38 protein-coding genes and 4 pseudogenes (1 of these 42 running past the window's edge) are annotated in these 57,671 nt (G+C 42.6%); 7 read left to right on the top strand and 35 right to left on the bottom strand.

Annotated elements, in window-relative coordinates:
• The 7 genes and pseudogenes from RSX24_RS30560 to RSX24_RS30530 form a co-directional block, all read right to left on the bottom strand.
• On the bottom strand, positions 1–488 hold the 5' portion of the coding sequence (locus RSX24_RS30560; protein ID WP_343262740.1) for a hypothetical protein. It extends 151 nt beyond the left edge of the window; 488 of the gene's 639 nt are visible here — the first part of the coding sequence; the start codon lies at positions 486–488; its stop codon lies off the left edge, out of view.
• A gap of 19 nt (positions 489–507) precedes the next feature.
• Positions 508–774, bottom strand: a complete 267-nt coding sequence (locus RSX24_RS30555; protein ID WP_343262739.1) for a hypothetical protein — start codon at positions 772–774, stop codon at positions 508–510.
• Positions 775–987: 213 nt separating this feature from the next.
• Positions 988–1,908 (bottom strand): annotated as a pseudogene (locus RSX24_RS30550) (3'-5' exoribonuclease YhaM family protein).
• 39 nt (positions 1,909–1,947) lie between these two features.
• Positions 1,948–3,789, bottom strand: a complete 1,842-nt coding sequence (locus RSX24_RS30545; RefSeq protein WP_343262738.1) for a UvrD-helicase domain-containing protein — start codon at positions 3,787–3,789, stop codon at positions 1,948–1,950.
• Between the two features lie 15 nt (positions 3,790–3,804).
• A complete protein-coding gene (locus RSX24_RS30540; RefSeq protein ID WP_343262737.1) occupies positions 3,805–5,865 on the bottom strand; it encodes an ATP-dependent nuclease in 2,061 nt (686 codons plus the stop codon).
• Positions 5,866–6,041: 176 nt separating this feature from the next.
• Positions 6,042–6,317 (bottom strand): TetR family transcriptional regulator C-terminal domain-containing protein, encoded by a 276-nt coding sequence (locus tag RSX24_RS30535; protein WP_343262747.1) that lies wholly within the window; start codon positions 6,315–6,317, stop codon positions 6,042–6,044.
• Positions 6,278–6,463 carry a hypothetical protein gene (locus RSX24_RS30530; protein WP_343262746.1) on the bottom strand — a complete coding sequence of 62 codons (186 nt, stop codon included), beginning with the start codon at positions 6,461–6,463 and terminating at the stop codon, positions 6,278–6,280. The genes RSX24_RS30535 and RSX24_RS30530 overlap by 40 nt, the downstream gene beginning before the upstream one ends.
• 337 nt (positions 6,464–6,800) lie before the next feature.
• Here RSX24_RS30530 and RSX24_RS32405 point away from each other — a divergent pair.
• Both RSX24_RS32405 and RSX24_RS32400 read left to right on the top strand, forming a co-directional pair.
• A pseudogene (locus tag RSX24_RS32405) lies at positions 6,801–6,893 on the top strand (hypothetical protein); the annotation flags it as partial.
• Between the two features lie 15 nt (positions 6,894–6,908).
• Positions 6,909–7,109 (top strand): annotated as a pseudogene (locus tag RSX24_RS32400) (helix-turn-helix domain-containing protein); the annotation flags it as partial.
• 39 nt (positions 7,110–7,148) lie between these two features.
• Here the strand turns inward: RSX24_RS32400 and RSX24_RS30520 are convergent.
• From RSX24_RS30520 to RSX24_RS30485, 8 genes and pseudogenes are all read right to left on the bottom strand, one after another.
• Positions 7,149–9,395: pseudogene (locus RSX24_RS30520) on the bottom strand (glycoside hydrolase family 3 C-terminal domain-containing protein).
• 503 nt (positions 9,396–9,898) lie between these two features.
• Positions 9,899–12,304, bottom strand: a complete 2,406-nt coding sequence (locus tag RSX24_RS30515; protein ID WP_343262735.1) for an alpha-L-rhamnosidase-related protein — start codon at positions 12,302–12,304, stop codon at positions 9,899–9,901.
• 27 nt (positions 12,305–12,331) lie between these two features.
• Positions 12,332–13,153, bottom strand: a complete 822-nt coding sequence (locus RSX24_RS30510) for a carbohydrate ABC transporter permease (RefSeq protein WP_343262734.1) — start codon at positions 13,151–13,153, stop codon at positions 12,332–12,334.
• Positions 13,154–13,155: 2 nt separating this feature from the next.
• Positions 13,156–14,076, bottom strand: a complete 921-nt coding sequence (locus RSX24_RS30505) for a carbohydrate ABC transporter permease (RefSeq protein ID WP_343262733.1) — start codon at positions 14,074–14,076, stop codon at positions 13,156–13,158.
• A gap of 66 nt (positions 14,077–14,142) precedes the next feature.
• Positions 14,143–15,378 (bottom strand): ABC transporter substrate-binding protein, encoded by a 1,236-nt coding sequence (locus RSX24_RS30500; protein WP_343262732.1) that lies wholly within the window; start codon positions 15,376–15,378, stop codon positions 14,143–14,145.
• A gap of 245 nt (positions 15,379–15,623) precedes the next feature.
• Positions 15,624–17,219, bottom strand: a complete 1,596-nt coding sequence (locus RSX24_RS30495; RefSeq protein ID WP_343262731.1) for a response regulator transcription factor — start codon at positions 17,217–17,219, stop codon at positions 15,624–15,626.
• On the bottom strand, positions 17,212–18,876 hold the full coding sequence (locus RSX24_RS30490; protein WP_343262730.1) for a sensor histidine kinase: 1,665 nt from the start codon (positions 18,874–18,876) through the stop codon (positions 17,212–17,214). The genes RSX24_RS30495 and RSX24_RS30490 overlap by 8 nt, the downstream gene beginning before the upstream one ends.
• Before the next feature lie 355 nt (positions 18,877–19,231).
• Positions 19,232–20,587 carry a glycosyl hydrolase 53 family protein gene (locus tag RSX24_RS30485; protein WP_343262729.1) on the bottom strand — a complete coding sequence of 452 codons (1,356 nt, stop codon included), beginning with the start codon at positions 20,585–20,587 and terminating at the stop codon, positions 19,232–19,234.
• A gap of 116 nt (positions 20,588–20,703) precedes the next feature.
• On the opposite strand from RSX24_RS30485, the gene RSX24_RS30480 reads away from it, so the two are divergent.
• On the top strand, positions 20,704–21,384 hold the full coding sequence (locus RSX24_RS30480) for a TetR/AcrR family transcriptional regulator (RefSeq protein WP_343262745.1): 681 nt from the start codon (positions 20,704–20,706) through the stop codon (positions 21,382–21,384).
• A gap of 16 nt (positions 21,385–21,400) precedes the next feature.
• Here RSX24_RS30480 and RSX24_RS30475 read toward each other — a convergent pair whose 3' ends face one another.
• The 8 genes from RSX24_RS30475 to RSX24_RS30440 all read right to left on the bottom strand — a co-directional run bounded on the left by RSX24_RS30475 (position 21,401) and on the right by RSX24_RS30440 (position 34,870).
• Positions 21,401–22,252 carry a DegV family protein gene (locus RSX24_RS30475; protein ID WP_343262728.1) on the bottom strand — a complete coding sequence of 284 codons (852 nt, stop codon included), beginning with the start codon at positions 22,250–22,252 and terminating at the stop codon, positions 21,401–21,403.
• A complete protein-coding gene (locus tag RSX24_RS30470; protein ID WP_343262727.1) occupies positions 22,245–24,470 on the bottom strand; it encodes an MMPL family transporter in 2,226 nt (741 codons plus the stop codon). Before RSX24_RS30470 ends, RSX24_RS30475 begins: the two co-directional genes overlap by 8 nt.
• A 190-nt stretch (positions 24,471–24,660) precedes the next feature.
• Positions 24,661–25,332: a response regulator gene (locus RSX24_RS30465; protein WP_343262726.1), complete on the bottom strand. Its 672-nt coding sequence runs from the start codon at positions 25,330–25,332 to the stop codon at positions 24,661–24,663.
• The gene (locus tag RSX24_RS30460) at positions 25,329–26,546 is read right to left on the bottom strand and encodes a sensor histidine kinase (protein ID WP_343262725.1); all 1,218 of its coding nucleotides are present in this window, start codon (positions 26,544–26,546) and stop codon (positions 25,329–25,331) included. The genes RSX24_RS30465 and RSX24_RS30460 overlap by 4 nt, the downstream gene beginning before the upstream one ends.
• A 224-nt stretch (positions 26,547–26,770) precedes the next feature.
• Positions 26,771–29,323, bottom strand: coding sequence for an alpha-L-rhamnosidase (locus tag RSX24_RS30455; RefSeq protein ID WP_343262724.1), 2,553 nt, complete (start codon positions 29,321–29,323; stop codon positions 26,771–26,773).
• Positions 29,320–30,768, bottom strand: a complete 1,449-nt coding sequence (locus RSX24_RS30450) for an MFS transporter (protein WP_343262723.1) — start codon at positions 30,766–30,768, stop codon at positions 29,320–29,322. The genes RSX24_RS30455 and RSX24_RS30450 overlap by 4 nt, the downstream gene beginning before the upstream one ends.
• Before the next feature lie 74 nt (positions 30,769–30,842).
• Positions 30,843–32,360 carry an NAD-dependent epimerase/dehydratase family protein gene (locus RSX24_RS30445; protein WP_343262722.1) on the bottom strand — a complete coding sequence of 506 codons (1,518 nt, stop codon included), beginning with the start codon at positions 32,358–32,360 and terminating at the stop codon, positions 30,843–30,845.
• Positions 32,361–32,410: 50 nt separating this feature from the next.
• A complete protein-coding gene (locus RSX24_RS30440; RefSeq protein ID WP_343262721.1) occupies positions 32,411–34,870 on the bottom strand; it encodes a glycoside hydrolase family 3 C-terminal domain-containing protein in 2,460 nt (819 codons plus the stop codon).
• A 185-nt stretch (positions 34,871–35,055) separates the two neighbouring features.
• On the opposite strand from RSX24_RS30440, the gene RSX24_RS30435 reads away from it, so the two are divergent.
• The 3 genes from RSX24_RS30435 to RSX24_RS30425 all read left to right on the top strand — a co-directional run bounded on the left by RSX24_RS30435 (position 35,056) and on the right by RSX24_RS30425 (position 38,081).
• A complete protein-coding gene (locus RSX24_RS30435; RefSeq protein WP_343262720.1) occupies positions 35,056–36,261 on the top strand; it encodes a helix-turn-helix domain-containing protein in 1,206 nt (401 codons plus the stop codon).
• A 57-nt stretch (positions 36,262–36,318) separates the two neighbouring features.
• A complete protein-coding gene (locus RSX24_RS30430) occupies positions 36,319–37,185 on the top strand; it encodes an AraC family transcriptional regulator (RefSeq protein ID WP_343262719.1) in 867 nt (288 codons plus the stop codon).
• 107 nt (positions 37,186–37,292) lie between these two features.
• Positions 37,293–38,081 carry a nucleotidyltransferase domain-containing protein gene (locus tag RSX24_RS30425; protein ID WP_343262718.1) on the top strand — a complete coding sequence of 263 codons (789 nt, stop codon included), beginning with the start codon at positions 37,293–37,295 and terminating at the stop codon, positions 38,079–38,081.
• 124 nt (positions 38,082–38,205) lie between these two features.
• On the opposite strand, the gene RSX24_RS30420 is transcribed toward RSX24_RS30425, so the two are convergent.
• The 7 genes from RSX24_RS30420 to RSX24_RS30390 form a co-directional block, all read right to left on the bottom strand.
• Positions 38,206–38,964, bottom strand: coding sequence for an SDR family NAD(P)-dependent oxidoreductase (locus RSX24_RS30420; RefSeq protein ID WP_343262744.1), 759 nt, complete (start codon positions 38,962–38,964; stop codon positions 38,206–38,208).
• A 343-nt stretch (positions 38,965–39,307) separates the two neighbouring features.
• Complete coding sequence (locus tag RSX24_RS30415) at positions 39,308–40,078, bottom strand: SDR family NAD(P)-dependent oxidoreductase (protein WP_343262717.1); 771 nt, start codon at positions 40,076–40,078, stop codon at positions 39,308–39,310.
• Positions 40,079–40,198: 120 nt separating this feature from the next.
• On the bottom strand, positions 40,199–41,125 hold the full coding sequence (locus tag RSX24_RS30410) for an alpha/beta hydrolase (protein ID WP_343262716.1): 927 nt from the start codon (positions 41,123–41,125) through the stop codon (positions 40,199–40,201).
• 72 nt (positions 41,126–41,197) lie between these two features.
• Entirely contained in the window at positions 41,198–42,430 is a 1,233-nt protein-coding gene (locus tag RSX24_RS30405; RefSeq protein ID WP_343262715.1) for a cytochrome P450 family protein, read from the bottom strand.
• Positions 42,431–42,562: 132 nt separating this feature from the next.
• Positions 42,563–44,179, bottom strand: coding sequence for a methyl-accepting chemotaxis protein (locus RSX24_RS30400; RefSeq protein ID WP_343262714.1), 1,617 nt, complete (start codon positions 44,177–44,179; stop codon positions 42,563–42,565).
• A 187-nt stretch (positions 44,180–44,366) separates the two neighbouring features.
• A complete protein-coding gene (locus tag RSX24_RS30395) occupies positions 44,367–45,794 on the bottom strand; it encodes an MFS transporter (protein WP_343262713.1) in 1,428 nt (475 codons plus the stop codon).
• Between the two features lie 231 nt (positions 45,795–46,025).
• Positions 46,026–48,761, bottom strand: coding sequence for a glycoside hydrolase family 78 protein (locus RSX24_RS30390; RefSeq protein ID WP_343262712.1), 2,736 nt, complete (start codon positions 48,759–48,761; stop codon positions 46,026–46,028).
• A gap of 151 nt (positions 48,762–48,912) precedes the next feature.
• Between RSX24_RS30390 and RSX24_RS30385 the strand changes: the two genes are divergently transcribed.
• Positions 48,913–50,124, top strand: a complete 1,212-nt coding sequence (locus RSX24_RS30385; protein WP_343262711.1) for a helix-turn-helix domain-containing protein — start codon at positions 48,913–48,915, stop codon at positions 50,122–50,124.
• Positions 50,125–50,172: 48 nt separating this feature from the next.
• Here RSX24_RS30385 and RSX24_RS30380 read toward each other — a convergent pair whose 3' ends face one another.
• The 5 genes from RSX24_RS30380 to RSX24_RS30360 all read right to left on the bottom strand — a co-directional run bounded on the left by RSX24_RS30380 (position 50,173) and on the right by RSX24_RS30360 (position 57,048).
• A complete protein-coding gene (locus tag RSX24_RS30380; protein ID WP_343262710.1) occupies positions 50,173–52,419 on the bottom strand; it encodes a glycoside hydrolase family 3 C-terminal domain-containing protein in 2,247 nt (748 codons plus the stop codon).
• A 643-nt stretch (positions 52,420–53,062) separates the two neighbouring features.
• Complete coding sequence (locus tag RSX24_RS30375) at positions 53,063–54,097, bottom strand: hypothetical protein (RefSeq protein ID WP_343262709.1); 1,035 nt, start codon at positions 54,095–54,097, stop codon at positions 53,063–53,065.
• Between the two features lie 124 nt (positions 54,098–54,221).
• Positions 54,222–54,506, bottom strand: a complete 285-nt coding sequence (locus RSX24_RS30370) for a helix-turn-helix domain-containing protein (protein ID WP_343262708.1) — start codon at positions 54,504–54,506, stop codon at positions 54,222–54,224.
• The gene (locus RSX24_RS30365) at positions 54,487–55,272 is read right to left on the bottom strand and encodes an XRE family transcriptional regulator (protein WP_343262707.1); all 786 of its coding nucleotides are present in this window, start codon (positions 55,270–55,272) and stop codon (positions 54,487–54,489) included. The genes RSX24_RS30370 and RSX24_RS30365 overlap by 20 nt, the downstream gene beginning before the upstream one ends.
• Positions 55,273–55,695: 423 nt before the next feature.
• Positions 55,696–57,048: an IS4 family transposase gene (locus RSX24_RS30360; protein ID WP_343262706.1), complete on the bottom strand. Its 1,353-nt coding sequence runs from the start codon at positions 57,046–57,048 to the stop codon at positions 55,696–55,698.
• Positions 57,049–57,671 lie beyond the last annotated feature (623 nt).

Below are 57,671 nucleotides of genomic sequence, written 5' to 3'. Positions count from 1 at the left end.
GGACATTCGCATTTATTAAGTATCGATTCATTTTTACTTAAATGATAATACTCAATGATGCTGGAAGAACTGCTCTCATCAAAATTGTATTTAAAAGCAACACTGGGAAAAGATTGATCCCTCATTTTCTCAATTTCCTTCCAAGATGGTACGCTAATTTCTTTACTCCTCTTCTCTGCAATCTCTAACCAACTACAGAAGAAATTCTCACTGAACTGCGTGACTAGTTTTTCAAGAAACCAGGAAAGAATTCCTATATCGAGCCTTTGGATGATCTTCATTTGATAACTGACGACCTGATCAGAGAAATACTCCAAAATATCCCTGATTATTAGTGGTGCGGTATCAGAAATTAAATTTATTCTTAAAGAATTAAAACCATAGAAACGTTCCTCCTTTAAAATAGATTTTCTCCAGAAAACATAAGCATATGCATAGGGACATATTTCAGGAAATTCAATTGCTTCATCCGATTTTCTAAGCTCCATTAATTGAGTGATGCAATGTTCATGGTTTTGGAGTGAATCCTGGCTCTACAACTCGTTGAACAGCTTCAGAAGTAACTTGCAATAATTCTTTTTGGAAACGATTAGAGAAATAATCCAGCCTGTGTAAGGATTCGCCTGAATAAAATACTTTTATTTCTTCAGGCGAATCCTTAACTAATCGCTTTAGATTACAATGATCTGCATGAATGATCCATTTAGACTGCATATTTGATGTCTTCGTGCTTGCCTGGTTTGCTTGAAGCCAACGAAGGACATCGGGATTCATTTGATCTGGCGCTCTCCATTCGTTCCAACTGGACACATGAAAATTAGCAAAAGCATGTCCACACTTACATTGAAATGCATGTTCTAACTGTCTATTCGACAACAAGAATGGTATACGGATGATGGTTAATATATAGTTTTTTGAGGACTCCAAATAATAAGACAAAGTGTAGAGAAAATTAATTCCTCTACACTTTGTCTTATTTGTTTTTAGCTATAATCTCAATCTATGGATAGCCTTGTTTTCCAAACCACGAATCTGAGGTGTCCATTCTTCACTCTCTAAAGTTGTTTGGAGCATTTTGCATCAATTGCATCGATATAATGGAGTGCAACTGCTTCAGGTAATTGAGGCTGGACAGGACTTCCCCACTCACCCAAATTATGATGTGATAGCACTAAATGTTGTAAACCGATAACAACATTAGAATCCAAATCAATTCCGGATTTAATTGCTGCTTCAGTGATCAAATTAGAAGATATGCTAATGTGCCCAATTAATTTCCCTTGATTACTATAATCAGTTACAATGCCTAATTCAGAAATCATCTCTACTGGCTTAGTAATGTCATGTAAGATTACTCCTGCTTTTAGTAAATCAGAATTTAGAAAAGGTCTTTGCTTACATAGAAATTCACTTAGCTCAAGCATTCGTACAATATGGTATGCTAAACCACCATAATATGCATGATGGTGCGATTTAGCTGCTGGTGAAGTTATCATCTTATCTTTTACTTTGTCATAACAAAAAGTAACAATTGACTTTATTTCACTATTGGATAGATTATTAATAGCATTCTCAATAATTAAGACTAATTCCTTAGAATCTCTGGGGGCCGAACGAACAAACTGAGTAACGGAAACGCCATCTTCTTCCGTTGTTTTTCGGATTTTAACAATTTTCACTTGTAGTTTTTCACGAAAAGTTTGTACAATTCCTTGTACCTTTACAAGGGACATAGGGAGGATATTTTCAATATCACTTTTGCTCGCTTCCCAATACTTTGCTGGGATTTGAGCCACTTGAATCGGCTAGTATAAGATCCAAATAATCTTTAGGTATCGAGTTATTTGTTTGTTTTGCTTCTATATACTTAATCGAATAGTATCCAATAAACTCTTCTCCGTTATTCATTTCCCTAATTAATTTGCTCACAAATTCACCTCTACTCCTCTAATCATAAACCATAGATTCAACTACTCCAGAATCGTCCAATGCTTTATAAAAATCTTCAATGACTTCCCTATTTTGATGGCCCATCTGTCTAATCTTGCTGAAGGTAAAATGAAGAGTATTCTTTGCCCTTGAAAGAGCAACAAAAAAAGCTGCTGTATCCTCTTCTTTTTGAGATTTAAAGCTAAAAAATGCCGCATCCTCAAGAGCCAAAAAAATTATTGTCTTATATTCTAACCCTTTGCTTTTATGGATTGTCATAATTGGAACTGAATTATGACCAAGTAAGTTATAAATTGCTGCCTTTAAAGAACCTGCTTTGTTGTATTCATCCCATAAATAGTTTGACAATTGCGTACTCAATCTGTCTATGTAGTTTGATCTTGAATATTGTGGAAAGTACGCTCTTATCGCGTCGATGGAATAGAAAGTTTTTATTTTTTCAATAAGAAAGTGGATATCCTCTTTACTGCTTATCAATTTGATCTCTGACTTAAGATCTTTGATAAAGTAGCTTAACTCTGTTTGTGTTTCATGAATATTTGAGGATGTCTCATCAATACTCTTCATGTCCAAAAATAATTCACGACAATAACTCCATGAAGTAGCGTCCCTTTTTATTGCAAGTATTAAGGTATGGATGCACAATGAAACATAATCTTCACGTAAGAAATCCTGATATACGCCTTCATTACGAGCTTGGATATTACGCTTTTGAAGTTCGCTTATTAAATCAGAACAATATTTGTCAACTGATTGTTTTACAAGGATGCAGATTTCATTTGGTTTATGACTACCATCGCTTAAATATTTCTGTATTAAATCGGCAATCGTTATTGATTCTTGCCTTTGATTTTCAAATAAGTGGAGATAGGCTTGCCCATCTGTGTTTCCCCATCTTGGGTTTGTTTGTATTGGTAAAGGAGCTTCATTAAATCTTGAGAAAAACACCTTTTGTATTTCAACCAACCTAGGAGCTGATCGATGGTTCATAATTAAGCGAAATGTGGATGCATTAAAATCAGAAGTAAATGCCGGAAATATATTCCTCATTGCTCCAGCCCAGACCATGATACGCTGTTTATTGTCCCCTACCGCGGTAATAATGGTACTGGAATTATGAAAACATGTTTTTACAAGGTCATACTGAAGGTTCGTTGTATCCTGAAACTCATCTAAAAATATATGACTATATGTTAACTGTAAATACTTTATAAGAAGAGGGTTACTACTTAACAAATACGTTGCCAACCGAGTGAGCATCGAAAACGATAACCTGGAAGTAACATTATTATATAACAAATACGACCACGCTGCTTTAGTAGGATAATCACCATCTGGTGGCAATGGTAAGGCATATTTCACAATTTCTTTATCTAGAATTTTTTTTATATCTGAAGGACGGCTTCTAACCGGGGGGTTATACCCGGTATACTCATATGCAGTTTTTATATCATTTTGGTCGGCAATTTCATAAATCGAAGTAGGCCTATACTCTGCAGGGATTCCAAGAAAGAAACGATCTACCAGGCTCTTAGCAAAAGCATCATACGTCATAGACTTAAATCTTTTTGAAAGTTCCTTCCCACAACGCTTCTCTACTCGTTCTGCAAGATTCTTTGCAGCATCTTTTTTGAAACTTATAGCCAATATTCGCCTAGGAGCTTTGCATGTGTTTGTTTCTAGTAGATAACATGCTCTCTGAGCAAGAAGCTCAGTTTTTCCCGCTCCTGGTCCAGCAACAACAAGACTATTACTTTGACTTTTTACTACTTGAAGAGCTGCGGGCTCCAGAGTTAGTCCATCCGAAGGCTCCCACTTATGAATATCAGTAAATTTCATAACTTTGCCCTCTCTTTATTCACCATTGAGTATTTGTTTCACTCTTGCAAGCAGTCTTTTTAGTGGATCCGGGAAACGATCACTGAATGTTTCATCGCTAATGTTTAAGAGCGCCAAACGATGAGTAACAGGTTTGCCTCGCTGTAGAAAGAAATAATCATACCATATCATTAATTTTTTCTGCTCATAAGTATATGTTTTGCCTGTGCCACCTGCTTTTTTTAAAGTATGCCTCGTTGCCAATTCGACTCGTTCCTTATACTCATGAATCAATGGATCATGGTTTTCAATCTCTATAATTTTACCAATTTTATCAATACGGGGACCTTCTTGCTCTTTTATCGTGCTTTTATATGCTTCTGGGAATGCCTCCAACATCATGAAATCTAAATCTAGTGGATATGAGAAAAAAACATTATACCTTTGGAGATAATTTATCCAGCTTCTTTGTATATCAGCTCCTTCGTCCATCTTATGCATCTTCTCAAGATTTTCATCGCTTAATATACTTCCATCTTTGAGTTTGAGTAAGTCTTCCTTTTTATAACCGAGATCCATCAGCTGCTCCAATACATATTTTATTCTTCCCCATCCTCCGCCTTCACGTTCTTTATCCAAATCGAGTAAAGTAACATAAGGGATGTCTAACTCATTTAAGAGTCTCCAAAAATGATTGACGTGCCTACCACCAAGAGGCACAACTGATACTGAAATGGTATCTAAATGATCGTCTGTCTCCAATTCGATTGCTTTAGGCAAAATAATTTCTTCACTATCTCCTTCACCCAAGATAACTAATTTTGAGAAATAGATTTCTGGGTACGCTCTAACAGCCTCTTTAACATATTTATATGCTTCCTCATTTTCAATTGATCCATTTTTTTGAGGGAGCACTATTCTTTTTACCTTTGTAACAAGTTCTTCTATAGATATAGTGAAATACCGAATTGATTCAGGAGAAACTCTTTTTACAATTGCTGGTGTATGAGACGTGAGAATCACTTGAGAATTCTTCTTTAAAGCAATTCTGTTTAAATTCACGATAATATTACCCAGCAAATGAGGTGAAACATGATTTTCTGGTTCCTCAATTGCAAGAATCGTTAATGCAGGGATCTGGATATTAAAAAGTGGTTGTTCGCTTTTACCTTCAATGTTACTCATTGCTTGTTGTTCAATTTCCAGGAATGAATCTACGAGTGATAAATAAAATAATGAACGTAAACCATCTCCTAGTGAATCTATCGAATATGCTTTTTGAGTTATAGATGGCATAAAGTCTACTTCAAATTTTTTGATTAGTTGATCAAGATCAGTACTATTAAATCTGATATTTGCTTCGGAATATCGTGCATCCTTATGGTATTTTTTCCAATGTCCTTTCAAAGAGTCCCTGACCCTTTCGAGGCCAGCCTCCTCAAACAAAGATTCTTCTGCATGTTTCAATTGAATCTTAATATTTTCTTTTGTTTCTGATGACCAGTTAATACTCTTCAATACACGCCATAACAATGTACCAGTGGCATTTCTTAACAAGGTAGATGGATTTCGTATAGCTGGAACATATATAATCTTAATCTGTGAAAGTTCACTTGGAGGTACTTTCGTGGCTACTTCTTCTGCATCTTCTGACATAGACATATAACAAATTTTACTTTCTATTATCCCATCTGGAGTATTACTTTGCTCCCAAGATGCCTGTAATCTTATCCGTAAGTACGGAGGTTCTCCTGGTTTTTCAACAACAAAGTTGTCGAAGTAGGTAGGAACAGCATATTCTGTATGTTCTGAATCACCATCTTCATTCTTAATAATCGGAAATGTGAAAATTACTTCTATGTATAGCTCTCTTCTTTGAAGATCTTCAAGCACTTCATTATGCGCTACGTAAAAATCAGATTTCTCTAAGGTTCTATCTGCTGCAGTCTCCCCGAACATTTTAGATAATGCTTGTAGTGCTGAGCTTTTCCCACTACTATTAGCTCCAATGAACGTTGTAATATCTTCAAAATCAATTACTGTTTCTTTTGGTCCATAACAACGAAAATTACTTATAATTAACTTGCTAAGCCTCATACGTTTTCATCTCCATTCTACATCATTCTAGCAACCTTAAGTTTGTCGACAGTGGAAATTACTCCATTCAACGATTACATTTACTTAGCATACCGATTACGACTATTTTGCTAAAAGAATAATCATTATGAACTATATCCTATATCCTATTATTACAATCATTCTTGAAAATGTCATCAGCTTAAATTAAATAATTCCACTATCTTATAACGACTAAAATTAAAAAATATAGAAACAAATCCGGAGCCAGTGGCTACCGGGCTCAAGTCTCTCTTAATTTCACCTGTTTGTTGTCCTGCTTCTATAAGTGTTGTCAAAAATTCCTCTGTTCGAATGTAACTCGCATTTACTAAAGAAGAGATTTCAGGATCTAAAACACCTAGTTCTACACCTGAATTTACCATGAAACAACCTATGGGTTCGCCTTCTTTTCTGATCGTAGATTCAAACATCGTAGCACCAGTTTAATTGATTTTTGACTTTGAGTCAGGAACTTTATGTTGCTGGTCTGTTTCGCTTCATATCGCTCTAGCGCTTTCACATATAGGGCATGCTTGTCCCCAAACGTATCATAAATGCTTCTTCGATGAATGCCCATATAATCCACTAAGTCTTGCATGGAGGTTTTCTCATACCCTTGTCTCTGTTCCTGTGATAACTCATGGGAGGCTAATGAGCATCACGATCTTGGTTAATCAAATGTTTAATCATGAATTGATCGAAGCTGAGGATGTAGTCCAAGACCATTTGCGCGGCATGTATATCGAGGAAATAAAAATACAAGGTTCCATAAATTCTTCAAAAGGCTATGATGAGACGCTCCATCACAACCCGTTGGATGAAAAGAAATTGTTAACCTTCGTTAAGGAAGGTAAATTGGATAGACTTAAACACTTTACGCAACTTGGTCATGAAAATACAGGAGTCCTGTCCAAATCAAGTCATATCCAAACCACCGTTATTTCAAAATTACACACGAAGAAATTGCCGAACACGCCGGTATTAGCCCAAACTATCTTTCTGTATTATTTAAAAAAGAAGTTGGTGTTCCCGTTAATGAATATATTCAACAGATCAAAATTGAGGAAGCTAAACATATGATTCGATTTACGAGTACTCCACTTTCTGAAATCGGTTCTCTTTTGAGTTTTACGGATCAGAGTTATTTCACCAAAATTTTCAAAAAACATTCAGGTAGGACCCCTAAGCAGTATCAACAAACGCATCATATGATAGAAGAATAAGCCCGGGCTACGCCGGGCTTATTTTAACGATGTATTCAATCAACGGTTAACAGCGGATAAGATGCTCTGAAGTGTTTCTTCTGTGAACTGACCGTTGCTCATAATTGCCGCATTGTGCAATGTGGCACCCATAATTAATTCCTGCATTCCCTCACCCAGTCCTGCTTCATTCCCGTCATATTGCCCCATCGCAGCCAAAATTTCAGCACCAACGGGATGCTGCAGTAATTCACCGAATGTGGAATGCCTAGTAATTGGTTTGGTAACAATTACGCTCGATTCTACCTCTATCGTTTCAGCGAGTTCAATCTCTCTTGAAGATTTTCCGACCATAATGTCAAATTTACCCGTCTCCACATGCCAGTCTTTCAGTTAACATCGTAGTAAGCAAAGGCTCTTTTGTCCAGTTCGAAATGTACGGTGGTCTCTGCACCAGGCTGAAGTGAAACTTTTGCGTACCCCTTCAATTCCTGAAGTGGACGTGGGATCGTTGATTCCACATCACGTACATATAGCTGAACGGCCTCTTTGCCCGCTCTTTCACCCGTGTTTTTAACTTTTGCAGTAACCGTTACACTATCGGTATCTTTGATATGCTTATGACTGACCTGTAGATCACTATATTCAAATTGGGTGTAGCTCAGACCGAAGCCAAGTGGAAACAAAGGCTCGACATCTCTTGTATCGTAATGACGGTAGCCCATAAAAATACCTTCTCGATATTCGGCAGTCTCGCCATCTCCAGGGAAATTGAGGTAAGACGGATTGTGGATCAGTTTTTTAGGAAATGTCTCAGCCAGTTTGCCGCTTGGATTTACGCTCCCAAAGAGAATATCAACGATCGCTCCGCCCAAAGCCTGTCCTCCAAGGTATGCCTCCAATACAGCTTTAACTTCACCCAGCCAAGGCATTTCAATGGGACCTCCGTTGCTCAATACAACAACAATATTCTCTTGAACCTCCGCGACCGCTTCAATTAAAGTTCTGTGACTTTCTGGCAATTGAAGGTGTTTCCGGTCGAAACCTTCAGACTCATAACGTTCAGGCAGTCCGGCAAAAATCACAGCAACTTGTGCATTCTTTGCGGCAGCAACTGCTTCTTGAATCAGTTCTTCGTTTACAACATCTTCGTCTACTGCATAACCGGCAGCATAAGAGATACTTGCACTGTCAGTGGCTGTTTTAAGGATTTCTTCATAGATGTTATCCAGCTTCGTCGGCATAATGTGTGAACTACCGCCGCCCTGATAGCGTGGTTGCTGCGCGAATGCTCCGATAACCGCAATGGAATCTTCGGTGTTTAGAGGTAGAATGCTCTCCTCATTCTTCAGCAGGACCATGCTTTCACTAGCAATTTTTCTGGCCAACCGGTGCTGTGCCTCTACATCAACCGATACTGACTTCCGCTGGCCATCTACAGCTTTGAATACAAGTGACAACAGTCTCTCAACAGACAGATCCAGCACTTCTTCGCTCAGTTTTCCCGATTGAACAGCTTCGATAATTTTCTTGTATCCCGCACCGTTGCTGGAAGGCATCTCCAGATCCAGACCGGCAGCTAGTCCTTCATCTCGTTCATTCACCGCTCCCCAATCCGACACCACTACGCCTGTAAATCCCCATTCTTCCCGGAGTATTTCAGTCAGTAACCGACTGTTCTCGGAACAATAAGCACCATTTACTTTGTTATAAGCTGCCATGACGGTCCATGGCTCTCCCTCTTTCACTGCATATTCAAAGCTCGCAAGATAAATTTCACGTAGAGTCCGCTCATCCACCACCGCATCGACAGACATTCGCTTATATTCCTGGTTGTTTACAGCAAAATGTTTGATGGAAGTACCGACGCCTTGGCTTTGTACGCCTTGAATATAGCTGGCTGCCAAAGTTCCCGATAAATAAGGGTCTTCAGAAAAATATTCAAAATTTCGGCCGCACAGCGGAGAACGCTTGATATTCACACCAGTTCCCAAAACCAATGGAAATATCCGCTGACGCTGCTTCTTGTCCGATTGCTTTCCCCATCGTATGGGCAAGTTCACGATTCCACGATGAGGCAACTCCACTTCCGGAGGGGAAGCAGGTAGCGGGTATGCTTTTGTTTAAACCTAAGTGGTCTGCGCTTCCCTCTTGTTTTCTAAGTCCGTGAGGGCCGTCTGTCATCATAATAGAAGGAATCCCAAGGCGGTCAATGGATTCGGTGTTCCAAAAATCTTTACCCGAGCAGAGTGCCGCTTTTTCTTCCAATGTCATTTGCCTGATTATTTCTTGTAAATTTCGTTCCATTTGTATTCCTCCAACCTTAATGATATCGCTTTCTTATATAAGAATAGATGAATCTGCTTATGGAATATGGTAATATAATTGTTTTTTAGAATTAATCAATTGGATTTTATCGAATAAGATCACTTTCTTCAAAATCATCACTGATGTACTCCATGCGTTCATGTTTAAACGTTGACTATTTACGCTGGCATAAACAGGATCCCCCTTTCAATTTTTTAAGATTTAAGGTACTCGGTTCATTCCATATCTCCTTCCATCCAGGCTTGGTGCCTTCACACCAAGCAAGGCATGCTTAAATTCATATAGAGGAAGTGCGCTCCAGACGTGACAATCACTACTTGTTTCCTATGGAGTTTCGGGAAGTGGTTGCGAGATCGGCAATCGGGTCGCCAGCTTCCGTTTAGGCATATTCCGCTTACTGCGAGCCTAGTACCGATCGGCAGTGAAGCGGCTGATTGGAATAATCCAATACGAACCCTTCAGTTTGCTTTTCTCTGATGTCGTCATAAGCTCTCCTTCATCTCAGATTCCGATGGATTCTGCCAATCCATTACGATGCTGAATTCGCCGTTCTCTTCTCCTCTTACCATTTGACCATTCGGCAAAACAATCATGCAAGAGATTTCCTCTGGCCAAGTGGCATGCATGCGAAATGTAGAATCGACAAGCTGCCATTGTACGGAAACCATTCCTTTAGATGTCATTGCACACCCTTCAGCACGGGAAAGGCGGCCGATTCGCGGACTTATTCTTATCTTCTCGCAGCCTGGGGCGGAGGGCTGAATCCCTAGCGTTTCGGTTGAATATTCATAAATAGGTACAGAGCCCCAAGCGTGAGCATCGCTACGTTTGCTGACAGTGTCTTCCATCCAGGTTGTTAGTCCTTCACACGCCATTTGCCGCCATGGAGCCAGCAAATCATATACTTTATCATACAAACCAACGAAAGAAAGCGCACGGAACTGATAGGTGGACATAGCGAATGAACATGGTACGAAGTCCGGGCATTCGATCGACTGTAGGATCGCATGTCTGGCCTCTCTTCCTGTCAAAGTTCCACTTAGAACAGCCCAAATTTGGGCATGTTGGCTGAAAAGCTCCAGTCCGGGGCCGTCGGTAAGGCAGCCAGGCCGGCTGATCGACATACAGTTTTCCTTTACAGCTAGCTGCATACGTTCGGCTCGATCAAGATACTCCTTCGCAACGCTCCTTCTATCAGTAAAAGCAGCAAGCTCAGCAGCTCTTTGCAGTGCGTAAGTATACATTAGACAGTAAACCGTCAGCGGACCTTGACGGGCTGCGTCCGGGACGCCATATTCTTCTTTCCATTCGTCAGCCCAGTCTACAAAGGACCAATACCGAGGGTTCATCTTACCAATCAGACCACTTGCTTCAATCCTCCGGTGGAAATAACCAAGTATGGTGTCTACACCCGGCAGGTATTGCTCAACAAGTTCCCGGTCTCCCGCAAACATCATGTGGTCATGGAGCATGTAAATCCAATATAATGAAAAGCCTGGTATGACTTGGGTTGATACACTAGGATATCGGGACTGTGTTAATCCCTCTGGAAGCAAGGAACTGTAAAAATCAAACAAAGTTCTGCGGGCAAGCCTGTCATCGCCAGATAGAATATATGTGAACTGGATTTGGGAGCGGGTATCCATCACATATTGAAGCTGCTCATAATACGGACAATCTTCGTATGTTTCATGCATGCATCGTTTAAGCGTTCTAACACTAATATCCCATAAAGCAGTTTCCTGAGGATCTGAAGAACGATATTGGGCGACGACATCAAGCGGGTAACCTGTTTCTCTGTAAGAAAATTTACGAAGCGTTAATGGTGCTTCTCCTGTCCTGATTTCAATTCTGACATAGCGGAATGTCCGAAACCAGAAAGGTTCATATTTCTCTATAAATTCTCCGCTTTCCTGTTCCATGCCACTAGGTCTATAAATATCCAAATCACCATATAAATCTCCATTTGTACTGTCCGTCCGATCCCCTTTGTCACGTATCCAAGGGACTGATATGGGCGGATTCTCATAACATTCGGCGCACAACAGCCTGATTTCACTTCCTTGTCCGCCGGACAAATCCATTTCCAGGTAACCGGTAGTCAGCTCCCCGGCGTCAAGGTCTACCGTTATTACTGAATCAGGTGCGATCGTTAACGAGCGGTCGTACGTCACCAGTTCCAACCAATCAGACTTGCTTCCTTTTGCCGAGAGCTGGGAAATACCAACAAATCGGCGTTCAGTTTCATAGAGAAGAGGAATGGGACGTTTTCTTAACTCCCACGGTTTCAGTTCTCCATGAACGATATCGAATACATATCGGGAGGCCTTCTCCCACTTTTCCGGAACATAGCCTTCTTCTGTCCATCCAAAAGGACGCTTAAATCCGTCAACGGCTTCCGAAATTCCGAGAAATTGTGTATAGACGCCTTGAGATAATGTAATGGCCTCATCCTTCATACATTCCCAAGATTCATTGGTATGTGCAGCTGCAGCCTGAGTATTATGCTCATCTCTGATAACTGCATGCACATACAGCCCGGCAAGCCGCGTACGCCATACAGACTGATTTCCCCCGCCGGCATAAGGATAACGCAGCACCTGAGCAGCAAAAACGTTAGTGCCCTCTTTCAGGTATTCTCCAATCTCAACTTCCTCATAATGCCATGTGAACCGGTCACCTTTGCAAGGTCCCCGGCTTACGGGTATACCATTGACATAAAGCAGGTAACGGGTGTCAGCTGAAATGCGAAGCGCACAGTAATGCCTGCCTTTTCGAAGATCAATTGTTTTTCTAAAATAGACAAACCCGCCTCCTTTTGCCTCATCTTCTTCCTTCCAATGAGGGTGCCATATCCAGCTTGCCTCTTCTTCCCAATCAGGACGCATAAGTGCCCTCCTTTTTTTGCAGATTGATTACTCTTTTACACTACCTGAAGCGACTCCTGAAATAATTCGTTCCGAAAAGATGAAAAATAATATCAGAACCGGAATGGTTGCAATGACGGACGTTGCCAAAGCTTTATCCATATTCAGCAGAATATTTGATGTATACTTCATAACTGCCAGCGGTATTGTTTTGACTGCGTCGTCTTGAAGCATAATTAACGGCAGGAAAAATTGGTTCCATATATTAACGGACAATATAATACACAGACTGACGATTACTGGTGAAGCAAGCGGAAACATAATTCGGTAAAAAATTCTCCATTCCCCGGCGCCGTCTATTCGTGCGGATTCGGCCAGAGCATCCGGCAAGCCGGCGAAGAAGTTCGTGAGCATCAGTACAGCCATTGATAATCCCGCTGATAACACCAGAATTACACTCCATGGAGAATTAATCAGTCCAAGATTCTTGATAATCAAAAATACGGGAACCACACCGAGCTGGACAGGAAACATGAGACCGATTAAAAAATACAGCATTACACCTTGCTTAAACTTAAAGGAGTAACGACCTAAACCATAAGCAACCATGGAGGCTAAAGCTACTATGATGATGATGGTCATCATGAGGATAAATACGCTGTTCCAGATATTGATGCCGAAATGTTCGTTGCGAAAAACTTTGACATAGGATTCCAATGTAAAGGACTTGGGCCAGCCCAATGTATTTGACAGTACATCCTGCTTTGTCCGAAATGAGTTCCATGTAAGATACCCAAGGATAAGTAAGGTGAAGGAAGAGTACACCCAGAGGATCAGCTTTGTTACATACAGCTTTTTGATATCAGCCATGATCATTTCTCCTCCTTATAAGTGAATCTTAGCTGAATCAATGCAACTACAAAGATGATGGCAAACATTACGACGGCAATGGTAGTCCCCATACCTACGGAGTTTGTGCTTACCGTTCCTCCCATTGCGCCGTTTGTTCCGAAAGTAATTCTGTAGAAAAACAGTGTCATCACATCCATCGAATTGTTAATACCGCCGCTTACCCCTCCCAGCAAATAGCTGAAATCAAATAAGGTCATGGCAGCGATATAACTAATCATAGCAATATTTACAATACTGGAACGGATCTGCGGTATAATGACGAAGAAAAACCGTCTCCAGTAGCCGGCTCCGTCCAGATAAGAAGCTTCCATCACTTCGTCGGACAGCATCTTCATGGCTGCCACGAAGTAGATCATACTAAAGCCCACACCGGCCCAAGCATTCATAATGAACAAGGTAAGGACCTCGTAGCCCGGTACCCCTAACCAATTTCGAGCATGCTCCCCTAACCCGATTAGCTGGAGAAACTCATTGAAAATACCGATATTCTGGTCAAAAACTAGCGTAGCCAGAAATACGATAACGCTAGTGGTAATAAACTGCGGAGCAAAGATCATTGTTTGAAAAAAACGGTAGCCTTTTACACGTGTATAAATTACATAGGCAAAATAAAGCTGTATAGGAATCAGCAGCCCGACGTTAAGCACGACTAATATAACATTGTTCTTAAGCGCATTTAAGAACTGCCGTTTTAATTCCGAATTAGTGAACAATTCAATATAATTATTAAAGCCTACAAACACCTTCTCACTAAAACCGTTTGACTGAAACAGACTGAGCTGGGCAGCTGAGAAAATGGGATAGATCACGAAAATAGAATACAGAATAAAACCGGGCAATATGAACCACAAATAAGGTTTCTTTCCAAGCCACTGCAACATCTAGATCGCCTCCAAATGATTTGGACGGTTAAGCAGCTCGGCCTAACCGTCCAAAAATCGTTCTGATTATTTTGTACGGAGCAGCGCTTCTTCCAGCATTTCTGCAGCTTGCTGACCATCAATATGAGAGGTTAACAGTTGCGGCATTACTTGCTGAAGGAAGATATCATTCAACTTGATCTCTTCTGTTGATATGTTAGTTAATACGGAATAAATATTATGACCCAGGGAATCAAACGCACTCAATTCTTTGACCCCCTCATCTCTAGGCGTGATATCCTGCAGGGCCGGCACCATACCTGTTTCATCCTCAAAAAGCTGTTGGGCTTTTTGACTGGACAGAAACTTTACATATTCGACCGCTTCTTCCGGATGCTTGGTTCCAGCAGATACGGCAAAAGTGGTCGCATTACTGAAGCTTTGCGGAGCAATGCGTTCACCAGATACTGTCGGGATATAAAATCTGCCGAGGTTTATTCCAGCGCCTACGAAGGTTGGATCATTCCAGGTACCATCTGCCATCATTGCTGTCTTGCCGTTAGTAAATGCCAGCTGGGCACCAGCATTGTCTACAGAGGCCAAATCCTTGGTGAAATAACCTTTATCGGCGAACTCTCTGATCGTTTGGAATACTTTAATTATGCTTGGGTCTTTGAAAGAACCAGTTCCCTGATTAATCTTGCTTAATGCTTTCTCAGCGGTAGCAGGCATTAGCGCAAAGGCAAGCCAAGCCCGCTCGAATTCAGATTTACCGGGAACGCTGAAGGGTGTTATTCCCTTATCCTTTATAGCTGCGACCAACGATACAAATTCATCTAAGGTTGCCGGGGCCTGCAATCCTTCCTTTTCAAAAATGTCCTTGTTATAATAAATCAACTGAGAGTCCATAAAGGCCGGAGGCGAGGAATATAGTTTTCCGTCCACCTTCGCGTATTCCATGAGGTCTTCCCCGAAACGGCTGGTATCGAGCCCGTAATCATCCAGATTAAGCAATGCACCGCTCTGCACATACAGCTTCATTTTAGGTGTCTTGTTTCCTTGAACATAGAACACATCCGGCAGCGAGTTGCTCTTAACAGCCGTGTCGATCGCTGTCTCTGACCCTGAGAATTGAAAGTTTAATTTGATATTCGGATGTTCTTCTTCAAATGCTTGATTGATTGCGGTAAATCCCGACTCAAACGATGATTGGTTAGACTGGTCTCCCCACACGGTTAATTCCACTTGTTTTTCAGTTCCGGCTTTGCTGCCTTGATCAGGTGAAGAACTGTTTGTGTTGTCGCCACATGCTGCCAACAGCAAGACGGAGACACCTGTCACTGCAAGAAGTGCTTTTCTGAATAACCCTTTTTCATTTTTATTTCTCCCTTCGTGTCTAACGGTTTGTAAGCATGTAATAATCATAGTTCACAAAATAAAGCGTTTCCATGAACAAGTTTTTGTTTTTGATTCCACATTATTTGATAGTTTCATTTGATTAGAGCAAAAAACCGGAACAGTGATGTCCCGGTTGATCGTCATTCCAAATTATTAGATGAACATTCCATTTATTTCGTTGAGAAGCCAGTCGAATTTCTGAATTCAGAAACGGTCATTCCGGTAACTTTTTTAAACACCTTCACGAAATAATTCGAGTTTGGATATCCCACACGGGAAGCTACCTCTTCAGCGGAAAGGGAGTATCGCTTCATGAGATCTATAGATTTACGGATACGAACCTGGGTCAGGTATTCAAGAAACGTCATCCCCGTTTCCTGACTAAATCGATGACTGAAATAATGAATGTTTAAATTCACTAAGCTTGCGGCATCCTCAAGCCGAATGGTTTGGGCGAAATGTGCTTCTACATAACGAAAAACCGGCTCTAGCCATGTTTGCGATTTCATCCTGGCGGTGGCGGATAAGTCATTGAACCGTTTAATCGTCTGTAAAAAGCAGGACTTTAATTCGTCCCATGTTCGGATGGAATCCACTGAATAAAAGGGGAGGGTCATAAAATCGGACTTCTCTGTATCAATCAGCATATTCATGTTCAATGGATTATTTTGATGAATTTTAAGCATCCACTGGACCAAACGGAATGCAGTATCGGGAGAATAACGTGTCTCTAGTTCGCTGCCTACGGCGTCCAGCCACTTCGCCAACTCTTCCTCTGAAGCTGATTTCAATATGCTTATAAATTGCTGCTGCCATTGTTGAAACTTTATGTCTAGCTGCTCCTGAACAACATTTAGACTCGCATCATAGCGGTACAAGCCTGGCCCGCTGAAAAAGGATCGGTCAATCATTTGCTCTGCTTGGTTTCTTATCACTTTACACTTCTGAAAGATCAGATGATCAGATATTCCGGCTGATACTATAATGGCAAGATTTTGCTTCACTGTGTCCATCCATTCTTTTACCAGACCGGCCATCATCGCTGTTTCTTCCGGCTTTGTTTCTCGACTAAAGAGTAAGCCGTGAAAAAAGCCTTGATCAAAGCCTAGAGGAATTGCATGTGTCGTTTTATTCATAAGATCTTGCAGGAGAAAGCCCAAGGCAGTCTGGTCATCATCGTTGCCTGAGTTATCCGTTGACCAAATACGAACAGCAACCCAACAAACGAAAGCAGCTTCTTTCAAAAGGTCTGTAAGCAAAGGGTACTCTTTGTGAGAGAAATCCGCCGTAAAAGCAACAATACCCGGAAGTATTCTGGATTGTGTCATCAATCGCTGCCGTTCTTCATTCATGGCATTGGCCCGGCTCTGTATAGCACGCTCCTTTGAGGGTAGTCTCCCGGATAATCGGGTCAGTGTTGAAATCAATTCATCTGGGTCGAACAGATGCTTTGGAATGTAGTCCTGAACACCCAATTGGATTGATCTTCTTGTATATTCAAACTCTTCATAGCTGCTCAGGACTAAAATGATCATCTCTTTATCCGTCTCTCTAATCCGTCTTATCAATTCAAGACCATCCATTTCAGGCATTCGTATATCGGTCAGGAGCACTTCGGGGTAACCATCTATAGAAAAGGCCTCCCATGCCTCCTTGCCGTTCCGATAAACACCTTGTATCTCATAGCCATTTTCATGCCAGTCAATGATAGTCTGAAATCCAACCCGAACCAGGGATTCATCATCTACAATCGCAATTTTAATCATTAGCGTTTGGCCATCCTTCTTTCAAGATAGGAAGCTTTAATTCCACAGTAGTGCCTGCTCCCTGTTCACTCGTAATGTTCATTCCGTAGGCAGGGCCATAGAACATTTCAATCCTCTCTTTTACACTCAATAACCCGATGCGGCTTCCAGTTCCATTGCTCATAAGCTGCTGGATTTCAAATAAGCGCTCTTGACCTATTCCGCTGCCATTGTCCCATACTCGAATACTAAGCATCCCTTTCTCTGTTTTTGCCTCCAGACGAATCTGTCCTGAATGATCAATAGACGACAAACCATGAACTATAGCATTTTCTAAGAGCGGCTGAATCAAAAATTTAAGCAGCCGATACGGCTTTACCTCATCCTCCAGTTCGACCTGAAATATAAAGTTTTGGTGACGTACTTGCTGAATCTTGACAAATTCACGCATGACGTTAATTTCGTTTTCAAGCGAAACCAGTTCATTGGTGTCTCTGATCGAGTATCTCAACAGATTGCTCAAAGCATCAACAATCTCTTTAATATGATCCTGTTTTCGTATCATGGCCATCCACCGGATGGTATTTAACGTATTGTAGATGAAGTGAGGAGAAAGCTGATTTTGGAGCACCTTTAACTGCACCTGTCGTTTGCGTTCTTCACTGGCCTTCACTTCACCTAACAAATTGTAGATTTCATACATAACAGAAATAAAGGTATCATTCAGCTGCGTAATTTCTCTGGCCCCCCTGAATTTGGCAAGGGAGTTAGGCTTCTCCCCGCGCAAACCTCTCCGCATATTGGCAAGAAGCCTGGCTATCGGCAATGTAATGTCGGCACGAATCAGGTAGGAGGCAACCAAACCAAGGACCAGACATACCCCGGCCAGCCAAGCTGCAAAAACACTCATTCGGTAGACGGTGGCATACACGGTATTTAGAGCATACTCTGCTGTAAGCGTCCATTCATTGTAATCAAGACTTTGTTCAAGACGTAAAACTTCAGAAAATGTATCTTCCTGTATTACGTGTTCCTGAAGCAGCACTCTATCCGGACCGTTAAGGAAGAAAGCAGTATTGGAACCTGCCATAGCAGAGCTAAGAACGTCTCTGAATACATTAGAAGAAACAATAAGATAAAAATATCCTATAGGTCGGAAGTTCTCATCTTTAATGACACGTCCTAACCTGAAAGCACTTACATAATCTTCTGTGGCAGAACTTGACCTTACAGAATCCCAATAAGGTGCTCCGTTGGCTGTAACCGTATTTGACTTTCCTTTCTCACTTAAAGGCTCTTGTTCATCTTGGCCGATGACAAAGGTACTGTTGTCAGTAACAAATACACATCCTTTGATACGGTTGCTGTCTAGCCCACCAATGATAGGCAGTACACTTCGCTCCAGCTGCTGCTGCAGTTCGATTTTTTCAAATTCGTTATGGACCGGTTCAGATATAATTGCTCCTATTTCATCTGAGGTTAAAATATGCAGACTCACATTATTATAGGTCTGAATGGTTGCTTCCAGTTTGTCTACGGTCAGGCTCGTAATCGAATCGGAATATGACTCGGCGTTGATACGGATCGCAGCATTATAGTTCTGGGCTAAGAGGCTTAGTCCAACGATAGAGGGGAGAACAAATAAGGGCAAATAAAACAGGACCAGTTTCTTGGTCAAACTCCATCTATTCCATCGGCGATTTAACCATTTGTATCCAGGTAGATAGGAATGGGATCTTCTCATGCCAGATTCTTCTATACCTCCTATGCCGCTCTTAAAGAGAGTAACAGCCGTTACCTGATTAATTTAAACAACCAAGCAGTTCTTTAAAGGTAGCATAGCCGAAAAGGTGCAGCGCGGCAACAAGGTATCTATGTCAGGATGACAGTTAGCTAAGCAGAATCTTAGTTACTGTGGGACTGAAGCGCACAACCTCCAAAAATGATCCTGATACCAGTAAAAATAAAATCACTAGAAAAAACAAAAAGCCGCTATAAGCGACTTTTCTATATTGACCTGATTAAATTATACGTTATTTTAATTTGTTTTCTTCGGAAATAGCATCCATTAAAATTTTCTTGGCTTTAGCGCCATGATCCGAGTAATCAAACATTGACATACTTCCCCACCCACTGTAATCTGGAGCCCAATAACGGATACCTATAAGCCCATGTGTTTTACCCCACTGAACCACATCATGATAGATTGCAGCTTGTCCTTCTTCATTATGGGGATATCCCTTGATCGTGTTTGACCATCCCGCATATGCGCCCTGCACTTCACCTGAAGGATAAGAAAACTCTGCGATAAATACAGGTATACCCACCTCTTTGTTAATCGCAGTAACTATTTTTTTATACATAACCATTTTGTCGATGTATACTCCTGGCGCGCTAGGATAAAAACTAATTCCAGCCGTGTCAATAGGGAATCCATTTTCCTTTAATGTCTTGAAATACGTGACTGCTGTATGCACTGTTGTTACTACAGTGGCGATGTGAGTAGAAAACTTAACATTGCTTGAATCAAGTCCTAAATTAGTGTAGGCCTCTTTTATCCCTTTAGCTACTGCTGTCATCTGCACCGCATTGTATTTCCATATATTATTTTTCAACCAATTGGTTCCCATCACAGAATAGACATGTCTCATGAAGCCCGGAACTTTTTCCAACTTTTCGTTTACTGCGGTTTTCAACCCAATGCTTACCCCTGCAAAACCATAGTTTGCTTCGTTACCAATGTTCCAATTCTCTACTTTAACGCCTGTTTTCAAAATTTCTGTTGCCACAAATTTTCCGTATGCTTCCAAGACAACGTTCATTTCATCCAAAGTCAATTCTTCCCAAGGCTTTCCATTTTGCAAAGCATATATCTCGGGATATTCTTCGAAATTAGGTGCTTGTTGCCGATCCATATCCATGTATGTGTAAGCCAGCATAATTTCAGGGTTCAACGGTATATTTAATTTGGCTGCCATGCGAGCCAACTCTAATCCCTGCTCCAATGTATGGTAATTTGCATTTGAGTCTTCCTCACCATTAACGATATTATCTTCAGTAGGAGATCGTTTAGTCGCAATTCTTGCGTACATTTCCGTAGCGCCTGATGAAATATACATCTTCTCTAATTCCTCACGACTTTTCGCAGTAACGTCTCCTGCTGTATACGTAGTATTCCCCGTTTTAAATGCATTTCCCGAAAACGGGCTTACCGAAAGCGCTACACGGAACTTCTCTGTATTGACAGCAGGTACATAATCTTTATCTTCCACATATACTGATAAATTTCTTACGATAATCCCTGCTATGATTAAAATAATGATAAGTAAAGAGATCATGATCTTTGTTCTTGTTTTCATGCGTTGTAAAAAGTACTTTACTTTGTTCATTTTAAAAGAAGTCTCCCTTTATAGCTAAGCTAAGTAGTATTTTAATTAAGTTTATCTGAAATAAATCGTTTAACATGTGCTTCGTTGACAAAAAGAATTGCAATTGTTAGCATAACCTGAGTTACAGAGACGAGGGGGTTATCCATATTCAACCTAAACAACGCCTGGAGCATGAGCGAAGCGAACTGCGAGAGAAGCGTCGTTTATGCATTATTGAAGCTGCCACATCTGTTTTTACGCAACAAGGGTTCGAAAAGGCAACCATGCAGGAAATTGCCAAGGCTGCAAGCCTTGGCGTCGCTACTGTATTCCGCTATTTTCCCAAGAAAGAGCATTTAATCGTTGCAGTCGCATCACAGATTGTCCAGTCCGAAGTAGTCATATTTGAAAAGATTGTGCATGGTGACGGAACATGTTACGAGAAATTAAACCAGATTTTCGACACCTTGATCTTCTTTCAGCAGGCAGAGCATCAGCAAAAGTCCAAATTAATTGAAGCTTTTGAATGTTACGTGGCACTTTCCACGGAGCCCGTAGAGCATATTGAACTGTATCAAACGGAATATAGCAAGATCATTGGACTGTTTACCGAATTGGCAGCGCTGGGAGAGCAGGATCGTTCTGTCCGCACCGGATCACATTCCGTTACCATGCTAATTACAATGATGAATGTATTCGGGACGTTCTCCAAGAAAATGTCCATGCTGGAAGGAATCGATGCTTTCAATACTCATGTAGATCCATCCGAGCAATTCAGCATACTGAAATGTCTATTCCTGGAGTCTATGAAGCCTTGATTTCTTTTAAATATGATTAATGCTTCAAAACAAAGCTGATAGCCAAACTTTGAGGGCCGCTGTGAGAGCAAATTGCGCATCCGCCTTCTATGATGTGCACTTCGCGCACCTCAGTCTCCTCCAGGATCATGCTGCGCAACCAGTTCGCAGTATCCTCCTCCATGGTCTGAGCAATAATAAACTGCGCCGGCTCAATTTGATGCATATGTTCCAAGATGCTATTCACAAGATTTCTGATAATCTTCCGTTGAGATCCTCTATATTTAGCACCTGAAAGGACGATACCATTGGTGACGTAGAGTACGGGACGAACACGCAGCATACTTCCAAGCATATGTTGAAGGTTTCCGACTCGGCCGCCTTTATGAAGATAATCCAGACTATTGACCAATACGTTCATCTGAACTTGATTGCGGATCAACTCAAGCTCTTGTACAATTGCCAATACACTTTCTCCTTTTGCTGCCATACGAGCTGCAATCAGGACATGCATGGCCATGCCTGCGGAAATGTTCATCGAATCGAAAATCCTTACTCGACCGGGCGGGTACTCCTTCGCGGCAAGCGTCGCATTCTGGTACGTGGAGGAAAGTTTGGAAGACATACTGATGTAAAGAACGTCATCTCCATTTGCGATCGCTGCTGCAAACTGATTCATGAAATCCAAAGGAGAAGGCGCTGCAGTTTTGGGCAAACGTCCTTCCTCCTCTACCCGTTTATACATTTGGTGAGTATCGATATCAACACGATCCCGATAAGACATACTACCAAACACGATGTATAGCGGAATGATCCCGATATTGTACGTATCGATCCACTCCTGAGGGATGTCCGAGATACTATCCGTGAATAGCTGTACCTTAGCCATGTCGCTCACCCGAGACTGTCTTTCCAGTTATGACTGGATTAGAAGCACTGGCGGATTTATGGTTTTCTCTCATCACCGATTCGCCTTCTACATCGATGTTAGGCAACAAGCGATCTAGCCATGCAGGTATATACCAGGCGCTTTTCCCAAGAATCGTCATCACAGCTGGCACAAGTGTCATTCGCACGATAAATGCATCGACCAGTATGCCAAATGCCAGAGCTAACCCCATGGATTTGATGATCGTATCTTCGGCAAAAATAAAGCTGGCGAATACCGCAATCATAATCAATCCTGCTGCAGTAACCACTGGCCCGCTATGGTTCATCCCGCTTTTTACCGATTGACGTGCATCTCCGCTATGAGTGAAGTCTTCGCGCATTCGGCTGACAAGGAACACCTCGTAGTCCATGGCAAGCCCAAACAGAATTCCTGTAACGAGAATTGGAAGGAAACTCAGCACCGGTCCGGGCTCCGGAATACCGAACAAATTTGCAAGATATCCGTCTTGAATAACCCACACAATAAATCCGAGTGTTGAACCCAGTGTAAACAGGAAACCAAGTACAGCTTTGATCGGAACAAGTAGAGATCGGAAGACGAGCATGAGCAGTACAAAAGCAAGACCAACAATCAACAATGCAAATTTCGGTAAAGCTTCCTGCAGTTTCTCGGAAATATCAATGTTGACCGCCGTTCCGCCGGTAACCATAATTTCGACGTTATTATTCTTCGTTGTCTGATCGGCCTGTTCTCGAATAGTCTCCACTAATTCGGTTGTACGAATGTCGTGCGGTCCAGTCTTCGGCAACACTGTGATGATCGCTGCATTACCCGAAGGGCTCGGAATTGCCGGTGTTACGCTGGAAACGTTCGGAAGATCACTGATGTAAGCCGTTGCTTGAGAGATTGCTGCTTGAGGGTCCTTGCCGCCACTAACTTTAGCTACAATAACCAGTGGGCCATTGATCCCTTCGCCAAATCCCTCGGCCATCAAGTCATATCCGCGCCGTTCTGTCGTTTCTGTGGATTTAAGTCCATTGTCCGGCAAACCCAATTGCATATGCAGAAAGGGGAGCGTACACATGATCAGGACAACAATAGATAGGATACTGGTCAACCAGGGCTTTCTAGTCACAATCCGGCTCCAGCCATTTTCGTTTTGTTTTCCTTTCTTGCTGCCCGACCATTTACGCAGCCAACGATTTTCGCGTGCAGGACTAATGCGATCTCCTGTTGCAGCCAATATGGCAGGTACGAGAATGACAGCAATGAGAACTGCTACAAACACGCTAATGGCAGCCGCCAATCCCATCATCGTAATAAAGGGAATTTGTACTACGGACAAACCTACAAGCGCGATGATGACTGTTAGACCTGCAAATACAACGGATCCACCCGCTGTTGCATTAGCCTGAGCAATCGCTGTTTCTCTATCATACCCTTCAGCCAATTGTTGACGGTAACGAGACATGATAAACAATGCGTAATCAATACCGACTGCTAATGCAAGCATGACGGCTAACGTAATGGAGAACGAAGACATGGATACGACATTTGAACCAATGATTACGGTCATCAGTCCAATCCCGAGTCCAATGACTGCCGTTAGAATCGGAAGTCCTGCCGCAAGAAACGAAGTAAACGTAAAAGCGAGGATCATGAAAGCGATCAGAATACCAATCACTTCAGAAATGCCTCCTACCTCTATCTCAGAAAAAGCAACACTGCCACCGATCTCCGTTTGGATTCCTTCTTTACCCAGCGTTTCTGCAATGTTCAATACATGTTCCTTCGAGTGTTCATCCACTTCACTAGCGGGCTCAGTATAAGTAATGTCCGCATAACCGATCGTTTTATCCGCGCTTAGTGTCATAGCCGCAAATGGACTTGACACGGACTTGACAGACAAATCCGTCTGTACATCTTTCAACGCTTGCCGAATGTAATTTTTGTTTGCCTCAGAAGTCAACGTGCCATTTTCCGCTTTGAAAATAAGTCTGATCTGTCCACCGTCATCGGTGGAAGGAAATTCTGAATTCAACACTTTTGCGGCCTGATCCGACTTCGTTCCAGGTATGGTCATTTCTCCCGTAAACGAAGTACCCATGCCAAGTCCTACAGATGCAAGCAAGATAAGGAGTGCTAGTCCCATCGCAATTACCATTTTTCGTTTTCTCGCCGACCAGGCGCCAAGACGATATAACCATTTCGCCATATTTTATTTCTTCCCCTTTCATTTCACTGAAATCCTGGAGCTGCCAACTGAACAACTCTGTACCCTATGATAACGAAAAAAAAACAAAAAAAAATCGTACGAAAGGGCAAGCCCTTCATGCACGATGGGGCAACGAGCGAATAGGTAATAACGGGCAATACTGTTTTCCATTTTGGATTAAAGGGGAAGCTTACAAGTGTAAGATCCCCTTTTCAACAGCGACTGCAACCGCTTCAGAACGCGAATTAACTCCTAGCTTGTTGTAAATGTTGGTTAGATACGATTTTACTGTTCTTTCGGCAATGCCCATATCAAAAGCAATATCCCTGCTGCGCAAACCACGAGCCACTGCGTGTAGAATCATTAACTCTTTCTCGCTGATCAAAATGGATTCTTTGTCAATTAGTAGTTGAGGCTCTACTTTCGTTTCATCGGAAGGCCTAGCATGAAATGCAAAAACCCGAGACGATATTTCAGGTTGAAGCAATGTTTCTCCACGAATGGCAGAATCCAGCGTTCGAAATAAATGTTCTCGCCCCGTATCTTTGAGCAAGTACCCTTTGGCTCCAAGGGAAAGCCCCTCTATCATCAAATCATCTTCGTTGTAAGTCGTAAGAATAATGACGGGTATACGAATTTGTTGCTCATTCATTTGTTTCAATGTATCCAAGCCACTGAGTCCTCCTGGCATATTTAAGTCTAGGAGAATGACATCCGGTTGTTTGTCCAACATCATTTCAATAGCCTCTTTACCTTCTTCGGCCTCCCCTACAATTTGATAACTATCACTTGTCTCTAATATTAACTTCAGTCCTTCACGCACGACCCAATGATCATCCACAATAAGGATGTTATGTTTCATTCTGTGTTCTCCTTTCTTAATGGAACGCGCAACACAATCGTCGTGCCTTCTTTCCCACTTGCAATTTCAATGCTGCCGCCTATTAACCTGGCACGTTCATTTATACCGATTATGCCATAATGCCCGGATTGTTTTCCGATTCTGTCCACACTGAAGCCCACTCCATTATCAATAATGATGAGATGGAAAACTCCTTTTTCTTCAGCCATACGAACACTCGCAATCGTTGCTTGGGCATGCCTGGCTATATTCATTAGCGATTCACTTAAAATATGCAGCACATGCTCCATCTGTACTTTAGAGATATCAGGAGGGGATTTCCCATCCAATTCCACCTTGATTCCGGTGGCTTGCTGAAATCGTTGAATCTGCTCCAGAACTGCCTCTCCAAAGCTAATAGCTGGCGTTGCTTTGGTTCGCAGATCATCAATGGCCTTGCGAGCATCAGCCAGTGTTTTGCGTGCTTGCCCCATTGAACTACGGACAATCTCGTGAGCACGCGGAAAACTTCCTCTGTTCATATGTTCATCGACAGCCTCAAGTTGCATGATAATACCCGCAAGCCCTTGGGCTAACGTATCATGCAGATCTCGTGCCATGCGTTGTCTCTCACTGGTCAGCGTCAATTCCTCTACCTTCTGATGAGCTTTCTCCAACTCATGCAGAAACGTTAATGTCCGAACACGGGCGTTGACCTGACGATAGAAAAGCACTGCATATGATACTACGACAACGATCATCATTAAGAGTAAAAGAATTAGTAAGGCCACATCCGTTCCAGAGCGTGTAAACAGCGTTACTGTGCAGAATAATAAATACAATGTAAACGCAACAAGCACCACTTTTACTGTCTCGTAAAATATAGCAAAGGTTTGCCCGATCAATACAGGGATTAAACCAATCAATACAGCCGGCATCCCGTCCGGCATTAACATCGCACTGCCATAGATTAATCCTGCTTGAAGAAGGATATACAGCAATTTGGAACGTATGATGAGTTTGTTTACTTCCCAATAGACAAGCGTATGAGCCAACATTGCAGCTACAAAGAAAATACTGGGCACCAACAGGGGCGCTGACATGGTTTGGAGTATCAGAGTAGCTATAGCCACTAGCCAAAGCCAAATGATAATGGGGATACGCGAAGACGCAATGGGATCCGTTTCTTCTTCATTTATTCCGGATGGATTCATCTTCTTCGGTATTATTTTCATGGGATCACCTCTTTTATCAGTAATTATAGCCCATGTAAAATCCATGAAGTTGTACGATCGTGCATGCCCTTTCGTACATGCCCTAATGCCCTTTCAAATGAAAATCGTCCACAAGTTCAACTCATGGACGAAAAAGTTAACGTACTATTCAACATGAATTTTACAAAACACCAAACTCTATCCATCATTCGTCTTCCCATCCATAGCGTTTAATTATTCAGAAATTAATGTAGCTTGCACTCTAAATCATGGGTACCGCTAAGTAAGGTGTGTTTTTCTCCATTTGGCAATTCCAGCGTACATGTTGTGGACACCGGGACAATGGCTTTAATCTGAAATTGGTCATTGTCCCATTTCCAATGTACGCACGCCTTGCCATATGGCGTTTCCGTGGATGCCTTTGCCCAAGTTATGCCACCACCAAGCTTTGGTGCAATCCGGAATGTTTTGTATCCCCCGCTGGTAGGTTCAATGCCTGCCATTCGTTTATATAACCAATCGCCGACGGCTCCATTCGCATAGTGGTTAAAAGATACCATGCCGCCATTGGATTCCTCATCGGATTTTTTTCCGTTCAAGTCGCCTATATTTACCGTCCCATCCGGTCTCAAGGAATCCCATCTTTCCCAAATGGTCGTTCCGCCAGCCTTTACCTCATATAGCCAGGATGGGCACTCTTCCTGCAACAAAAGATCATACGCTGCTTCTAAGTGACCATAGTCAGACAGTGCAAATAAAAGATAAGGAGTTCCCGTAAATCCTGTGGTCAGATGATTTCCCGCTTGCTTAATCAAGCGAACCAAGTTTTGAACCATATTGTTGGTTTCTTGACCTTCGGTCATTCCAAAATGCAGAGGCAACACATATCCCGTCTGAAATTCCTTCTTTAATGTTCCCTTCTGATCGGTGAACACTTTTCGATAGGCTTCAATAATTTTTCTCCTTAAACTCTGGTAATATGTCACATCCTCGGAATATCCTAATATTTCGGCGATTTGCGACATGATGTGGCAAGAATTTGCGAAATAAGCAGTTCCGACCCATTTCCCTTTTTTCAGCCACATTTTTACCGTCTCATCTGGTGCCGCCCAGTCGCCAAAGTGAAACGGGAAGCGCCAGATATAACGATCTGTCGGTGATACTGCCAGGAATGAGGACCACCACTTGGCTGCCTTCATAAATTTTTTCATAGCAGGATATTGCTGCTCCAGGACTTGCTTTTTGCCACGAGCCAAATATTCAGCCCAGGGTACCAGTATACTGCTGTCTCCCCAGCAAGAGTTGGCCATAGCAGGCCAATGATCTCCGGCTTTTGGAATAACCATCGGAAATCCCCCGCCCTTGCTCTGTTCTGCTCGCATATCAAGCAGCCATTTATCAAAGAAACGACTCATGTCAAAGTTAAAACAGGCAGTGGATGCAAATACAGCAATGTCTCCCGTCCATCCTTGACGCTCATCTCGTTGCGGACAATCGGTTGGTATGTCAACAAAATTGGAACGCCCACCCCAGCGTATATTGCTCTGCAGCTTATTAATCAATGCATTCGAACAAGAAAATTGACCGATTTCCTTGAAATCGGAATGCAGGACGTAAGCAGCAAGCTCGATCTGTTCCGGATCAATGCCTCTCATGCCCACGTAGCGAAATCCCATATAAGTCAGTTTTGGCGAGTAGGTCTGTTCACCATCCTGACAGATGTATGTTGCGGTTGCTTTTGCCGTTCTCAGTGATTTAACAAAGAGTTCTCCGTTTACCAGCACCTCCGCATGACGGAAGATGATTTCCTGCTTTCGTTTGCCTTTGATTTTAGCCGTTATTACTCCAGAGAAATTTTGCCCGAAATCATAGATGATTTCACCGCTTGGCGCTACTGTCCATGAAATCGGCTTCATCATTTCCTGCACACGAACCGGCACGCCGTATTGTGCCAGAAGAACCGGCTTTTTTCGGGGGGAAGTTAGTTCAACGGACTTCCACGGAACCTGATTCAGGTCGATGGTTGCGTCATACATTTCTCCATCATACCATTCGGCCATGCGGTAGTTTCCTTCCAACGATACGTCCCAAGTTCGATCCGTTGCGATAATATCCGAGGTGCCATCGGTATAAATAATATGAATCTCGCACAGCAATGCCTGCCTGTCAGCACTAATCTTGTTTTTTCGAATGTAATTGAAGGAGCCTACTGCCCAGCCACCGGCGACAAAGGCCGTCACCGTATTGGAAGCTTGCAGTTGGGCACTGATATCATATGTCTGATACTGGATCTGATGATCATATGAGGTAAAGCCTGGAGCGAAATAATCCTGCCCTACCTTTTCTCCGTTCAGCAGCAATTCGTATACGCCAAGAGCTGTTGCGTTGACCCATGCTTTTTTGACCACTTTCGTTATATTGAAAGTCCGGCGAAATGTCATCGGTACAGGTGAAACCTTTTTAGGGAAATCATAGGACATATCGGTGATCCATTGCGCCTTCCATGGGGTATCTAGTCGACCTGTCTGAAACGAAGCTGTCCCTTCCGCGCGATCTCCGCTCGTACCAACGGCTTTGACTCGAATTTCATAGTTGGTGTTTGGCTTCAACAGACCTGTGTAAAGATTATTGATTTGATCCGTCGTTTTGATTTTCCATGCTCCTACTTCAATGATCGCTTCCTTAAGCTCTTCTCCAGCACGGTCCGATTCCAGGGAAAAAGAAATAGTCGGTGCTTTATCCGTAATGCAATGGCCCTCCATACCATCTATTTTTATTGAAGATATCTTTAAATTCATATCAATTTCTCCTGTCTTGTTCTAATTTGCTCCTGCTTTTTAGCAATTCCCTTCTCTACATTCATCAGCAGAAGCAATCCGAAAAGGATTATACCCGTAACCGTTTCCAAACCGACAAAACCAAATGTGATCGCTTCCCGGACTGGTTCCGACTGAACCGCGACCAGCTTTCCGGTTTGATCATAATAAGGGGCTACGTAACCTGAAGAGGCTAAAAGGGCATTAAAGATTCCCGTGCATATGCCACTCATCGTCACCGCAATGATGTTGTAAATGGATATCGCAACTCCATCACAGCGGAATTTGTGCTTCCATTCGATATGATCCAGCATGTCTGCGAACAAGGCCATAAACACATAACTAATGGGCAGTGCACCAATATTTTTAATGAATTGTCCTGTGAGAAATATAGGAACGTTTGTGGGGAACCACCAGCAGACGATGCCTCCTGCAATAAAAAGGAAGGCTCCGGCTAACATAGCATTTCGTTTCCCTATTCTTTTGGCGATCGGCCAAACTGCAATAATACCGATCCCCATTGGAATACCCCCGATAACGGATATCATCATCTGTGTAACTCCATCATTATATGTGCCTAATACATAGTTGCTATAATAAACCAAACTCATATTTTTAATTAAGCTACCCACCGTAAAAAACAGAAAAAAAATAAAAGTTACCAACATAAAGCGATCAGTCACGATCGCAGTGAGCTGTTTCTTATACGGAATCTTTTCAACAGATTGCAACGTCTCCTCTTCCGTGACCCTTTCCTTCGTATAGTAATACTCCAGTAGTGTCAACGGCAAAGCAAGAATGGATATGCCACAAATCAGCGTAATCCAGAGATGCTTGTCAAGACCGATGATGGGCATGATAAGCATTGGAAACACCAAGGCTACCAGAATGCCTGTCATCATTACGGTCGTAATCTGGTTATATACGGACAGTTTTCCTCTCTGTGCCGATTCCCGGGTGGAAAGGGGGACCATAAGGTTATGACTCATGTTAAACATGGTAAATGACAACGCATAGTATAGATTGTAAGAAAAAATAACCCATACCACCTGTACCGCAGTGCTTGCCTGCGGTACGACGACTAACAAAACACCCGAAATAACCAGCATTGGCGCGGATATGAATAGCCAGGGGCGAGCTTTTCCTTGTCGTGTCTTGGTACGATCAATCAAATAACCCATTGCAATGTTAATAACGACATCCAGCAATTTGGATACAATCGGAAATATAACCAAAAAAGAGCCGTTCCAGACGGATGTTAGACCGAGTACATCGGTGTAGTAAACATTTAAATACGTTGCCAGGACTGCATTCAACAGCAGAGCACCCGCCGGACCGAGTAAATATCCTAAAATCTGCTCTTTTTTTGAAATTTCAGAAGAATCCACTTTGGAATCGAACCGTCTGGATTGAAATAGAGTCAGCATTGCAGAAATAACCTTCCTTCGATTTGCTTATAATTGAGGATTAAATCTCTTCGTTTGATATAGCCAAAGAAAAGTTATTTTACATCCAGTTCAGATACGATTTTTTTATATGTTCTGGTTTCTTGCGGCGAATGCAACGGTGTCCATACCTGTGCAAAGAATGGATCAACCTTCGCTCGCTCCGAATAGTTCCAGCTTTCACGTTCACATTCAGGACACCAATGACCCGCCTCGAGTACCAGTTTTGGACTTGCTTTAAACGTATGGCCGAAGGCACATTTAAAGGTAAGCTTGTTTCTCCAGTTCCCGGTCTCCATTTCTCCGGATACATACTGTCCTCCTCTGAACTCGGCGGCCTTTTTTAAATCATACAACTCGAGTTCTTCTGCCGGTTTGGTGTCATCATATCCATGGTCGATCGGAACGACCGTGTTCCAATCGATGAAATGCTTGAAGTCACTCAACTTGTCAGGAAGCTTCGCCCATTGCTCCTTGCTGCCCCAATATGCATCAATATGGTCCTCCACGTTCTCTTCAATGAATCGCAACGTGCCATGTTCGCTCCGGGCAGGCTTTGAGAACATTTTTTTCATGATGCTCCCCATGATGCGTTCACCGAACGGCAGCTTACAAAGCAGTTTGGCTGCAGTACCTTGCGAACCTAGATTCTCTAGATAGCAACGATAGAAATAGTTCATGCCGTCCTGACGGAAATTCAGATAATCGTTCAAGCGATCAGAATCGAGATAATACTGACCGTGGAAGTTGCGAGTAGCATACCACTTTGGATTAATGACATGATCGAGATTTTTGAATCCGATGGCACCATATAATACCTGATACATTTCATAGGTGCTCACACGGCAAGTCTCACCACCGCCAATATTGTACACATGACACCAGAAATCTTCCGGTAGATTTCCTGTAAATTCGTAATTGCACAAGTTCTCCATCATTCTGCCCGAGTCGCGGTCGGACACATATTCGAGCACATTATCCAGACAATTGTGGAACATGATAGCATCCATAATTTTACTCATGGCAGGCCCCATAATTCCGGTTTGACGCAAACTGACCCAATATTTCAGCCCGGATTCGATCACAAGGCGTTCAGCGGCAATTTTGGAAACGGCATAATAGTCGAACATGCTTGGTTTGATGGGATCCCCCACACGGCCCCAGTGTATTGGAGGCATTCGGTCGCCGGTCTCGGCAATGGTTCCGATAAAGACAAGTTTGGTATGCTCTTCCTGCCCGTGTTCGAAAATAGCATGAATCAAATTTTTAGCCGCACCATAGTTGATTTCCATCGCTTTCTTTGGAAAATAGTCTGCAGCAGGAGAAACAAACGCTGCAATATGAAGAATCAGATCCGCGTCCTTCACACACTCCGATACGGTTTTGTAATCCAGAATATCGCCATATTTAATGGTCACTTGTCCCTTGTACGGCTCAAGGGCATTACGATCCTTCTCGGTATCCAGACATAATGTAACAATGTCATATAAGTGGCTATCCTTGATCATTCTCTTCAGGCTTTCTTGGCCCATTCCTCCGGATGCACCAGTAATAAACACACGTTTTTTGCTCATTCGAGTTCTCCTCCTTGGTTATCTAAGATGCTTGGATGTTACCTCTAATACTATTTTCGACTTCCAGGTAAAGGCGGCAAGTTGTCTTTTGTTCTCATACGTTTAATCCCCTTAACCACCCTGCCATTTAATAGTTCGATTAATCCTGCAGCCATGTGATAATTAAAGCGTCCCGTACTGGACACCGACATGGAACGTATGCTGTTGTTCGGCATCATTTTCATTAAAAACATCCCATTTTTGCGCTCCATATCCTTTTCGGGACCTTCAGGCAATCTCTGAGACCGTTTGAATTGCTTCTTTCCTACTCCTACGACTACGTTGTAGAATATTTTTCCAATAAATGACGTTTTAAGTTCATCCAATCTGGAATCCATCGTATAACGAGGTTGATTCTCAGAGTTTTTTTGATTATGGGTGCTTCTTCCAAGCAATGCCTCGAACTCCTCCAAAGTGGCTGATGTCAGTCGTTCAGGAGAAAAATAGTGCTGCAATCGATCACGATGATACGGCCCTGGGATGACAGGCTGATCCGTAATGGAGAAACCTGCCGTCAAACGAATGTCCTCCACTGAGGCAGCAATCAGTATGGAGTAATCTCCGTTTTCGAGAATCCATTCATTTTTCGTGACATGGAAATAGGCGAGATCCTTTTTGTCGAAACTCAGTTCAACTTTTTTTCTTTCTCCTGGATTCAAGAACACTTTAGTAAAAGCACGAAGCTCTTTGATCGGTTTGAACACTTCTGATCGCAGATTCGAAACGTAAACTTGTACGACTTCACTCCCTGCCATGCTTCCTGTGTTTGTGATCTGACATCGCACAGTCACCTTTTCGGGCCCCATTTCCATTTCTGGCGAGGAATACTCGAACGTTGTATAGCTCAATCCGTGTCCGAAAGGATACTTGACTCCCCTACCTTTGAGACTATCGAAATAACGATATCCGACAAATATGGATTCCTTATAAAGTTCAGTTTTATGGCGAACAAACTCTTCGCCAAATGGTACGTCTGAATATGTTTCCACCCAAGTCTCAGCGAGTTTGCCCGAAGGATTTTTTTCACCGAACAATAGTTGAGCTGCAGCCTCGCCACCAGCTTGTCCTGGAAGGTACATGTTTAAAATCGCGTTAACCGTCGATTCAAAAGGCAGTTCTACAGGCGAGCCACCAAACATAACAAAAATGATCTTTTTATTCAGTTTGCTTAAGCGGTTCAACAGGGATAATTGATTTTCAGGAAGCGTCATCTTCTCGCGGTCATAACCTTCGCTCTCGGTATAGTCTGTTTGTCCACCAAAAAACAGAATGCACTCTGCACTTTCAGCCAGTCTGAGTGCCTCGTTCTCATAGTCCGTTTCGGGTAGAATTTCTGATTCGCGATATCCTCTGACAAAATCATAATCAATGTTTCTCGAATCAAATGCTGCTTTTGGCGTAGTGAGTCGTGCAGGATTAATCAGTGAACTGCCTGCGCCTTGGAAACGCATTTTTTCGAACAGATCACCCACCACCAAAAATTTCCCTGTTTTTTGAAGCGGCAAGCTACCATCGTTTTTCATCAAAACCGCACTGTCCGCAGCTATTTCTCCAGAAAGGCTGTGATGAGCATCTTTATCGAACGACATGCCATAATTAATGTTGCTTGTACGTTGTATAAGCGATAACACATTTTTTACCGCCTGATCCAGGTCAGCCATCGGCAATGCACCACTGTAGGCGGCATCAATGATATTCTTTCTGAAAAATTCACAGTCGCCCGGCATCTCCAAATCCATACCGGCCTTAATTCCTTCAACGCGATCCGAAACAGCCCCCCAGTCGCTGACAACGAGGCCGTCAAATCCCCATTCGTTTCTAAGAACTTCTGTCAGTAGATGATGGTTCTCTGCACAATACACTCCGTTCACTTTGTTGTATGCACACATAACCGTTACCGGACGGGTTTGTTTAACAATCATTTCAAAAGCCTTCAAATAGATTTCGCGCAGGGCTCGTTCATCAACAACGGAGTCCCCCATAAAGCGGTAATTCTCGTTATTGTTCACAGCAAAGTGTTTCAAAGATACGCCAATTCCCTCGTTTTGGACACCTTCTACAAAAGCGCTACCAAAAACGCCCGAAACCAATGGATCTTCCGAGAAATACTCGAAGTTGCGCCCGCATCTTGGATTTCGTTTAATATTGACCGCAGGCCCAAGCAAAACATTTACTCCAAAATGATGACACTCCTTAGCAATAGCGGCTCCCATTTTTCGAACGTTTTCTGGATTCCAGCTTGCGGCAATCGTAGCTCCGGTTGGAAATGAAGTCGTTTCCTCGCTTTTGTTCAATCCCAAATGATCTGCCTGATCCCCTTGCTTTCGGAGACCGCAAGGCCCATCGGTCATATATATGGATGGTATGGACAACCTCGGAATCGGGTTTGTTTTCCAAAAGTCTACCCCTGCCATAAGTGCAGCTTTTTCTTCAATGGTCATTTCTTGAATGATTTGATCTAGTGACTGCATAGACTTCTCCCTTCATCGCTTTCCTACTCATTGTATCGAAAACACAACATGCATTATTTCAAATATGTTCGGTTTATTTCTAATTTGTATCCAAATTAGATTGACCCTGTGGATGTATTTTGTTACTTTGAAAGAGAATTGGTAAGTACGGATTTCATTAAAATTAATATGGAGGTTGTCTGCACATGTCGGCTAAATTGGGGGATTTTACAAAAACACTGAAATTTTTATATCAATCCACGCTAATTCCTACGTATTTATATGTTGATAATCAATGTGTAAGCAGCCATCCAGTGCAGGATGTATTAACCCTTCCCCCACTTGACTATATGACTCAGCTCGTTGCTTCCAAAGAACACGTGTCCTATTTGACTACTTCGTTTTTTGCCTATTACGGTGCAATTAAAGTTACCCGTTCCCCTGGTACGATCATTGTTGTTGGTCCAGTCAGCCAGATTCCCTATTTAAAGGATACGCTCCGGTTTGTAAAGAAAGAGTTCGTCATTTCTACGTCGGATGAAGCGCGTTTTGAAGCTTTTTTGAAATGGATCCCACCTATGCAGCTGCAGCAGTTTCTCAACCATTTGCTCAGCATTCATTATTTTGTCAATGGCGAAGAAATGGAATATTTCGACCTGCTTAAGCTAGAGTCCATGGAGCGGATCAATTATGCGCAGACGGAACGGAATTACGAGAATAAAGAAAGCCTGTATTTTAACAATTCTTATGAAATCGAGAACCAGATGTGTTCTTATGTGGAATGCGGAAACGAGGTAGGTTTGCGGCGTTTTCTGGAGCAACCGTTCATGACACATGAAGGCATTACCGCAAGCGACAGCCTGCGCCAAGCCAAGAACATTTATATTGTAACGATTACACTGGCTACAAGAGCAGCCATTCGTGGCGGCCTGGACACCGAGATCGCCTATCAATTATCGGATCTCTATATCCAGCAGATAGAACAATTACTTTCTCTGGAATCGATTCAGAATTTTGCTAAAGAAGCTATTTTCAACTTTGCCCGAAGAGTGCAGGAAGCCAAATACAACATTCCCGAAGACGGTAGCATGAGCAAAATCATTCAATATGTATTCAAAAGTGTAAATCAGCCTTTGACGGCTACTCATGTGGCTCGACAATTTGGATTTAGCCGAACCTATCTTTCCACTGTCTTCAAAAAAAACGTCGGCACATCGCTTCATCAATTCATCGTTGAATGTAAACTGAAAGAAGCTCAACATTTGCTTGTTTTCACGAACAAACCCATTAGCGAGATTAGCAGTTATCTGTGCTTCTCCAGTCAAAGCCATTTTCAGACGGTCTTCAAAAAGATGTTTTTCCTCTCCCCGCTGCAATACAGGAAGCACAATCAGGGGAAAAGCTCTAGCTGAGGCTTGCTATAGCCGAGTCTATATTATGACAATACTCATGGAATGAGGGGATTGGGTGTGGATGACGTATTAGTACTCGAAGGAAAATATTTCTTTGAACAAAATTTCCCGATTCATCTTGCTATGTGTACAGAAGCTTCATACAATGCCCGGCACTGCCACGATTTCATTGAACTTTCCTATGTTTGCAACGGAAAAGGCATTCATCATATCGGACTAGAGCAATATGATGTGTCAGAAGGCGACCTCTATATTATCCCGCCCGGAATCACACATGTATTTCACCCGGTTGATCTGACCGGACGCTCTCCACTAGTGGTTTTGAATTGCTTGTACGACCCGTCACTATTCTCACTTTCATCCGGCTTGTCCCCACCAAACGGAGCGAACTGGTCTTTTCACCGCGAAAAAGGGAGTACATACGGTGAGATATTACATCGAATGTTATACCTTCAGCACAAACATGAGTGCTTCAGGCATCAAATTATTGAACTGCTGTCTGTCCTCATTTCAGCCCTTCGAAATTCTGGTCTACAGCAGCCTGTGTTGACGGAGCTTATTCGAATAAACGTTTCTCCAATCTATTCAGCCCTTGAATTCATGGGATCACGTTATCAAAATGCGCTGTCTTTGGAGGATATTTGTCGTAGAGCCTGTATGAGCGTTCGCCATTTCCAGCGAATGTTCAAACAAATGACAGGAAGAAGCTGTATCCAGATGTTGCAGGATATTCGTATTCAATATGCGTGCGTCCTGTTAAAGCACACAACCTGGAGTGTGCAAACGATTGCCGAATGCATGGGCATTCACGATATGAAGTATTTCTATCGTCTGTTTCACGATCGGTTGGAACAGACACCGGCTTTGTACCGCAAAAGCTCTATACAACCGATCCATTCTTCCTCGTACCATGCTCCGCTTTAACAACGGAGCCAGGGAGATTCATTTGATTTTTGTCGCAATCAACCATATATCTTCGAATATCCGCTTTGTTATATTGTTTTCATCCCGAAATGAGGAGGAGTGGTATTGTGTACAAACATCACAGAGAATCTCTAGACCAATTGGTCGAAGTCATTAAAAGTGACCCGGAATTTTTGGCGATTATTACTTCCGGCTCCATCGCTCAAGGCAAAGCAAAGGAGGGATCGGATATCGATGTTTACCTCGTGTTGACCGACGAAGCCTATGAACGTCGAAAAAAGGTCCATTCCCTCGCGTATAACAACCGTGATGTATGCAACTATCCCGACGGTTATATTGACGGGAAGATGATTAACCGTCAATTTTTGGAGCTTGCCGCCATTCAAGGAAGTGAACCAACACGCTACTCGTTCGTCGGTTCACAGGTCGTTTGGTCCCGTCTTCCCGACCTTGAGCAGCTGATACAACGTATTCCCGAATATCCTGAACAACACCGAGAAGGCAACATTCAAGATTTTTATGCTCAGCTTTTGTTGTATGCATTTTACTTCTCGGGAGAGGCCGCCCAAAAGAACAACCCGTACCTGATGCTTCATTCAGCCTCCAACACAGCCCTCTTTGGAGCACGCATCGTCCTTGCGTACAACCGCACATTGTTCCCTTGCCATAAAGGTTTGAGGGAAGCCGTTGCTTCTGTGCCGGATCAGCCGGAAGCATTCATGCAACACTGGGATTCTTTACTTGATCACCCCAGTGCTCAGAAGTGTATGGAATTGGCCAAATTGCTTCTTGGGCATTATAAGCCTGAGCTTGCATTTGATCAGGCCGTTAGCATGTTTGTATCCAATAACGAATGGAATTGGCTTGATCATGAGCCGCCCATTGCCGATCGTTAAAAATAAAACATAAAAGATTAGCGTGCTTGCATCCTGGTCACAAGCACGCTAATCTTTTGATTGATGGAGGCATCTTCCCAACTGCTCGCTAAAGACTCAGCGCGTGATGTGAGGCCACCTATTGCTAGAGTGTGATGCCACCATCTGCAAGGATGATAGACCCTGTCATATAACTGGAATAATCGGATGCAAGAAACGCAACAATTTGAGCGAGTTCCTCAGGCTCTGCATAACGCCCGATCCTCATATTCGGGAACTCTTCAGGCACGTAACCACTCTCCTGCAGCGATTGCGGAACAGCAGCCGTCAATGTTGTAGCTACACCGCCTGGACAGATGGCATTGATACGAATCCCTTTCCGTACATATTCAATGGCTGCCGCTTTGGTCAAACCTGCAACCCCATGCTTGCTTGCGGTGTACGCGGCCAAACTGTGTTCAGCACGAATCGCCGTAGTGGACGCAGTATTGATGATATTCCCATACCCCTGCTCATCCATAACCTGCAAAGCATATTTCATGCCTAAAAAGATCCCTTTCAAATTTACATCCACGATCCGTGTAAATTCTTCTTCAGAGATATCCTGAAAACGTTGGAATTTTTGGAGTATGCCTGCGTTATTGAATGCCACGTCAATTTTCCCATAGACATCGATAGCTTTTTGAATATAGTTTTGAACATCGCTCGCTTTGGATACGTCAGCTTGTACAAAAGTACCTTCGCCGCCATTTTGGCGAACCAGTTCTAACGTTTCTTCCCCTGTCTGCGAATTGAAATCAACCAGCACAAGCTTCGCTCCTCGTGATCCCATAATTACCGCGCTCACTCTTCCAATTCCGCTGCCAGCTCCCGTAACAACGATTACCTTACCTTCCAGGGAAATACCTCCCTTGATTCCTACCGTTGTACTGGTTTCTTGCGTGTGAGCTTCTGCTCCGAAGTCTATGGCAGCCAATTCTTGCTTCAAAATCTGAAGTGTAGAAGAAGGAATATTTATCTGAGGCAATGCAGCTAATTGATCCAACGTAAAGTTCGAGGCCATCTTGAAGGTCGGTTCCTTCACGAATTCCGGCAAGTGCTTTTCCAATACAGCAAACGATTTTGCGTTGTTCAACAATTCACCAATCCGAACGTTCTCATCATAACTCATCAGGTTCATCTCCCGAATATATAGATCATTTCGATATAAATACATAATTACCGTTCATCAAAGATGGTTTCTGTTTCTATGCGTCAATAATTGAGCCCCCATCGACAAAAAAGGTTTGACCTGTTATATGTCTGGCATCCTCACTTGCCAGAAAAGCAACGACCGGAGCGATATCTTTATAAGCCTCCCCATAACGGCCAATTGCAGTTGGCTTGAACCCCAGTAACTGCGGATCACGCTGATCTTCAGGCAGCGCATCCAGATGTGCACGAATTCCATCCGTGAGTGCACCAGGGTTTACGACATTTACGTTGATGTTTTCCTTGCCCCATTCTCGGGCAACAACACGCGACAATGCTCGTATTCCTTCTTTAATGGCAGCATATGCGGCATACCCCCCAAGCCCGCAATACCCTGCTCCTGAGCCGAAATTGATGATCTTGCCTCCACCTTGCTTTAAATAGGGGAAACTTTCCTTCATCATGAGCCAAGTGGATACAAGTCCTGTCCGATAGCTCTCATCAAGCGTGTCCAGTTCATGTTCCAAAAAGGAATGCGGTGTCCGAATGGCAATTGCCAAATTGACCAGAATGTCGATGGTATCAAATTCCTCAATCGTATCTTCAACCAGCGACTTGATTTGCTTTGGGTCAGACAAATCAGCAGTCTTAGCAGCAACGGAAAACCCAGCACGTTCACAACGTGCAACGGCTTCCTTTAACGACTCACCATTGATATCAGTAAGCATTAATGATGCACCCTCTTCGGCCAGGCGCAAAGCGATATAACTGCCCAATCCGCCTCCTGCACCTGTTACAATAGCAACCTTGCCCTCCAGTTTTCCCATGATTCAATCCCTCCACCGTTTTTTTTGGATGCATGCTGACCTTTAAGCTGCTCGGTATCTCCTAGAAGTTCAACGGAATACGCCTTAATTCATGGTCCAATGTCATCGTCGCTTCGTCTGTCAACAGATCCGGGCGTATTCCAGAATAAGTTTCAGCGGAATTCCCAAGGCATCTTTAGGAGGAGATTCCCGGAATGCCGGAATGGCTCCCTGAATCCTTTCACGGCAAGCTTCATTATTCCACAAGACACCGAACTGTACGTCCAAGCTGTACTCCGAGATATCTTCGTTCCATAGTTGATCCCGGTCTGCGGCAAATTCGCCAAATATGTTCTTCAGCCACATTGTGCAGAGCTGGAACCATTGTGCAACAGCCGGCTCTGCCATGCTTTTCAATCCACTTGAAGTATGTGGCTTAGCCAAAGACAGTCCATGAGTTCCGCGCTGAAAAATGTGTAACTCAAAGGGAATGCTCGCTAGGTCCAGCGCATTGGCAAAAGCAAGCGCATGTTTTACCGGAACCAGCCGGTCCTCGTAGGTATGAAAAATAAAGGCGGGCGGTGTCCATTCATCGACTTCCTTGTCTACGCCCGGAACAGGAGCAGGCAATATGTCACTGATTGTCTCCTGAATGCAGGGATAGCCGAGAATCAACGCATCGGGGCGTGTGCGGCCCATCGTGCCCAGTGCAGCAGCCAAATGTCCACCAGCGGAGAAACCGCATACAGCAATTTTGCCTGGATCAATGCCCCAGTTTGAGCTATTCTCCCGAATAAGTTCAAGTGCTTCCTCCGCATCGTTGAGCGGCTTAGGGAAGGCAGCATGTTCATTAAGCGAATATTTCAACGTAAACGCGTGGTAGCTTTCAGCAAGAAATGCCATCGCAATCGGTTCGCCTTCCCGCTCAGAGCATGCCCGATAAGCACCGCCCGGAAAAATAAGAACTGCTGGGCGGATTTGAGTATTGGGCATTTCTTTCGAAGAATCTAATACATATCCTTTTAATTCTACACCTGGGTTGGTCAATTTTATCGTTGTTGTTTGCATGGTACCTCCTGAATGTTGAACATCGACTGTATAGGCAAAATTAGTATTCCTGGATCCTAGGATACATTCCGTTCAAAATACGGCCGGAAAAGCTTTGAGCCCCCGGATGATCATCCCCGGTCTCCACTCCAGCAATTCCACATCTGTATTTAACCGAATCTCCGGCAGCCGGCGAAGCAAAGCGTTGATCGCAATCTCGCCTTCAAGTCTCGCAAGCGGAGCGCCAAGACAATAATGAATCCCTTTGCCAAAAGCAATATGGTCATTGACTTTACGAGTAATGTCAAACGAATCTGGTTCTTCATATTGACTAGAATCCCGATTCGCTGACGATAAAGCGACAAGCATCATGTCTCCTTGGCGAATTTGTATTCCTTGAAACTCAACATTTTCCGTAGCCCAGCGAACATTGCTAATTTCAGCCGGCCCATTAAATCGCAGCACTTCCTCAACCGCCGCTTGAATCAGATCCGGATGATCCATGAGCAGTTGCTTCTGCTCGGGATGTTCCAGCAACGCCAGCATGCCGTTCCCAATCAGATTTACTGTCGTTTCATGCCCTGCAATAATGAGTACGAACACAAGTGCATATAACTCCTGCTCCGTAAGTTTGTCACCTTCTTCCTCTATGCTGATGAGATCGCTGATAAGGTCCTGTTGAATATTGTTGCGCCGCTCCGTGATCAGTTCTTGCAGGTAATCCACAAAAGCCTTCATCACTTCATCGCTCTCCTGGTTCATCTGTGGATTGCTGACACCCTCCATAATGGTGTTGGACCAGGCTCTGAATTTGTCTTGATCCTTCAGGGGAACGCCCAGCATTTCACAAATAACGATAATTGGCAGCGGAAAGGCATAGTCCTCGATCAAATCAAACTCCCGAGTGTATCCTGCCTGAATCTTGTCTAGTAATTCATCACTTATTTCCACAATTCGTCCCCGGAGCCTCTCAATCATGCGGGGAGTGAATGCCTTCTGAATCAATCGCCGCAGTCGTCGATGATCTTCAGGACCAACACTGATCAAATTCCGTGAAATAATCGCCTGATGCGTAGGAAGTGTCTCCTCAATTTCATTATTCCCGTTATCGAGAACTCCGGTTACAAAGCGGCCATCCTGCAAAATTTTAACGGCATCCTCATATCGGGTAACCATCCAGGCAACATGCCCGCTTGGTAGCAAAAGCCGATGGATAGGCTCTTCGGCACGCAGCTTTTCGTAGACTGGGAAAGGCTGCTGAATAAAAGAATGATCCAAAAAATCAACTTTGGACTTGGAATGACCTTGATTTTCATCGGTAAACATCGGAACGCCTCCTAAAAATGATAGTTATAATATCAATACAATATATAGACTATCATGTTTGGGGGTTTGCTTTCAAATAACTTCATTTAATTCCAGAAATTCGAAACTTTTTTCATCCCATAAAAAAACAAGTTATACTCGGTACGTTGAGATATGTTGTTGCATGTCCAGAACTGAAGTTCTCATCTCGATTGTTGATTGTTGCACCTCGCTCACAACGGACATTTGCTGCTCAACCGCATGTACCATGGCACTGCTCTCCTCAAAAGCTCCTTGCGCAATGATGGTAAGTTGATCGATGGATGCACTGACTTGTTCGGAACTAGCAGACAATTGCTCTGATGCAGAAGAAATCTCTTGGATTTGCCCGGCAATCTCTGCCGCAGAATTTGTAATCGCTGTAAAAGCAGTGCCAGCTTCCTCCAAAGCCGATAAAGTCAGATTCAATCCCTCTTTGCCCTGATCGACCGCACTTACTGTTGATAACGTATCCGCCTGAATGCTCACGATTACTCGGGAAATGTGGGTCAACGAGTTGCGCGTCTGATCTGCAAGCAGCCGGATTTCCTGAGCGACTACCGCGAAGCCTTTTCCCTGCTCGCCTGATCTCGCAGCTTCAATTCCGGCATTAAGCGCAAGCAGATCCGTTTGTCGAGCAACACTTGCAATCAGTTCAACGATCTGATGAATCGTAACAGAATGCTGCTCCAGGGTCCCTACGGAAGCCATAATAACCTCCATCGTGTCGTTTAACTGATCCATGCGGGACTGTACATTGGACAGAAGATGCAATCCCCTTCTTGCTTGTTGCTCCGTAGCTGAAGAAAGCTGAGCAGCCTCGTTATTGGATTCGCTAATCATTGCAATTCCTTTAGCCACTTCCAGCATGGCATAGGCTGTTTCCTCCGTTGATTTCATTTGTTCGTGGGCTCCCGATGATACTTTTTTGGCAGAAGCTGTAATGCTCTTCATGGAAACTACTGAGCTTTCCATATGATCCGAAAGAACGAGACTGGAGGAAGCAACCAGATTGGATGTATTTTGAGCAGAATGGATAAACCGCGAAAGACCTAACCTCATAACCTCGAACATGGATGCCAACATGCCAATCTCATCGCGGGATTGCTTACGAACAGGTTGACTCAGATCCCCTTTGCTAATCACGCCAGCTCCCTCTACAAGCCGGTGAATAGGTCGAACAAGAGAGTTTGACAACCAAAAGGAAAGTATAATAACAAAAACAGCCACTCCGATTTGAAAGTAAAAAGCTTGCTGATTTGCCCTCTGATTGTCGGAGATAAGTGTCTCAACAGTACTGTTGATCTGGTTCACATTATTTTCTTTCAAGTCAAGGATAAGCTTGTTTAGCTGCTCTCCAGCACCAACGTTTCCTTTTTCTATGTATTCGGAATAGGCTGCTTTGATTTGAGCTATTGTCACAGTAACACTAGGATTAAGCGATGAGTACTCCTGAAGAAGCGAATTAAATTTTTCTAACAGGTCTCGGGTAGTTGCCTGTACAGACTCCTGAGAAGCGTATCCGATCGCAGGCAGCATAATCTGGATTTGATAATCCGTCAGCGTTTGCTGAAGTTCTTGTGCTACCAACGCAGAACTAAGCGTGACCTGCTTCATCTCATTCAATTTTTCAATCTGAATCGTACTGTTATAGTTCTGATAAGAAAGAGCGATGATGTACAATAGAATGACTGTACCAAAAGAAAGCAGCGTTTTAGTGCGAATGTTCATGTTGAAACCACCTTTAAATCTGAATTATTCGAAATATGACAGATGTTGATTTATTGAAAAACGATCTGGCTTAGCGTGCCGTACTGCTTTCACCCTAAAAGGTGGTTCGTGCAGTACGGTCACTATTTTGCTGTCCTAAATGTTCAACCGTTCTTCAAGCAGGAGATATTCGTCATTTCATACCTCCCTAAGAATTCCGGCGTTCTTCCAGTTCCTTTACAATTTGAGGGTATTTCTCATCTAAGTCGTACTTGCGCAAGCAGATATACGTAAGAACAAATATCACCAAGGGAAGATATACCGTCAGAACCAGGATACTCGTAATCGCTGAATCCGCCTGTGTCACTAACGCCCCGTCATAGTTACCCATTGCCAAAATCCAGCCGATCATTGCAGCTGCCAGGCCCATGCCAATTTTAACACCAAAGCTGTTTGCGCTGTTGACCATCCCAACTAACCGTTTACCTGTCTTCCATTCACCATATTCCACCGTGTTGTTCACCAACACCCCGCCCACAGCCATCATTGGGATTGTTGCCAGAGTCGAGATGCCGCCAAGTACTAAAGCCGCAATAAAGTTATATGGCATAAAGCAACGAATAAGTGATGAAACGATGCCAAAAATCATACCAATCCGCGCTGTTCTTGCAAGTCCGAATTTCTTGATCATGGGCCCTACCATAACGAAACCTAAAAATACCGGAATCAATCCAACTGCCCCCATGATTCCTATCAGGTCTTCATTCCCGAGAATATACTTTGTGTAATAGATTCCTGTTGAGCCGTTAAGCGTATACATCATGTTGATCAATAATTGAGCAAACAGCATAATAACCCAGTATTTATTTTTGAATAAGAGCTTGATACTTTCCCAAAAAGGGACGTTATCGCTTTCAACTATACTCACACCGCCATTGTTTTCTTTGGAAGCCAGAAATGTCAGAATCAATGCAATGAAGGATACGATCCCCAGCACAACGGCAACCACAATCCATGCGGACTGATCCCCACCAAGCATATTGGTCACCGGAATTAATGCGATAGAAATAATCATGCCTATAATATATCCAAAGATGGTACGCGTAAGGCCCATTTTGCCACGTTCTTCTACACTCCTGGTGCGGATTGCCATCAAACTTCCGTAAGGGATTGCAATTCCCGTATACACAATGGCTGAAGCAAAGGCTACTGTAGCTAAAGCGTATATGGTTTTTACATTTGTTGATGCCTCGGCAGGTACTGTGAATAGTAATATGATAGAGGCCATTGCTGGTAGAGCCAACCATAGAATCCATGGCCTAGCCTTTCCATATTTGGATTTCGTCGCATCAACCACCCTGCCCATCAGCAAGTCGGCTATTGCATTGATAAACTTGGTGATGAGCATAATCGTACCCACCGTTGCAGCTGCAATTCCTACCTTATCTGTATAAAAATAAGTTAACATCCCGATCAGTCCGTTTATGGAGTTTAAGGCAACTTGCGCCGCTCCGTCTCCTAAGTAGTGGTAAGGTCTCATCGTTTTTTGAATCCCTTGGGCATCAAGGCCTAATGCACTAGACTTTTTATTCGCTTTTACAACTGGTGGATTAAAGATATCCTGTTCTGCTTTCATTGCTGTTCCCCCTTATTTCTTTCGCTTCATGTTACCGCTTTCAAACATTATTTTAGTCCTCCTACGGGCATAAATATGGTAACTTCATTTCTTTTTTAGTAATTTCATTTTAGCATCCATTATTTTTTATGCGCTTTCATTGTGTTTTTGATAGCATCTCAATGTCCTCTGCAACACAAAATGGCGCTGCTGGTATTCAGCAGCGCCATCTATGTTGAAACCTGTCCCCCCTTACACCTTCAAAGCGTTCAGCATTTGAAAGACTTTTCTGAATAACTGTTCTGTCTCCTCGGGAGTATTGGCCAGCATTTCGCTTACAGATAAATCATAAGCATATTGGATCATCGGGTGATCGAGCATACCGGGAGCATATTCGTTTAACATTTGAACTGCTGCGGGCTCTTCCACAATCTCCTTGAGTGTGGAATCCATCGTAAACCGTTCTCTTTCGAGGCTAGTTTGCGTAGCATATTCGAAGCAGTAAGATCCGGAACCAACCTCCACAGGCCCTGGTTTCTCAGGGAGCACAATAATTGCTGTTGTATTTGCCGGTATAGTTACATTTACAATAATTTTACCCGCCCTGCATGACCAGGAGCTTTTTATCTCTCCGTAGACCGAATTAAAGGTAGCATCTACCGAACTGATTCCTCGGATGAATTGAGGTTTTATTAGAATCTTCTTATAACCTGCTTCAATTTGATTAATTCCCGCGAGTTTTCTATACATCCATTCGCCGATGGAACCATAAGCGTAATGATTTAAGGAGTTCATACCTGATGTATCGAAGTCACCATTGGGCAGAATAGAATTCCACCGTTCCCAAATCGTTGTAGCCCCTTTTTTTACGGCGTACAGCCAGGATGGGAAATCTTCCTTTAAAAACAAGGTACCGGCAAGCTCGTGCAGATCATTGTCAGATAAAGCGTGGCACAGATATGGAGTCCCAACAAATCCTGTCGTGAGATGATTTTTATGTTTCGCGATATTGTTTTCAAGCGTCTTGCGAATCCGATCCCTGTACCGTTCCTCTGCAAGGTTGAAGTGCAGAGCTAACACGCAGGCCGTTTGAGTTTCGCTGACCAGTCTGCCGGTTGCAGAAATATATTCTGTATTGAAGGCTTTTTTAATCTGATGGTGCAATTCTTCGTACCGGACGGCATCTTCTGTTTTATTCAACAGTTTGGCTGCCTTTGCAACCAATTCAGTCGAATATGCATAGTACGCATTAGCCACCAGATAAATATCTGTAGCCCCTGTTCTTTCGTTACTAAATTCCTCTTTGTCTAATCCCAGCCAGTCGCCGTATTGATAGCCGGTCTGCCACAGCCCATTTGCTCCACAACGAGTAGCTATATAATCGACCCATCCCTTCATACTGTCGTACTGTTCTTGCAACAGTCGAAGGTCTCCATAGGTTTGGTACATGACCCAAGGAACAATAACAGCGGCATCACTCCAGGCGGCGGCCCCTTCTTGATTTCCAAGAATGTTAGGGATGACATGGGGAACCCCATATTCTTCGGTTTGTTCAGAGGCCAGATCGCGCAGCCACTTTTTAAAGAAGGAAGCGACATTCATATTGAACGCAGCCGTCCCGGCAAACACCTGTGCATCTCCTGTCCACCCCAGACGCTCGTCTCTTTGAGGACAGTCCGTCGGTATATCGAGAAAGTTGCCTCTTTGGCTCCATTGAATGTTGCTTTGCAATTGGTTCACCATTGCATTTGAGGTCATGAAACTACCTGTTTCCTCCATACAGGAGTGCAGTACACAAGCCGTGAAGTCATCAAGCCGAATCACATCCAAGCCTTCAATGGCGATATAGCGAAATCCGTGGAATGTAAAATGTGGGCGGAAGATTTGTTCTGTACCATTACAGATCAATCGATCAATCGATACCGCCTGTCTTAAAGTGTCCGGATAGAAATTACCTTCCTTATCAAGGACTTCGGCATGCCGTATGGTTACAATTTGACCTTTTCGCCCTTTCGTTCGAAGCTCTACAAACCCGGTAAGGATTTGCCCGAAATCAATGACGTATTCTCCTTTAGGGGTTGTAATCAACTGAAGTGCAGGAAGCTTTTTTGTAATTTTGACAGGTTCATTTTCCTGAGCGACAAGGCGGTTTTTATCGAAAGAAGCAGTTTCCACATTGAAAAATTGACTTTCATTAAAACAAGAATCGTATGTCTCACCCATGTAAATTTCACTTAAACGAATAGGTCCGGTAGTAACCTGCCAGGTTTTGTCGGTTGCAATGATGTCTTTTGTCCCATCCGTATAGATAATATGGATTTCTGCGAGTGCAGCAACTTTGTCCCCGTAATGGTTCGGAGTGCAAGTAAAACCAAAAATTCCTTTATACCAGCCATTCCCCACCGTAATCTCTATTTTATTCTGACTCTCCAGCATCCCGTCCAAACGGTAAGTCTGATACTGCAAGCGTTCGTTGTAATTCGTCCATCCAGGTGCAAAGTAGTTTTCCCCTACTCTTGTCCCATTGATCGCAATTTCATAAACACCGAGGGAGGTCGCGTAGATACGGGCTTGCTGAATCTCCTTTTCAACGGTGAATTCTTTTGAGAAAACGGGGGGAGCGGTTTCTTCGCTCGGGAACGGATGTGTGATCCACTCTGCCTGAAAGTTGCTGCCTTCCAGCAACCCGGTCTCAAAATGTCCTTCAATTGCTGCGTGATTACCTTTGTTATCCCAAACTTCGACTTGAACCTGATACAAGGTCGAGGCTTGTAAACGAGGGCCAGCATATTCCACTAAAATGGAGGTGTCTGCATTCCTCTTTCCAGAATCCCAGACTTTCTGCAAAGCTTGTGTCACTGTTATTCGGTAAGCGGATTGCATTACACTCTGTTCAGTGGATACTAATTTCCATGAGAATCTTGGGTTTATTGTGTCCAGCCCAATGGGGTTTTGCATGTATTCAATTCGAAAATCTTTTAATTTCATAAATGAACCACCTTTCAGCATAGATCGATTATCAAAATGTCAGCGCTTACTATACATATCATAATGAATTTTCTGCATACAATATGGTAATATGATTGTAATTTTATAATTTTGATGTTATAAGATGAGTAAAAAAGGAGCCAAACACAATATGGATTTAAAACGTCAATGTAAACTCATTTCAGAACTTTTTAATATGTCCATCTTCTTCGTAAGCTCCACCGGAGAGGTTATATTCGAAATGTTGGGTAATCGAATACTTAATCCGCTGTATAAAAACGACAAGCAATTCTTTTTTACAGTGTTGGGGTTTGATCCATCCGTATGTAAAGAAGATCCTTACGTTGTAAGAACGATGTTTTTTGAGAACTACATTCTAATTCGCATTGGTAACGATCTGAACTATGACGGAACAGTCATTTTAGGACCTTCCCTTCCATTTACTTTGATTGAATATAAAATAAATGGGCTTATCAATGACACGCATCTCTTTGCAAATCGGGAACAAGTATTTCATTACTATCAGTCTGTTCCTGTCGTACCCCATGAGAGGCTGATCAACATAGCGATCTTGGTTAACCAAATGTTTAATCATGAATTGATCGAAGCTGATGCTGTAGTACAAGACTATTTGCGCGGTATGCAGATCAAGGAAAAAAATATGCTCGAGTCCAATCATTCTCCAAAAAACTATGATGAAGCTCCACATCATAACCCATTGAATGAAAAGAAATTGTTGACGATCGTCAAGGAAGGTAAAATAGAAGCTCTCAAACACTTTACACAACTTGGTCATGAAAATACGGGCGTCCTGTCCAAATCCAGTCATATTCGTTCTAAAAAGAATCTTGGCATCATCGGTATAGCTCTTGCAGCCAGAGCTGCAATTGACGGGGGGCTCTATTCGGAGATTGCTTTTTCAGTAAGCGATCTTTACATACAGCGCCTTGAGGATCTACGGACCGATAAAGAAATCGATCAATGTTGCTTGGAAGCATTTTTTTCATTAACCGAGAAAGTGTCTCAAGTTAAAGAAACGCAGCATTCCAAAATCGTAACGCTTTGCAAAAATTATATTTATAACCATCGTTATTCCAAAATTACACACGAAGAAATAGCGGAACATGCCGGAATCAGCCCAAACTATTTGTCTGTGCTCTTTAAAAAGGAAGTTGGGGTTCCCGTTAATGAATATATTCAACAGACTAAAATTGAGGAAGCTAAAAATATGATTCAATTTACGAGAACTCCACTTTCTGAGATCGGGTCTCTTTTGAGTTTTACGGATCAGAGCTATTTCACCAAAATATTCAAAAAACATTCAGGCATCACTCCTAAACAATATCAGCAGACGATATTTTAGAGAAGAATAAGCCCGGGCAACGTCGGGCTTATTCAAACTCTCCGTTATTCAACGGTTTACGGCGGCAAGTATGTTCTGTAGTGTTTCTTCCGTGAACTGGCCGTTGCTCATAAGTGCGGCATTGTGTAATGTGGTACCCAAAATCATTTCCTGCATTCCCTCGCCGAGTCCAGTCTCATTCCCGTCATATTGTCCCATCGCTCCCATAATCTCAGCTCCGATGGGATGTTGCAGCAATTCACCAAACGTGGAATGCCTAGTTATTCTTTTAGTAAGAACAATGCTCGACTCTACCTCTACGGTTTCAACAAGTTCAATCTCTCTTGAAGATTTTCCGACCAGAATGTCGAACTTCCCTGTCTCAACGTGCCAGTCTTTCAGCTTAACATCGTAGTAAGCAAAGGCTCTTTTGTCCAGTTCAAAATGTACGGCCGTCTCTTCCCCCGGCTCAAGAGAAACTTTCTTATATCCCTTCAACTCCTGGAGTGGACGTGGGACCGTTGATTCCACATCACGTACATAAAGCTGAACGGCCTCTTTTCCTGCCATTTTACCCGTATTTTTGATTTTTGCTGTAACCGTTACGGTATCGGTATCTTTGATCTGTTTATGACTAACCTGTAAATCACTATATTCAAATTGGGTGTAGCTCAAACCGAAGCCAAATGGGAACAAAGGCACCACATCTCTTGTATCGTAATGACGGTAGCCCATAAAAATACCTTCTCGATATTCGGCAGTCTCGCCGTCTCCGGGAAAATTCAAGTACGACGGATTGTGGATCAGTTTTTTAGGAAATGTCTCAGCCAGCTTTCCACTTGGACTCACATTTCCAAAGAGAATATCAACGATCGCTCCGCCCAATGCCTGTCCTCCCAGATACGCCTCCAATACAGCCTTAACTTTATCTAGCCAAGGCATTTCAAGTGGGCCACCGTTGCTCAGTACGACAACCATATTATCTTGAACCTCCGCGACTGCTTCAATCAAAGCAGTCTGACTTTCCGGCAATTGAAGGTGTTTCCGGTCGAACCCCTCGGATTCATAACGTTCGGGCAGTCCTGCAAAAACAACCGCAACTTTCGCCTTCCTTGCAGCCTCCACTGCCTCCTGAATCAGTTCTTCGTCTACACCATCTTTGTCCAAAGAATAACCGGCTGCATACGAAATATTTGCACCAGCACTAGCTGATTTAAGGATTTCTTCATAGATGTTATCCAGATTCGTCGGCATGATATGTGAACTTCCGCCGCCCTGATAACGTGGTTTTTGGGCAAACGCACCGATCACCGCAATGGAATCTTCGGTTTTCAGAGGAAGAATGCCATCTTCATTCTTAAGAAGGACCATGCATTCTCTCGCAATCTCTCTGGCCATCTGGTGTTGCGAATCCTTATCAACGGCTTTTAACTCCCGCGGGCTATTTAGAGCTTTGAATACAAGTGACAAAATCCTCTCCACTGACTGGTCCAGCACCTCTTCGCTCAACTCGCCCGAATGAACAGCTTCAATAATTTTCTTGCATCCTATCCCGTTGCTGGAAGGCATCTCAAGATCCAGACCGGCGGCTAGTCCATGATCCCGCTCATTAACAGCTCCCCAATCTGACACCACTACGCCTGTAAACCCCCATTCTTCCCGGAGAATTTCAGTCAATAACCGGCTGTTCTCGGAACAAAAGTCACCATTTACTTTGTTATAGGCGGCCATGACAGTCCATGGCTCTCCCTCTTTCACTGCATACTCAAAGCTAGCCAGATAAATTTCCCGCAAAGTCCGTTCATCGACCACCGCATCAACCGACATCCGCTTGTATTCCTGATTGTTTACAGCGAAATGTTTAATGGAAGTGCCTACCCCTTTGCTTTGTACGCCTTGAATATAGCTTGCTGCCAAAGTTCCCGATAGATAAGGGTCTTCTGAATAATATTCAAAATTTCTGCCGCATAGCGGGGAACGCTTGATATTCACACCAGGCCCCAAAACAATGGAAATATCCGCTGTCGCTGCTTCTTGTCCGATTGCTTTCCCGACCGTATAGGCAAGTTCACGATTCCACGAAGAGGCAAGTCCGCTTCCGGATGGGAAACAGGTAGCCGGTACACTTTTGTTTAAGCCTAAGTGATCCGCGCTCCCCTCTTGTTTTCTAAGCCCATGAGGGCCATCTGTCATCATAATAGAGGGAACCCCAAGGCGGTCCATTGATTTGGTGTTCCAGAAATCTTTACCTGAGCAGAGTTCTGCTTTTTCTTCCAATGTCATCTGACTTATAATTTCTTTCAAATTATGATCCATTTGCTCTCCTCCGTTGGTAAATATAAATAATGAAATCGGTTACTTTTTAAGAGTAGATTAAATGATCCTAAATATATGGTAAAATGATTTCTTTTTTGGAAAAATGATATGTTATTTATGATGTGAACTACGTAAATGCAAACATTATTTCTGCTTCATAAATCAATTCATTGAATACTCCAAAAGATTGACGGAATAGATTACGCTGTTACTGTTACTTCTCCCTTTTTTATCTTTATAGGGTTTCTTGAGAGAAGTCTCTTTCTTGAATGATCCCTGCCGAACTGTTCTGTCCGTTAATTTAATGAAATTTATCCCCAGCTCAGGAAAAGAACTTGTCACGAATTTAGAAAGGTTTTCGTATGTAAATAAACAGATGATTTAACTTCTTTCTTCTCCAGGGTGGTGGTAACTTTATGTCAAATTCCAGCGTGGTAGGGAACTTTATGTCATTCTACAACCGAGACCTTCCTTCCCTTGATCTTCCTGTTAGTTTAAATAAAAGCAGCCGATCACAATTGGTCAGCTGCTTTCTTATTGTATTGAGTTAATGTTTCCCGTTAACTTAACAGGATTGAGAGCCGATCCATGTTGTAATTGGCTAGGTAAAAGTTGTCACTTTAAAATCTGGCTACGCTGCTCCCTAGAAACAGAATTGCTTGATTACCATTTCAGTAAGTTTTCTAAGGACAATTAACCAATTAGCATCCTTCGTATTGTCATTTAATATTGTCGGAACACTTAAAGCCAACCTTACGTCACCCTTACCATGCACAATACTGTTCCTATATGCATACAGTTCATTTGCTAGTGTAGATGTCTCCAAATTATGAATTAACTCAATTTCGTTTGCGAATTTAACTAACTCACTAATTCCTTTAATATTTGAAAGTAAATTCTTTAGTAAATCAACTTCTCTGTTACTGTATATACTATTACATTCTTGTATTACTAGATCAATATTATTTGATTTGTTATAAGATTCAATCATTTTTTCAAAATTAGACTTCAAATTAATAATAAAGAAGTATTCAATAACCCGATAAAAATAGATAGGTTCTTCTAGTCTCATAGCTTTATTATAAAAGGAGATTGGTTCAAAATAGTTTGCAACAGGATACTCATTTGACTCGGACAACCATAATTCTTCTTGGTCTCTAGAGTTCCAAGAAATATTATCTCCCTCATACATATAAGGTACAATCTGAGGATAATCTCCAGTAAGAATTTCCTCAGGTGAGTCATTAATAGCAATTAGTAATAATACCTGTTGTAGGATGGATTCCAAGTTTCTGTAACTAAACCCATGTACTCTCACTGTACCCAAATCACTCCAGCCTCCAAATGTATCCTCAAGTGTAAATCTGCTAAATAAAACTCTGTATAAATTACTTGGTTCTGAAATTTCAATTTCTATATCTCCAATTTTAAACTCTTTCTCATAATAATAATAATGATCTAATAGTGAATCAAACGTTAGAAGATACTCACCATACATATTAGAATGGAAGCCACAATCATCAAATATATTTAACTTCTTATTGTGTTTTTTTAGGCTTCTCTGGTCTAGAGACGTTAACAAGTCATCATAGTCACTTTTTCGTAAATAAGTATGAGTATCACGTACTTCTTTCCAATCAATCGCTACCTTAATAGATGTTTCTTTACACTGCAACACAAATAGTTCTTCATCAAGCCGCAGAAAAATTAGATGCTTTAGTGAAATCAGGGATATGCTCTTCAAACTGTTCCTTAAACAAAGCTTTAAGTCTTCTCCTAACTACCATTTATAAACCTCCTGCTCATAAATCATCTACATCTTGAATCTTAGTGATCTCACTCAATTCCTTGATATCCAATGCGTTCATCAGTCTCAGTAGGTAATGCCCATCAGGTGTAGTTTCTCCACGTTCCCATTTTTGAAGTGTTCGGTCTGAAGCCCCAATTGCTTCAGCAAGTTGTTTCTGTGTCATTCCTACTGCAACACGTCTATCTTTAATTACCTTATAATCAAACTCCATCAACAATGGGCCTGTATATAGGTCATACCAAATATCAGAGCCATCTTCATCTTCTCCATACCACATTGAGTCCCCACACTTTTGTCTTAGGCGTGATTTCTACATACAGAAACCCTTTAAGCTTATCATTAACATCAACCCAAATCCTCTTGGCATTTTTAATTCTCACACCAATCCACTTCAGTATAGGTTGATTATTGCGATCACATGGAAATATACCCTCCATCTTTAATGTGTTTCCATTTCTTTCAATATAGTCTCCAACATACATATCACGAATCTCATATATAATCGGTTTAAGTCCAGCCCTCTCTCTGACTGTGTTGTAATCCACGATAAGATGCTTTGGCGTTTTCTCTTCCACACCAAGTTTCCGAGCCAATTCAAGATAATGTAGCCAAGTGTAAATGGATTGGAATTCTCCCACATATCCAGTTTGTCTAACGGTGTAATTGAAAATAGTAACCGTATCAAGTCTATAGTCATGGTATAGCTGTTCAAGTGCAACGTAGAAGCGTTCTAACTCCTCTTCATAACTATTACGAGAATATTCAATCACACGAATTACAAAGTTATACAGAGTACCTAGGTTGTCTAAATTTCCTTTTGATTGATGAAAATAAAATGGAATCCTTCTAATAAATACATCTTTAGTAATAGGCTGAAATAAATAATCATCCATCTTATCAAATCCCAAATATGCAAATACCTCTAATCCAACTATTTCATGCCTGGATAAGTAATCCACTAGCTTATCCACATTTCTTTCCTCGTCTATGTACTGTCGAATCAATGCTTTAAGTTGTTGCTGCTCATCTACTGTAACAGTCATCATATCCCCTCCTCTTTGGTATATCCACATTATAGTATGAAGAAAATGGGTAGGATAGATGACAAGTTATTCGTATGATCATGGCCTTGGATCATGGGAAAATTGGATTGTGAACGTGGAAGGATAGCAAACCAAGGAGATAAGACGAATTATTGTTCGTTCGTATAATCCTGTCCGCCGTTTGTTCTAAATCCGCCATCCTCTCCCTGGTAAGGACCCATGGTGTTAAAAAGTGCTTGAGGGGGACTACTTTCAAAATGAAACCGAAATAACTCTTGTTCTAAATCTCTTCCTTGCTAAAATAAATAATTTTTTGAAAGTGCAAAATTATCATTAGACGCTGCAAATGTCAGATCACTTCCCAGAAGTAATTTACTTTATTTTACTTTCTATAAAAATATAAAATTCCCTTTTGTAATTAACTCAACTTTCGCAGCTCAAATCTCCAAACAAACCCTTGATATAGCTGGGTAAACCAGAGATCCATTCTTGTAGTTGACAAAAAATGTCCGTTTTGTTCTGTTTTGTTTTTGCTTGAGACATGTCGAGAAATAAACTCATCAGTTGCAGAAGCGCCGTCTGGAAGTCCAGATCACGAACCTCATCGGCAAAGAGAAAAAAGAGTCCTCCCAGTGTGCGGTCATCACTGGTTTCGCGCCGTTCATATTCCATCGCCAAATAACGGCTGAATACCACCGTCGTGTGGCTAATCAGTTGGTCAAAGGAGCGTCCTTGAAATTCGGTTTCCAGTTTCAAATAGCTCTTCGTAACTTTAAAAAAGGGCTCAATACTCCAACGCATCCCATAGATTCGTACAATTTCAGCGGCGTCCAGCGTAACATCTGTACTCAAAATGGTGAGCCATTCTCGTCTCTTATTTCGGTTGCGCACAAATACAAGCTTCACGGGCAGACCACACGAAGTATGCACGACCACAGAACCTTTGATGTCGTTTGTACTCGATTTGGGCAGGCTTTGAAACACGGCACTCAGTGTCATTCGCTGTCCCTGTACGAGATGTCGCTGCTTCATTTCTTTGATCATTCCAATCACAGGCAGACCTCGGTCTGTGAGCTGGCGAAGAAGTGGAGCTTGCGTAAACCAACTGTCCGTGAGCACGTAATCCGCAGTGAAGCCGGCTTTTAAAGCTCGGTCTAACAAGCCTACAACCGCATCAGGCTTACGGAAAAAAGACTCCATTCGGCGTTTGTATCCATGGCTACGCCTCGAGAGATGGGAGGCCATTTCGCAAAAACGATTGGCTAGTTTGGCGGAAGACAGCATGACAAAATCAAGCGGCGCAAAGCTAAAACCGTCCGACCAACCGAGGGTGAGCATGGTGTAGCCTTTGATGTATTTGCCTGTGGAGTGGTCAAATACACGTGCCAGCAGCTCTGCTTTTTTACTCCGGTTCCGGCTAAGTACTGAATCGTCAACGATAAATACACGTACGCGTTTGGAGGAAATGAGCGATTCAAAATAGCGTACGACCTGAAGACTTAATGTCTGCAAAAATCGCCGCCAGGCAAAGGAAGATTGATTCAAGAATCGATAGACAACATCTTTTCCTGGCAGGTCGGCTCCGCGGTCACTTTCCAGAAGGCGAAACCAATTTTTTCCTTCAAAAACCAACGAGAACACGATTCGAAAAATGGCTAAACTGGAAAGACCAAATGATTTGGAAATGCCTGCATGCCGCAAGGCTTTCCCGATGTGAAGTGTAGCAAAAAGTTTAGAAAAACGAGACTGTTCAGACAGGGAATGTTGTTGTAACATAGGGTTACACACCTTTCTTGTTGGCATGGTTGGTCGCACTTCCATGATACCAAACAAGCGAGGTGTTTTTTTGTCAATACGAGTAAATCTACTGAATTATCCTTACGCACTCAATGGTTTAAGCCATTTTTCTAGGTGCGAAAGTTGAGTAATTAAACTAGCTGCCCGTTATTTAATGAATTAACGGCTAAAATAATGATTAGATATATGCCTAATCGGGAATAGGAATATGTTCTTGTCCTCAACTGCAAGTTTCGGTACAATATTACACTGCTTTAAAACCTAACGCTGGTATTTAACCTCTCATCGCTTCAGTTGTTCTATAACAATGTGAACATTTTCATTTATTATGGTACTTAATGCGGTTTTAAGTGTATTCGCTCAATGTTTAGATATCCATCTAATCGGAAATCGGGCTATGTTCTTGTCCATTCCGGCAATCGGTACAAGTTCTTGTCCTTAGCTTGGGACAAGAACTTGTACCGATAAAATAAAAAAGCCGCTAAAATAGCGACTTCAATGGGAACATGTTCTTGTCCCTCGACAGCTGATTACATTACTTCGTATTTTGTTTTTTTCTTGCCCAAATATACACCGCTGTTGAGCCTACTAGCGCAATAACC

Origin of the sequence: Paenibacillus hubeiensis (assembly GCF_032334105.1) — a bacterium.
Lineage (GTDB): Bacteria > Bacillota > Bacilli > Paenibacillales > Paenibacillaceae > Paenibacillus > Paenibacillus hubeiensis.
This window is presented reverse-complemented; position numbering and strand designations above follow the sequence as displayed.

Coding starts and splice junctions, on each gene's coding strand:
- RSX24_RS30365 (WP_343262707.1), bottom strand. CDS start 55,272: ATGACTGTTACAGTAGATGAGCAGCAACAACTTAAAGCATTGATTCGA.
- RSX24_RS30465 (WP_343262726.1), bottom strand. CDS start 25,332: ATGAAACATAACATCCTTATTGTGGATGATCATTGGGTCGTGCGTGAA.
- RSX24_RS30380 (WP_343262710.1), bottom strand. CDS start 52,419: ATGGATCATAATTTGAAAGAAATTATAAGTCAGATGACATTGGAAGAA.
- RSX24_RS30455 (WP_343262724.1), bottom strand. CDS start 29,323: ATGAATTTAAAGATATCTTCAATAAAAATAGATGGTATGGAGGGCCAT.
- RSX24_RS30485 (WP_343262729.1), bottom strand. CDS start 20,587: ATGAACAAAGTAAAGTACTTTTTACAACGCATGAAAACAAGAACAAAG.
- RSX24_RS30385 (WP_343262711.1), top strand. CDS start 48,913: ATGGATTTAAAACGTCAATGTAAACTCATTTCAGAACTTTTTAATATG.
- RSX24_RS30370 (WP_343262708.1), bottom strand. CDS start 54,506: ATGTGGTATGGAGAAGATGAAGATGGCTCTGATATTTGGTATGACCTA.
- RSX24_RS30450 (WP_343262723.1), bottom strand. CDS start 30,768: ATGCTGACTCTATTTCAATCCAGACGGTTCGATTCCAAAGTGGATTCT.
- RSX24_RS30395 (WP_343262713.1), bottom strand. CDS start 45,794: ATGAAAGCAGAACAGGATATCTTTAATCCACCAGTTGTAAAAGCGAAT.
- RSX24_RS30445 (WP_343262722.1), bottom strand. CDS start 32,360: ATGAGCAAAAAACGTGTGTTTATTACTGGTGCATCCGGAGGAATGGGC.
- RSX24_RS30440 (WP_343262721.1), bottom strand. CDS start 34,870: ATGCAGTCACTAGATCAAATCATTCAAGAAATGACCATTGAAGAAAAA.
- RSX24_RS30510 (WP_343262734.1), bottom strand. CDS start 13,153: ATGGCTGATATCAAAAAGCTGTATGTAACAAAGCTGATCCTCTGGGTG.
- RSX24_RS30515 (WP_343262735.1), bottom strand. CDS start 12,304: ATGCGTCCTGATTGGGAAGAAGAGGCAAGCTGGATATGGCACCCTCAT.
- RSX24_RS30435 (WP_343262720.1), top strand. CDS start 35,056: ATGTCGGCTAAATTGGGGGATTTTACAAAAACACTGAAATTTTTATAT.
- RSX24_RS30460 (WP_343262725.1), bottom strand. CDS start 26,546: ATGAAAATAATACCGAAGAAGATGAATCCATCCGGAATAAATGAAGAA.
- RSX24_RS30530 (WP_343262746.1), bottom strand. CDS start 6,463: ATGGGCATTCATCGAAGAAGCATTTATGATACGTTTGGGGACAAGCAT.
- RSX24_RS30390 (WP_343262712.1), bottom strand. CDS start 48,761: ATGAAATTAAAAGATTTTCGAATTGAATACATGCAAAACCCCATTGGG.
- RSX24_RS30555 (WP_343262739.1), bottom strand. CDS start 774: ATGAATCCCGATGTCCTTCGTTGGCTTCAAGCAAACCAGGCAAGCACG.
- RSX24_RS30545 (WP_343262738.1), bottom strand. CDS start 3,789: ATGAAATTTACTGATATTCATAAGTGGGAGCCTTCGGATGGACTAACT.
- RSX24_RS30360 (WP_343262706.1), bottom strand. CDS start 57,048: ATGTTACAACAACATTCCCTGTCTGAACAGTCTCGTTTTTCTAAACTT.
- RSX24_RS30400 (WP_343262714.1), bottom strand. CDS start 44,179: ATGAACATTCGCACTAAAACGCTGCTTTCTTTTGGTACAGTCATTCTA.
- RSX24_RS30410 (WP_343262716.1), bottom strand. CDS start 41,125: ATGCAAACAACAACGATAAAATTGACCAACCCAGGTGTAGAATTAAAA.
- RSX24_RS30470 (WP_343262727.1), bottom strand. CDS start 24,470: ATGGCGAAATGGTTATATCGTCTTGGCGCCTGGTCGGCGAGAAAACGA.
- RSX24_RS30405 (WP_343262715.1), bottom strand. CDS start 42,430: ATGTTTACCGATGAAAATCAAGGTCATTCCAAGTCCAAAGTTGATTTT.
- RSX24_RS30505 (WP_343262733.1), bottom strand. CDS start 14,076: ATGTTGCAGTGGCTTGGAAAGAAACCTTATTTGTGGTTCATATTGCCC.
- RSX24_RS30495 (WP_343262731.1), bottom strand. CDS start 17,219: ATGATTAAAATTGCGATTGTAGATGATGAATCCCTGGTTCGGGTTGGA.
- RSX24_RS30475 (WP_343262728.1), bottom strand. CDS start 22,252: ATGGCTAAGGTACAGCTATTCACGGATAGTATCTCGGACATCCCTCAG.
- RSX24_RS30415 (WP_343262717.1), bottom strand. CDS start 40,078: ATGGGAAAACTGGAGGGCAAGGTTGCTATTGTAACAGGTGCAGGAGGC.
- RSX24_RS30535 (WP_343262747.1), bottom strand. CDS start 6,317: ATGTTTGAATCTACGATCAGAAAAGAAGGCGAACCCATAGGTTGTTTC.
- RSX24_RS30540 (WP_343262737.1), bottom strand. CDS start 5,865: ATGAGGCTTAGCAAGTTAATTATAAGTAATTTTCGTTGTTATGGACCA.